57 protein-coding genes (1 of these 57 cut by a window edge) are annotated in these 55,952 nt (G+C 68.6%); 24 read left to right on the forward strand and 33 right to left on the reverse strand.

The annotated features are described in order from the left end of the window. Positions 1-230: 230 nt before the first annotated feature. The 5 genes from ACFYO1_RS21135 to ACFYO1_RS21155 all read right to left on the reverse strand — a co-directional run bounded on the left by ACFYO1_RS21135 (position 231) and on the right by ACFYO1_RS21155 (position 4,782). Positions 231-968, reverse strand: coding sequence for a phosphoglyceromutase (locus ACFYO1_RS21135; RefSeq protein WP_379291205.1), 738 nt, complete (start codon positions 966-968; stop codon positions 231-233). Between the two features lie 24 nt (positions 969-992). Then, positions 993-1,898: an ROK family protein gene (locus ACFYO1_RS21140; RefSeq protein WP_387233412.1), complete on the reverse strand. Its 906-nt coding sequence runs from the start codon at positions 1,896-1,898 to the stop codon at positions 993-995. Between the two features lie 10 nt (positions 1,899-1,908). Beyond that, positions 1,909-2,412 (reverse strand): YbjN domain-containing protein, encoded by a 504-nt coding sequence (locus tag ACFYO1_RS21145; RefSeq protein WP_387233415.1) that lies wholly within the window; start codon positions 2,410-2,412, stop codon positions 1,909-1,911. Next, positions 2,409-3,821 carry a D-inositol-3-phosphate glycosyltransferase gene (gene mshA / locus ACFYO1_RS21150; protein ID WP_387233418.1) on the reverse strand — a complete coding sequence of 471 codons (1,413 nt, stop codon included), beginning with the start codon at positions 3,819-3,821 and terminating at the stop codon, positions 2,409-2,411. Before mshA ends, ACFYO1_RS21145 begins: the two co-directional genes overlap by 4 nt. 139 nt (positions 3,822-3,960) lie before the next feature. Continuing rightward, positions 3,961-4,782 carry an alpha/beta fold hydrolase gene (locus tag ACFYO1_RS21155; protein ID WP_387233421.1) on the reverse strand — a complete coding sequence of 274 codons (822 nt, stop codon included), beginning with the start codon at positions 4,780-4,782 and terminating at the stop codon, positions 3,961-3,963. Positions 4,783-4,854: 72 nt separating this feature from the next. On the opposite strand from ACFYO1_RS21155, the gene ACFYO1_RS21160 reads away from it, so the two are divergent. Both ACFYO1_RS21160 and mscL read left to right on the forward strand, forming a co-directional pair. Beyond that, positions 4,855-5,589 carry an SDR family NAD(P)-dependent oxidoreductase gene (locus ACFYO1_RS21160; RefSeq protein WP_387233424.1) on the forward strand — a complete coding sequence of 245 codons (735 nt, stop codon included), beginning with the start codon at positions 4,855-4,857 and terminating at the stop codon, positions 5,587-5,589. Positions 5,590-5,724: 135 nt separating this feature from the next. Continuing rightward, positions 5,725-6,180 (forward strand): large conductance mechanosensitive channel protein MscL, encoded by a 456-nt coding sequence (gene mscL / locus ACFYO1_RS21165; protein WP_387235276.1) that lies wholly within the window; start codon positions 5,725-5,727, stop codon positions 6,178-6,180. Here mscL and ACFYO1_RS21170 read toward each other — a convergent pair whose 3' ends face one another. The 3 genes from ACFYO1_RS21170 to ACFYO1_RS21180 all read right to left on the reverse strand — a co-directional run bounded on the left by ACFYO1_RS21170 (position 6,181) and on the right by ACFYO1_RS21180 (position 9,424). Further along, positions 6,181-6,981 carry a patatin-like phospholipase family protein gene (locus ACFYO1_RS21170; RefSeq protein ID WP_387233427.1) on the reverse strand — a complete coding sequence of 267 codons (801 nt, stop codon included), beginning with the start codon at positions 6,979-6,981 and terminating at the stop codon, positions 6,181-6,183. A gap of 47 nt (positions 6,982-7,028) precedes the next feature. Next, on the reverse strand, positions 7,029-8,261 hold the full coding sequence (locus tag ACFYO1_RS21175) for an Ig-like domain-containing protein (RefSeq protein WP_387233430.1): 1,233 nt from the start codon (positions 8,259-8,261) through the stop codon (positions 7,029-7,031). A 68-nt stretch (positions 8,262-8,329) separates the two neighbouring features. Next, positions 8,330-9,424, reverse strand: coding sequence for a UDP-N-acetylmuramate dehydrogenase (locus ACFYO1_RS21180; RefSeq protein WP_387233433.1), 1,095 nt, complete (start codon positions 9,422-9,424; stop codon positions 8,330-8,332). Positions 9,425-9,448: 24 nt separating this feature from the next. Here ACFYO1_RS21180 and ACFYO1_RS21185 point away from each other — a divergent pair, with 24 nt between their 5' ends. From ACFYO1_RS21185 to ACFYO1_RS21195, 3 genes are all read left to right on the forward strand, one after another. After that, complete coding sequence (locus tag ACFYO1_RS21185; RefSeq protein ID WP_387233436.1) at positions 9,449-9,934, forward strand: DUF2505 domain-containing protein; 486 nt, start codon at positions 9,449-9,451, stop codon at positions 9,932-9,934. 112 nt (positions 9,935-10,046) lie between these two features. After that, complete coding sequence (locus tag ACFYO1_RS21190) at positions 10,047-10,568, forward strand: DUF2505 domain-containing protein (RefSeq protein WP_387233439.1); 522 nt, start codon at positions 10,047-10,049, stop codon at positions 10,566-10,568. Continuing rightward, entirely contained in the window at positions 10,538-11,362 is an 825-nt protein-coding gene (locus ACFYO1_RS21195) for a class I SAM-dependent methyltransferase (RefSeq protein ID WP_387233442.1), read from the forward strand. Before ACFYO1_RS21190 ends, ACFYO1_RS21195 begins: the two co-directional genes overlap by 31 nt. 12 nt (positions 11,363-11,374) lie before the next feature. Here ACFYO1_RS21195 and ACFYO1_RS21200 read toward each other — a convergent pair whose 3' ends face one another. Continuing rightward, entirely contained in the window at positions 11,375-11,983 is a 609-nt protein-coding gene (locus tag ACFYO1_RS21200; protein ID WP_387233445.1) for a hypothetical protein, read from the reverse strand. Positions 11,984-12,082: 99 nt separating this feature from the next. On the opposite strand from ACFYO1_RS21200, the gene ACFYO1_RS21205 reads away from it, so the two are divergent. Further along, the gene (locus tag ACFYO1_RS21205; protein ID WP_387233448.1) at positions 12,083-12,814 is read left to right on the forward strand and encodes a DUF2993 domain-containing protein; all 732 of its coding nucleotides are present in this window, start codon (positions 12,083-12,085) and stop codon (positions 12,812-12,814) included. A gap of 75 nt (positions 12,815-12,889) precedes the next feature. On the opposite strand, the gene deoC is transcribed toward ACFYO1_RS21205, so the two are convergent. After that, positions 12,890-13,558 (reverse strand): deoxyribose-phosphate aldolase, encoded by a 669-nt coding sequence (gene deoC / locus ACFYO1_RS21210; RefSeq protein ID WP_387233451.1) that lies wholly within the window; start codon positions 13,556-13,558, stop codon positions 12,890-12,892. A gap of 159 nt (positions 13,559-13,717) precedes the next feature. Here deoC and ACFYO1_RS21215 point away from each other — a divergent pair, with 159 nt between their 5' ends. Together ACFYO1_RS21215 and purU are read left to right on the forward strand one after the other, a co-directional pair. Further along, positions 13,718-14,278: a GNAT family N-acetyltransferase gene (locus tag ACFYO1_RS21215; protein WP_387233454.1), complete on the forward strand. Its 561-nt coding sequence runs from the start codon at positions 13,718-13,720 to the stop codon at positions 14,276-14,278. 173 nt (positions 14,279-14,451) lie between these two features. Further along, a complete protein-coding gene (gene purU, locus ACFYO1_RS21220; protein WP_387233456.1) occupies positions 14,452-15,342 on the forward strand; it encodes a formyltetrahydrofolate deformylase in 891 nt (296 codons plus the stop codon). Between the two features lie 321 nt (positions 15,343-15,663). Here the strand turns inward: purU and ACFYO1_RS21225 are convergent, their stop codons facing one another. The 5 genes from ACFYO1_RS21225 to ACFYO1_RS21245 form a co-directional block, all read right to left on the reverse strand. Continuing rightward, positions 15,664-16,701, reverse strand: coding sequence for an alpha/beta fold hydrolase (locus ACFYO1_RS21225; protein WP_387233459.1), 1,038 nt, complete (start codon positions 16,699-16,701; stop codon positions 15,664-15,666). A 149-nt stretch (positions 16,702-16,850) separates the two neighbouring features. Further along, positions 16,851-17,156: a DUF2516 family protein gene (locus ACFYO1_RS21230; protein WP_150399860.1), complete on the reverse strand. Its 306-nt coding sequence runs from the start codon at positions 17,154-17,156 to the stop codon at positions 16,851-16,853. Between the two features lie 115 nt (positions 17,157-17,271). Beyond that, the gene (locus ACFYO1_RS21235; RefSeq protein WP_387233462.1) at positions 17,272-17,937 is read right to left on the reverse strand and encodes a heparin-binding hemagglutinin; all 666 of its coding nucleotides are present in this window, start codon (positions 17,935-17,937) and stop codon (positions 17,272-17,274) included. Continuing rightward, complete coding sequence (locus ACFYO1_RS21240; protein ID WP_387233463.1) at positions 17,934-18,512, reverse strand: helix-turn-helix domain-containing protein; 579 nt, start codon at positions 18,510-18,512, stop codon at positions 17,934-17,936. Before ACFYO1_RS21240 ends, ACFYO1_RS21235 begins: the two co-directional genes overlap by 4 nt. Positions 18,513-18,616: 104 nt before the next feature. Further along, positions 18,617-19,954: a DUF445 domain-containing protein gene (locus tag ACFYO1_RS21245; protein ID WP_387233466.1), complete on the reverse strand. Its 1,338-nt coding sequence runs from the start codon at positions 19,952-19,954 to the stop codon at positions 18,617-18,619. Between the two features lie 203 nt (positions 19,955-20,157). On the opposite strand from ACFYO1_RS21245, the gene ACFYO1_RS21250 reads away from it, so the two are divergent. The 5 genes from ACFYO1_RS21250 to ACFYO1_RS21270 all read left to right on the forward strand — a co-directional run bounded on the left by ACFYO1_RS21250 (position 20,158) and on the right by ACFYO1_RS21270 (position 25,702). Next, positions 20,158-20,841, forward strand: a complete 684-nt coding sequence (locus ACFYO1_RS21250) for a TetR/AcrR family transcriptional regulator (protein WP_150399863.1) — start codon at positions 20,158-20,160, stop codon at positions 20,839-20,841. A 155-nt stretch (positions 20,842-20,996) separates the two neighbouring features. After that, positions 20,997-22,433 (forward strand): ABC1 kinase family protein, encoded by a 1,437-nt coding sequence (locus tag ACFYO1_RS21255; protein ID WP_387233469.1) that lies wholly within the window; start codon positions 20,997-20,999, stop codon positions 22,431-22,433. Between the two features lie 18 nt (positions 22,434-22,451). Further along, positions 22,452-23,702, forward strand: a complete 1,251-nt coding sequence (locus ACFYO1_RS21260; protein ID WP_387233472.1) for a saccharopine dehydrogenase family protein — start codon at positions 22,452-22,454, stop codon at positions 23,700-23,702. Positions 23,703-23,778: 76 nt separating this feature from the next. Continuing rightward, on the forward strand, positions 23,779-24,411 hold the full coding sequence (locus ACFYO1_RS21265) for a class I SAM-dependent methyltransferase (protein WP_387233475.1): 633 nt from the start codon (positions 23,779-23,781) through the stop codon (positions 24,409-24,411). Positions 24,412-24,568: 157 nt separating this feature from the next. Then, positions 24,569-25,702, forward strand: coding sequence for a serine hydrolase domain-containing protein (locus ACFYO1_RS21270; protein ID WP_387233478.1), 1,134 nt, complete (start codon positions 24,569-24,571; stop codon positions 25,700-25,702). Here ACFYO1_RS21270 and ACFYO1_RS21275 read toward each other — a convergent pair whose 3' ends face one another. From ACFYO1_RS21275 to ACFYO1_RS21290, 4 genes are all read right to left on the reverse strand, one after another. After that, positions 25,703-26,272 carry a hypothetical protein gene (locus ACFYO1_RS21275; protein WP_387233481.1) on the reverse strand — a complete coding sequence of 190 codons (570 nt, stop codon included), beginning with the start codon at positions 26,270-26,272 and terminating at the stop codon, positions 25,703-25,705. A gap of 151 nt (positions 26,273-26,423) precedes the next feature. Beyond that, positions 26,424-27,677 (reverse strand): serine hydrolase, encoded by a 1,254-nt coding sequence (locus tag ACFYO1_RS21280; RefSeq protein WP_387233484.1) that lies wholly within the window; start codon positions 27,675-27,677, stop codon positions 26,424-26,426. A 108-nt stretch (positions 27,678-27,785) separates the two neighbouring features. Then, positions 27,786-27,992 (reverse strand): hypothetical protein, encoded by a 207-nt coding sequence (locus tag ACFYO1_RS21285; protein ID WP_387233487.1) that lies wholly within the window; start codon positions 27,990-27,992, stop codon positions 27,786-27,788. 86 nt (positions 27,993-28,078) lie between these two features. Further along, the gene (locus tag ACFYO1_RS21290; protein WP_387233490.1) at positions 28,079-28,804 is read right to left on the reverse strand and encodes a GntR family transcriptional regulator; all 726 of its coding nucleotides are present in this window, start codon (positions 28,802-28,804) and stop codon (positions 28,079-28,081) included. Positions 28,805-28,976: 172 nt separating this feature from the next. Here ACFYO1_RS21290 and ACFYO1_RS21295 point away from each other — a divergent pair, with 172 nt between their 5' ends. From ACFYO1_RS21295 to ACFYO1_RS21310, 4 genes are read left to right on the forward strand one after another with little or no spacing between them, the layout of a single operon-like run. Continuing rightward, positions 28,977-29,369: a hypothetical protein gene (locus ACFYO1_RS21295; RefSeq protein ID WP_387233493.1), complete on the forward strand. Its 393-nt coding sequence runs from the start codon at positions 28,977-28,979 to the stop codon at positions 29,367-29,369. A gap of 27 nt (positions 29,370-29,396) precedes the next feature. Continuing rightward, on the forward strand, positions 29,397-30,035 hold the full coding sequence (locus ACFYO1_RS21300; protein WP_387233497.1) for a hypothetical protein: 639 nt from the start codon (positions 29,397-29,399) through the stop codon (positions 30,033-30,035). Beyond that, a complete protein-coding gene (locus tag ACFYO1_RS21305; RefSeq protein ID WP_387233500.1) occupies positions 30,032-30,760 on the forward strand; it encodes an ESX secretion-associated protein EspG in 729 nt (242 codons plus the stop codon). Before ACFYO1_RS21300 ends, ACFYO1_RS21305 begins: the two co-directional genes overlap by 4 nt. 30 nt (positions 30,761-30,790) lie before the next feature. Next, a complete protein-coding gene (locus ACFYO1_RS21310; protein ID WP_387233503.1) occupies positions 30,791-31,639 on the forward strand; it encodes a polyphosphate kinase 2 family protein in 849 nt (282 codons plus the stop codon). A gap of 39 nt (positions 31,640-31,678) precedes the next feature. Here the strand turns inward: ACFYO1_RS21310 and ACFYO1_RS21315 are convergent, their stop codons facing one another. Further along, complete coding sequence (locus tag ACFYO1_RS21315; protein WP_387233505.1) at positions 31,679-32,539, reverse strand: LLM class flavin-dependent oxidoreductase; 861 nt, start codon at positions 32,537-32,539, stop codon at positions 31,679-31,681. Positions 32,540-32,732: 193 nt separating this feature from the next. Between ACFYO1_RS21315 and ACFYO1_RS21320 the strand changes: the two genes are divergently transcribed. Continuing rightward, on the forward strand, positions 32,733-33,509 hold the full coding sequence (locus ACFYO1_RS21320; protein WP_387233508.1) for a DsbA family protein: 777 nt from the start codon (positions 32,733-32,735) through the stop codon (positions 33,507-33,509). Next, on the forward strand, positions 33,506-34,072 hold the full coding sequence (locus tag ACFYO1_RS21325; RefSeq protein WP_387233511.1) for a vitamin K epoxide reductase family protein: 567 nt from the start codon (positions 33,506-33,508) through the stop codon (positions 34,070-34,072). The genes ACFYO1_RS21320 and ACFYO1_RS21325 overlap by 4 nt, the downstream gene beginning before the upstream one ends. On the opposite strand, the gene ACFYO1_RS21330 is transcribed toward ACFYO1_RS21325, so the two are convergent. Next, positions 34,069-35,157, reverse strand: a complete 1,089-nt coding sequence (locus tag ACFYO1_RS21330) for a S1C family serine protease (RefSeq protein ID WP_387233514.1) — start codon at positions 35,155-35,157, stop codon at positions 34,069-34,071. The genes ACFYO1_RS21325 and ACFYO1_RS21330 overlap by 4 nt on opposite strands. A gap of 177 nt (positions 35,158-35,334) precedes the next feature. On the opposite strand from ACFYO1_RS21330, the gene ACFYO1_RS21335 reads away from it, so the two are divergent. Beyond that, a complete protein-coding gene (locus ACFYO1_RS21335; RefSeq protein WP_387233517.1) occupies positions 35,335-36,387 on the forward strand; it encodes an NAD(P)-dependent alcohol dehydrogenase in 1,053 nt (350 codons plus the stop codon). A 194-nt stretch (positions 36,388-36,581) separates the two neighbouring features. Beyond that, on the forward strand, positions 36,582-37,796 hold the full coding sequence (locus tag ACFYO1_RS21340) for an AI-2E family transporter (protein WP_387233520.1): 1,215 nt from the start codon (positions 36,582-36,584) through the stop codon (positions 37,794-37,796). Here the strand turns inward: ACFYO1_RS21340 and ACFYO1_RS21345 are convergent. Next, the gene (locus ACFYO1_RS21345; RefSeq protein WP_387233523.1) at positions 37,771-39,084 is read right to left on the reverse strand and encodes a condensation domain-containing protein; all 1,314 of its coding nucleotides are present in this window, start codon (positions 39,082-39,084) and stop codon (positions 37,771-37,773) included. The genes ACFYO1_RS21340 and ACFYO1_RS21345 overlap by 26 nt on opposite strands. A gap of 96 nt (positions 39,085-39,180) precedes the next feature. Between ACFYO1_RS21345 and ACFYO1_RS21350 the strand changes: the two genes are divergently transcribed. Together ACFYO1_RS21350 and ACFYO1_RS21355 are read left to right on the forward strand one after the other, a co-directional pair. Beyond that, positions 39,181-39,738 (forward strand): TetR/AcrR family transcriptional regulator, encoded by a 558-nt coding sequence (locus tag ACFYO1_RS21350; protein ID WP_387233527.1) that lies wholly within the window; start codon positions 39,181-39,183, stop codon positions 39,736-39,738. Positions 39,739-39,817: 79 nt separating this feature from the next. Then, positions 39,818-40,549: a ZIP family metal transporter gene (locus ACFYO1_RS21355; protein ID WP_387233529.1), complete on the forward strand. Its 732-nt coding sequence runs from the start codon at positions 39,818-39,820 to the stop codon at positions 40,547-40,549. 4 nt (positions 40,550-40,553) lie between these two features. Here ACFYO1_RS21355 and ACFYO1_RS21360 read toward each other — a convergent pair whose 3' ends face one another. The 5 genes from ACFYO1_RS21360 to aceA form a co-directional block, all read right to left on the reverse strand. Further along, positions 40,554-40,967: a VOC family protein gene (locus ACFYO1_RS21360; protein ID WP_387233532.1), complete on the reverse strand. Its 414-nt coding sequence runs from the start codon at positions 40,965-40,967 to the stop codon at positions 40,554-40,556. A gap of 117 nt (positions 40,968-41,084) precedes the next feature. Then, entirely contained in the window at positions 41,085-42,689 is a 1,605-nt protein-coding gene (locus ACFYO1_RS21365) for a DEAD/DEAH box helicase (protein WP_387233535.1), read from the reverse strand. Positions 42,690-43,011: 322 nt separating this feature from the next. Next, positions 43,012-45,315 carry a 5-methyltetrahydropteroyltriglutamate--homocysteine S-methyltransferase gene (metE, locus tag ACFYO1_RS21370; RefSeq protein WP_387233538.1) on the reverse strand — a complete coding sequence of 768 codons (2,304 nt, stop codon included), beginning with the start codon at positions 45,313-45,315 and terminating at the stop codon, positions 43,012-43,014. A 91-nt stretch (positions 45,316-45,406) separates the two neighbouring features. Beyond that, positions 45,407-46,279 (reverse strand): 3-hydroxybutyryl-CoA dehydrogenase, encoded by an 873-nt coding sequence (locus tag ACFYO1_RS21375; RefSeq protein WP_150399891.1) that lies wholly within the window; start codon positions 46,277-46,279, stop codon positions 45,407-45,409. Positions 46,280-46,475: 196 nt separating this feature from the next. Further along, a complete protein-coding gene (gene aceA / locus ACFYO1_RS21380) occupies positions 46,476-47,765 on the reverse strand; it encodes an isocitrate lyase (protein ID WP_014988628.1) in 1,290 nt (429 codons plus the stop codon). Positions 47,766-48,264: 499 nt separating this feature from the next. On the opposite strand from aceA, the gene ACFYO1_RS21385 reads away from it, so the two are divergent. After that, complete coding sequence (locus ACFYO1_RS21385) at positions 48,265-49,398, forward strand: alpha/beta hydrolase family protein (RefSeq protein WP_387233540.1); 1,134 nt, start codon at positions 48,265-48,267, stop codon at positions 49,396-49,398. A 46-nt stretch (positions 49,399-49,444) separates the two neighbouring features. Here ACFYO1_RS21385 and ACFYO1_RS21390 read toward each other — a convergent pair whose 3' ends face one another. The 6 genes from ACFYO1_RS21390 to ACFYO1_RS21415 form a co-directional block, all read right to left on the reverse strand. Beyond that, a complete protein-coding gene (locus ACFYO1_RS21390) occupies positions 49,445-49,639 on the reverse strand; it encodes a hypothetical protein (protein WP_387233543.1) in 195 nt (64 codons plus the stop codon). A gap of 101 nt (positions 49,640-49,740) precedes the next feature. After that, positions 49,741-50,661: an allantoinase PuuE gene (puuE, locus tag ACFYO1_RS21395; protein WP_387233545.1), complete on the reverse strand. Its 921-nt coding sequence runs from the start codon at positions 50,659-50,661 to the stop codon at positions 49,741-49,743. Next, the gene (gene alc, locus ACFYO1_RS21400) at positions 50,658-51,626 is read right to left on the reverse strand and encodes an allantoicase (RefSeq protein WP_387233548.1); all 969 of its coding nucleotides are present in this window, start codon (positions 51,624-51,626) and stop codon (positions 50,658-50,660) included. Before alc ends, puuE begins: the two co-directional genes overlap by 4 nt. Continuing rightward, positions 51,623-52,813, reverse strand: a complete 1,191-nt coding sequence (locus tag ACFYO1_RS21405; protein ID WP_387235279.1) for a DUF6986 family protein — start codon at positions 52,811-52,813, stop codon at positions 51,623-51,625. Before ACFYO1_RS21405 ends, alc begins: the two co-directional genes overlap by 4 nt. Positions 52,814-52,927: 114 nt before the next feature. Next, complete coding sequence (locus ACFYO1_RS21410) at positions 52,928-55,834, reverse strand: molybdopterin-dependent oxidoreductase (RefSeq protein WP_387233551.1); 2,907 nt, start codon at positions 55,832-55,834, stop codon at positions 52,928-52,930. Then, on the reverse strand, positions 55,831-55,952 hold the end of the coding sequence (locus ACFYO1_RS21415; protein WP_387233553.1) for an FAD binding domain-containing protein. Its footprint extends 736 nt past the window's final position; the window shows 122 of its 858 coding nt (coding positions 737-858); the start codon falls outside the window, past its right edge; the stop codon is at positions 55,831-55,833. Before ACFYO1_RS21415 ends, ACFYO1_RS21410 begins: the two co-directional genes overlap by 4 nt.

Raw genomic sequence — 55,952 nt, forward strand, 5'->3', positions numbered from 1 at the left:
ACCCTGGCAACCCGGTAGCAGACCCATGACCACGCCCGCAGCTATGCGCAGGCCAGCGCGAGAATCACGAGAGATGTTGGGGCACAGAGAAAGAACGCAGTCCGCTCGCTACGGCGGCACAGTGCGCGGGAAATCCGCTCACGCGCAGTTACATTCGATACTTCCGTACCGAAAACCTAACGCGCCGTGCCCCATTCAGGACACGGCGCGCTCGGTTCCGGCGGAAAAGTCTACTTACCACCCTGGTTGGCAACAGCGGCGGCACCAGCGGCGGCTGCCTCCGGGTCCAGGTACTCACGCGGACGCACCGGGCGCAGGTTCTCGTCCAGCTCGTATCGCAGCGGGATGCCGGTCGGAATGTTCAGGCCCGCGATGTCCTCGTCGGAGATCTGATCGAGGTGCTTGACCAGCGCGCGCAGCGAGTTGCCGTGCGCGGCGACCAGCACGGTCTTACCGGTCAGCAAGTCCTTGGAGATGGTGTCCTCCCAGTACGGGACCATGCGCTTGACCACGTCGAGCAGGCACTCGGACTTCGGCACCTCGATGCCGGCGTAGCGCGGGTCGCCCTCCTGGCTGTACTCGTCGCCCGGGTCGATGGCCGGCGGCGGGGTGTCGTAGCTGCGCCGCCAGAGCATGAACTGGTCGTCGCCGTACTTGTCCCGCACCTGGGCTTTGTTCTTACCCTGCAACGCGCCGTAGTGGCGCTCGTTGAGCCGCCAGTCCCGTACCACCGGGATCCAGTGCCGGTCGGCGGCGTCCAGCGCGAGGTTGGCGGTGCTGATCGCGCGGCGCAGCAGCGAGGTGTAGACGACGTCGGGCAAGATGCCGTGCTCGGCCAGCAGTTCCCCCGCGCGCTTGCCCTCGGCGATGCCCTTGTCGGTCAGATGCACGTCCACCCAGCCGGTGAACAGATTCAGGGCATTCCATTCGCTCTCGCCGTGGCGCAGCAGCACGAGGGTGTAGGTCATGCGGGCCATTGTTCCATTCGGGTCTCAGCCGATCTCGTCGGCGGTGGCCTGCCCCGTGGCGAGCACACCGGCGCCGACCAGGGTGGCGCCGTTGCTGATCCGGGACAGTTCGACCCGCAGGTCGCGGGTGAAGTCGAGGCGGGCGTGCTCGGCCAGCGCCGCGCGCATCGGTTTCCACAGTGGCTCACCGGATTGCGCGAAACCGCCGCCGATGACGCAGATGTCCACGTCGAGCAGCGCGGCGGCCGAGGCGATCGCCTGACCGAGCGCGGTGCCGGCCCGGTGCAGCGCGGCCAGGGCGATCTCGTCGCCGGCGTGCGCGGCCTCGGACAGTTGCTTGCCGGTCGTGCCTTCCCACCCCTGCTGGGTCGCCCAGCGCACCGAGGACATGCCGCTGGCCACCGCCTCGACACAGCCGACCCCGCCGCACAGGCACGGGGTGTCCCAGCCGGGCACCACGATATGCCCGATGTGCCCGGCATTGCCGGTCCGTCCGACGACCACCCGGCCGTCGGCGATGATCCCGCCGCCGATCCCGGACGAGACGGTCATGGCCAGCCCGTTCGGGATCCCGCGCAGCGCGCCCACATGATGCTCGGCCAGCGCCAGGCAGGCACCGTCGATAGCGAAACTGATTGCCGCCGTGGGGAACAGCTTCTGCACGGCGGCCACGATCTCGAAGCCGGACTTCCACTCGGGAATGTTCAGCGGGGCGGTGACCCCGGTGCGCACGTCGACCGGACCGGCCGAGCCGATGCCGATCGCGGTGATCGGCTCGTCCCCGGCGACCTCGAGCAACAGACCGCGGCAAGCCTCCCAGACCGCCGCGGGCGGCACGACGATCTGCCGCACGTCGTGCACGTTCGTGCCGTCGTGCACCAGGCCTGCCGCGAACTTCGAGGCGCCGATGTCCAGCGCGAGAACCGTCATCGCAGAGAATTTACGGCTTGTCGGCCGCGTCTACCAGGTGTTCGAAGGCGCGCAGGTTCTTCAGCGATTCCCCGCGCGAGACCCGCCATTTCCATTCCTTGCGAATGGATTCGGCGAAACCGAGTTCGAGCAGCACGTTGAAATCGGCGTCCACGGCCTCGAGCACCTGCCCGAAGACCCGGTCGAGTTCGTCGGCGGTGAGGGCGTGCGTGGCGATCTGGCCGACCAGGTAGATGTCGCCGACCCGGTCCAGGGTGTAGGCCACGCCGTAGAGCCTGCGGTTGCGGCGGAGCAGGAATTTGTAGACGCCCTCGAAGTTCTCGTCCGGCTTGCGGCAGACGAACGACTCGATGCGGACCCCGTGCTTGCCGACGGTGAGCATGACGCTGGTCTTCAGTTTGCGTTCACCGGGCAGGACGACGACGAAGGTCTCCGCGCCGGACCGGTCGTGCTCGATCTCCCGGTCCCGCAGGGTTTCCTCGATCAGCTGAGCGCTTGCCTGCACCTCGTTCACCGGCGTGCTCCCATCCGGCGCCGCCACAGCGCCCGCGACCTGGCCTGACTGGATTCCAGGCTAATGCGTTCACCGGGTACCCGTTCGCGCACGTCGTCACGCAGCGCGCCGCTCATCCGGCCGGCGCCGAGGGCGGCGCGCTCGGCCCGGAAATCGGTGAGTGCCGCGGAGTAGCTGGCGAGCAATCCGTCGGCGGTGTGCTCCCAGGAGAAGTTGGCGGCGTGCTCGACCGCGCGCCCGCTCATCCGGCGCAGCCGGCCGGGGTCGTCGAGCAGATAGCCCAGGGCGCCGGCCCAATCCGGGGTCCGGTGACCGGGCACCAGCAGGCCGGTTTCGCCGTGCCGCACGGCCGTGCCCAGCCCGCCGACGTCGGCCGCCAGCACCGGGGTGCCGCTGGCCTGGGCCTCGATCGCGACCAGCCCGAAGGATTCGTTGTAGCTCGGCACCGCGACCAGATCGGCTGCGCGATAGACCAGGACGAGCTGGTCCGGCGGTTGCGGCGGCAGGAAGGTGACGCGGTCGGCGATGCCGAGGGCGGCGGCCAGTTCGATGAGCGCGTCCGGGCGTTCCAGTCCGCTGCCGGATGGACCGCCGACGATCAGCACGCGAAGCGCGTGGGCCGGATCGGCGCGCAGCACCTCGGCCGCGGCGCGGACCAGTACATCCGGCGCCTTCAACGGCTGGATCCGGCCGACGAACGCGACGATCTGTTCGTCGGCGGCCAGGCCGAGCGCCGCGCGAGCCGCGGCCTTGTCGCCCGGTTGATACCGGGTCAGGTCCGCGCCGGGCGGCACCACGTCGATGCGCTCGGGATCGGCGCTGTACAGCTCGACCAGCTGACGGGCCTCGTCCGCGGTGTTGGCGACCAGTCGATCCGCCTCGCCGATCACCTGCTTCTCGCCGATCTCGCGGGTCAGCGGCTCCGGACAGTCACCTTCGGCGAGCGCGGCGTTCTTCACCGCGGCCAGCGTGTGCGCGGTGTGCACCAGCGGCACCCGCCAGCGGTCCCGGGCCAGCCAGCCGACCTGGCCGGACAGCCAGTAGTGCGAGTGCACGAGGTCGTAGTAGCCGGGCAGATGCCGTGCCTCCTGACGCAGCACTTCCGCGGTGAACGGGCAGAGCTGGGTGGGCAGGTCGTGTTTGTCGAGTCCCTCGAACGGACCGGCGACCACGTTGCGCACCAGCACGCCGGGGCCCGCTTCTTGCACGGGCGGCAGATTGGAGGCGGTGGCCCGGGTGAAGATCTCCACCTCGGTGCCGCGCCGGGCCAGCTGAAGTGCGGTTTGCAGCACGTAGACGTTCATGCCGCCCGCGTCGCCGGTGCCCGGCTGAGCCAGTGGTGAGGTATGCACCGATAGCACGGCGACACGGTTCGGCCGTAGGTCCGGGCGTTGACTCACACTATCCATAGTGCACGTTGGATTCCCGGCCTCCACACCGTCACGCGCTCGAGTGAGAGCTATCACAGGGGCGCAGTGAACTCCCTGACAGACGGCAAACGCCCTATTTTCCGGAATGCCCAGGAGAAAGGGCGCACATGGCCGGAAATCAGAGGCTGTCGGCAAACATGCCGATCTCGCCGGCGAAGCGAGCCGGGTCTTCGATGAACAGCCCGTGCTGACTGCCCTCCCAGAACGACGCGCGCGCGTCCGGGACCGCCTCGTAGACGTAGCGGCCGTTCTCGATCGGCACCACCGGGTCATCGGTGCCGTGCAGCACCAGCGCCGGAATATCCAGTGTGCGAAGGGTTTCGGTGTTGTCGGTGGTGCGATAGAACAGCGCCTTGCGCACCGACGGCAAGGTGGCGAGGCTCGTGCCGAACAGGCGCTGCGCATCGACGCCCCTGTCCGCGCCGGGGCCGGTGTTGGCGTTGCCGAAGGCGCCGAACGCCCGCACCGCGCGACCCGCGCTCTCCTCGAAGACGCCGGGCATCGCGGCCTGCATGGCCGGACCGGCCGCCGCGCCGGGCACCCCGCGGCCGATATTGGCCTGCGAACTGCTGAAGACGATGCCCGCGATCGCGTCGGTGCCGTAGGCGGTCAGGTAGTCGCTGAGCACGATGCCGCCGTAGGACCAGCCGAGCAGGATCGCGCCGGACTCGATACCCTCGCCCGCCAGCACGGCCGCGACGTCGGCGGCCCAGTTCTTCGGGTCGTCGTAGCCCGCGGCCGGCACATCGGAATAGCCGTGGCCGCGCAGGTCGACGGCGAGCACCCGGAACCGGGCGGCGAGCTCGTCGGCGGCACGTCCCCAGCAGCGCAGATTCGCCGACCAGCCGTGCAACAGCACCAGCGGACGCGCGCCGGCCGGGCCACTCACCCGGTAGACGATGTTGGTGCCGTCCGCGCTCACCGCGTCCCGAATAGCCATACCGCTCAGGCTAACGGTGATCCCCGCAACAGCGCTCCTGCCCGCAAACGACCGGCACCTAGGATCGCTTATATGAGCACTCGCACCGCTGTCGTCACCGGAGCCAGCTCCGGCATCGGCGAGGCCACCGCCCGCGAACTGGCCAAACAGGGCTATCACGTCTACGTCGGCGCGCGCAGGCTCGATCGCCTGCAGCGGGTCGCCGACGAGATCGGCGGCACCGCACTGGAACTCGACGTCACCTCGGACGAGTCGGTGGCTTCCTTCACCGCCGCGATCGAGCGGGCCGACGTGCTGGTCAACAACGCGGGCGGCGCCAAGGGCCTGGCCACCGTCGCCGACGCCGACCTGGACGACTGGCGCTGGATGTGGGAGACCAACGTGCTCGGCACGCTGCGGCTCACGAAGGCCTTGCTGCCCAAGCTCATTGCCTCCGGCGACGGCCTCATCGTCACCATCACCTCGGTTGCCGCGTTCGTCGCCTACGACAACGGCGCCGGCTACACCACGGCCAAGCACGCCCAGGCCGTGCTGCACCGCACCCTGCGCGGCGAGCTGCTCGGCCAGCCGGTGCGGCTCACCGAAATCGCGCCCGGCGCAGTGGAAACCGAGTTCTCGCTGGTCCGCTTCGACGGCGACGAGGAGCGCGCCGCCAAGGTGTACGAGGGGATCGATCCGCTGGTCGCGCAGGACATCGCGGAGATCGTCGGCTTCGTCGCGTCCCGGCCGTCGCACGTGAACCTGGACCAGATCATCGTCAAGCCGCGCGATCAGGCCGACGCCGGACGCTTCGCCCGGCGCAGCTGAACACTGATAGCCGAATCGAATTACCCACTACCGGCCGAAGGTTAGCGGAAGGTTTGCCGAATCTTCGGCGGTTACCTCCGGCCGTTAGCATCTGATGCTTTGACGTCGTCTACATCAGATTGGGGTTTTGTGCTCATGTTCAAGGGCTTCAAAGAGTTCCTGATGCGAGGGAACGTCCTCGATCTCGCAGTTGCTGTCGTAATGGGCACCGCGTTCACCGCGGTGGTCACCTCGGTGACCAAGGGCGTGATCAATCCCCTGCTGGCGGTGTTCGGCAGCCAGAACGAGCTGGGACTCGGCGTTCAGCTGATCGCGGACAAACCCGCGACCTTCATCCAGATCGGCCCGATCCTGACCGCGTTCATCAACTTCTTCGTGGTCGCCGCCGTGCTGTATTTCGTGCTGATGCTGCCGATGAAGACGATCAAGAACCGCTTCGGCACGACGAAGGCGGCCGAGCCGACCGAGACCGAACTGCTCATCGAGATCCGCGACCTGCTGGCCGAGCGGCACGATGCGGTGCGCGCCCAGCGGGCGGCCGACCGGGAGGTCGAGAACGACCCCGATCTCGACACCTCGCTGCGGCGCTAGTCAGCGCCAGACCGCGCGCACCTCGTCGGCCGCGGCCCTGCCCTGGCGCAGGCCCGCGGTGAACACGACGGGCCAGCTCGACCGATCGTCGAGGCTCGGGCCGAAGGCGCGCAGCGCGGCGGCGTCCGGGATGATCCGGGCGACCCGCTGCGCGCTCGACGGCACCGTGGTCGGGAACGCGTGGGCCAGCGGCTCGATCAGGATCAGCGTCGAATAGCCTTCGGCCAGATCGGCATTCGAGCCGTTGCGCAGCGCGCCGTCGATGTGGCGGTGCGCGCCGATGGTGACCGGCGCGGCCAGGCCGGGCATCGCGGTGCTCGCCGTGATGACCTGGTGCACCGGTACGCCGTCGGTGGCCCGCCAGACCCTCGGCTCGCCGCAATCTATGTCCACGGTGGGGATGAGCAGCTGGGGATGCGGCCAATCGCCTTCGCCCACCATAACTTTCATCCGTTCGATGCGCTCCCGCTCCGGGCTGGTGTTCGCGCGCAACGCCAGCTTGCCGACGCGATGCAGTTTGCTGGACGAACTGCCCGTGCCGCGCAGCACCTCGAACACCTCCGCCGTCACCGCGGGATCCACGATCAGCGGGGCGCCGTCGTCGGGCGGAAGTTCGGCGTAGGCGTTCAGATCCCGGCCGTCGGCCAGCCCGGCCGCGGCGATCGCGCCGGCCGAGGTGCCGACCAGCAGATCGGCATCCGCGAGCTCGATGCGGTTGCGGCGCAAGCCTTCCACGACGCCGAGCAACCAGGCGGTGCCGACCACTCCACCGGGACCGAGCACCGCTGCACGACCACTCACCCTGTCACCCTCCGAACCTCACACCGCGATCTCGATCGAGCTCGAGCCTAGCGGGGCGGGCCGGGTGCGACCGGGGTCGCGGAAACGACCGAGGTGGAGCCGTCCTCGGCGGACATGGTTTTCCAGGTGGCCCAGTCGATGGTCCAGTCGTAGAGATCGCCGTCGGCGGCGGACAGCGGAATGGAGGTACCGGTCACCTCCACCGGATCGCCGTAGAGCGCGGTCGGGAAGTACGCCTGGGCGTCGCTGGGCGAGAGATTGATGCAGCCGTTGGTGACATTCGAAGACCCTTGAGCGCCCACGGATTCCGGGTTCGCGTGGATGAATTCGCCGTTGTTGGAGATGCGTACGGCCCAGCGCTCGCGAACGTTGGTGTAGAACGGCGGATTCGACATCAGGAAGTCTTCGTACTTCTCGGTGACCACGTGCAGCCCGGAGCGGGTCACGTTGCGCGGCTCGTTGCCCTCGCCGTAGCTGACCGCGAAATCGAACACGGTCTTGCCGTCCCGGACCACCTGCATCCGGTGGCTCGGCGCGTTGGCCTTGACGATCTGGCTGCGGCCGATGCGGAAATCGGTGGTGAGATCGGTGTATCCGTAATTGCCGCCGCCGAGATCGAGTCCGTAGAGCTTGGCCGAGACGTGCACGGTGGTGCCGGGGACCCAGTAATCCTTGGGGCGCCAATGCACCCGGGAGCCGTTGTCGTCCGGGAACCAGGCCCACGCGCCCTCGGTGGGCGGGTCGGTGGTGATGGTCAGCGCCTTCTCCACCGCGGCCTTGTTCTGCACGGAAGCCTTGAACTGCAGGATGATCGGCGCGGCGATGCCGACCTCTTGGTTGTCCGCGATGTTGATGGTCGCCGGGACGGTGTTCTTCGGCGCGAGCGTACTGAACTTGCCCTCGATCGGCACCGGCTTGCGATCGGTGCCGATCGCGGTGCCGGACCAGGTGTAGGTGGCGTCGTAGCCGAGCGCCTCGCTGATCTTGTAACTGCGCTTGTCCGGGCTGAATTCGCCGGCCACCTGCTTGCCGGCGGCGTTGGTCAGCGCGATTTGATCGATGGTGCCGTTCGCGACGGTGACCGAGACCGGCGCGGCCGGATTGACCTTCGTGGCGTTGTTCTCCGGCGCGAAGGTCACCTTGGCCACCGGGCCGGGATCGCGGGGCGTGCTGTTGTCGCCACCGCTACCACTGCCGCATCCGGCGACCAAGGCGATCACGACGAGTAGCACGGCCGAGACAGCGGCGACCGGTCTGCGGATCCCTGGACGGTTGCTCACGCCATCGAATTTACGCGGGCAAACTCGTTCAATTGGCTAGCGAAAGGTGTGGTGTCCGTTTCACCCGGTTACAGCGGCACATCGACCGTGACGGGTTCCGGCTCCAATCGGATGCCGAATCTCGCGACCACCCCATCGCGCACCGTCCTGGCCAGATCGGCCAGATCCGCGGCGGTCGCCGCACCGCGATTCGTGAGCGCAAGGGTGTGTTTGGTGGACAGCCGGGCCGGGGCGTCTTCGCCGGGAAAACCTTTGGCGAAGCCGGCCCGTTCGATCAGCCAGCCCGCGGAGAATTTGACCCCGTCCGGCGCCGGATAGGTCGGCACCGTGACATCTCCCACATATGCCGCGATCGCGGCGCGCACCTCTGCCACTCGGTCCTCGGGCACCACCGGATTGGTGAAGAAGGAACCCGCGCTCCAGGTGTCGTGGTCGGCCGGATCGAGCACCATGCCCTTGCCCGCGCGCAGGCGCAGCACCGCCGCCCGGACCTCGGCGGCAGGCCGGGATTCGCCGTCGGCGGCGCCGAGCGTGGTGGCGAGCTCGCCGTAGCGCAGCGGGGCGCTCGCGCCGGTCGGGTCGAGCGCGAATTCGACGGCGAGCACCACGGCGTCGTCGCGGTGCTTGAGCACGCTGGTGCGGTAACCGAAACCGAGCTCGCCGGGCTCGACCCAGCGGATCGCGCCGGTGTGCCGATCGAACAGTCGCACCCGGCGCAGCAGGGTCGCCACCTCCGCGCCGTACGCGCCGACGTTCTGCACCGGCGTCGCCCCGGCCGAACCCGGGATGCCGGACAGGCATTCGAGGCCGCCCAGACCCGCCTCGACCGTCGCCGCGACGACCGCGTCCCAGTTCGCGCCCGCCTCGGCCAGCACGCCGTCCGCGCCGAGCTCGACACCCTCGGTCGCCACCCGGACCACCACGCCGTCGAACCCGTCGTCGCTGATCAGCAGGTTGGAACCGCCCGCGATGAGCAGCACCGGAATGCTCGCCGCGTCCAGCGCGCGCACCGTCGCCACCAGCGATTCGGTGGTGGCGCACTCGGCGACCGTGGCGGGTCCGCCGACCCGCAGCGTGGTCAACTCGGCCAGCGGCACCGATTCGCGTATCCGGGCGCCGGTGGCGGCCAGCACATCCGACGGCACCACACGTGAAGTTCGCACAGGCAGACGGTAGCGTGTCCGACCATGGCTACACCGCTGGCGTACACGGCCCGCTACTCGCATCCCGCTGCCGCCGTGCGCGCGGCGTTCGCGAACGATCAGTACTGGAAAGACCGCGTCGCCGAGGTCGGCGGGCCGAACGCCCGGCTCGACTCCGTCCAGGTCGCCGGCGACCAGATCCGGGTGCAGCTCGTGCAGGCCATCGCCGCCGAGCTGCTGCCCGCCGCGATCACCGCGGTGCGCCCCGGCGACCTCATCATCCCCCGGGTGGAGACCTGGAACGGCGACTCGGCCACCTTCCAGGCGACCGTCGACGGCGCGCCCGCCGAGGTGCGCGGCACCATCACGCTGACCGACGACGGCGCGGGCTCCACCGCCGCCGCCAACGGCACCATCGAGGTGAAGATCCCGCTGTTCGGCGGCAAGATCGAGTCCGCGATCGCCGAACACCTGACCGAGGTGCTGAAGAACGAGGAAGAGTTCACCAACACCTGGCTCGACTCGCACTGACACGCGGAACCGAGCGGGAAGTTGTTGCGGCAGCACACTTCCCGCTCGTTCACTGGGTGAACCACACCGCCGAGCGCGGCCGGGGCAACCCCACCCAGTAATCTCTCGAATCATGGCCCGTCGACTCGATTACTCTGCGCGCTACCCGCTGCACACCACCAAAGAGCTGTACTCGGCGCTGTCGAGCCGCGACTACTGGGACGCGCGGATGGCCGAGATGCGGAAGTACTCGCCGGGCAACGAGGTCGCGCAGCTGACGGCCGGCGACAGCGGCATCGACGTCGAACTACACCACGTCCTGCCGCGCGAGATGCTGCCGGAGATCGCGCAGGCGGTGATGCGCAAGGACATGATCATCACCCGCAAGGAGAGCTACGGGCCGTTCGGCGCCGACGAGATCGCCGGCAAGTATTCGGCCTCCATCCCGGCCGGGCCGGGCAGCCTGGGCGGCACCATCCGCCTGTTCCCCACCGACACCGGCTGCACCATGCGCTTCTCCTCCGAGGCCAAGGTGTTCATCCCGATGGTCGGTCCCCGGCTGGAGCAGCTGATGCTGGTGAACCTGGTCGACCTGTTCCGGGCCGAGGCGGAATTCACGGTGCAGTGGCTGGACGACCATCACTCAACCAGCTGACCAAACCGGTCGGCACCATCACCCGCGGTACCACCGGTGTCAACCGGCTACGGCGCAGTGATCGCTGGCTGATCCACGACGAACTGGTGGCCGGGCGGCTGCGAGCGGCCGCCGACCCGCTGGTCGTCGATCTCGGGTACGGCGCGAGCCCGTGGACGACACTGGAATTGGCGGGACGGCTGCGCACCGTGCGCCCGGATGTGCGCGTCGTCGGGCTGGAGATCGATCCGGAACGCGTGGTGCCCGGCCGGGACGGCGTGCGCTTCGCCCGGGGTGGATTCGAATTGGCCGGTCTGCGACCGGTCTTGGTGCGCGCGTTCAACGTCCTGCGCCAGTATCCGGAATCCGCTGTGCCCGAAGCCTGGTCGACCATCCTGTCCGGTCTGGCACCCGACGGTCTGCTGATCGACGGCACCTGCGACGAACTGGGCCGCCGCTGCGCCTGGGTCCTGCTCGACCGGTCCGGCCCGCGATCACTCACCCTCGCCTGGGACCCGTTCACCGTCGAGCAGCCCTCCGACATCGCCGAACGACTACCGAAAGCCTTGATCCACCGCAACATTCCGGGCGAGCCCATCCACGCCCTGCTCACCGCCGCCGACCGCGCCTGGGCCCGCGCCGCTCCCCTGGCCCCCTTCGGCCCCCGCGTCCGCTGGCGCGCCACCGCCGAATCCCTGCGCCACGAAGGCTTCCCGCTCCGCCCCTACCGCCGCCGCATGCGCGACTGCGTGCTGTCGGTGCCCTGGGTCACGGTCGCCCCGAATCCCGAACCGCCCCGGGCGGATTCGGCTTAGCTCGCGCCCGGCTCAGGCGCCGGTCAGTGCGCGGTAGACGCGCGCGGCCGCGCGGGGGCTGAGAGCGGCTGCGGCGGTGCGGATTTCGTCGCTGGTGCAGCGGTTGATGGCGATCGCGTCGGCGACCACCTCGTCCAACGCGGACTGGCCGATGTCCCCCTCGGCCAGGTCGAGCACGGTGCGCAGCGGGGTCGTCACCAGGAACGGGCCCGCCGACTCGATCTCGGTGCCGATCAGTGAGCGCCGCAGCACCACTAGTCGCGGGGTCACCGGCGGGCGGCCGGAGCCCACGGATAGGTGCAGGAAGCGGGGGCGTAGCCGGCCGATGCCGTGTAGCTCGGCCGCGCTGTGGTGCGAGACCGCCGCGGCGCCGTCGAACCAGGCCGCCCACATGGCGTATTCGTCGAGCGGACCGGCCGGCCACTCGGATAGTCGGAGCAGGCCGACCCCGGCCCTGGTCACCGAGCCGTCGCCGAGCCCGATCCGCACCCGCGCCTCGCAGTGGGTGCGCAAGACCTGCCGGGTGGTGAAGAAACCCGCGTGGCGACCGGCCAATCGGCGCAGCACGCGCCATCCGTGGTCCGCGGAACCGAGGGCGCGGCCCGCCGCATCGCCAGCCATGGTCATCAGGCTACGCTCGATTCCTGTGTCAGATGTCACATTCGAACCCCTCAATGGGCCCTCAGAGACGGCACAGAAACGTGGGGAAGAATCAGCCGCATGAGTACGAAGCCTCCGTCCACCATGACGATCAACCGGCGGGCCCTGCTGATCGCCCTGATCGTGGTAGCGATATTGCTCGCCACGGCCTTGGTCGGCGGCGAGGCGTACGCCAGACATACCGTGTCTCGCTGCATCAGTACGCAATTCGAGAAGGAAATGGGTTCGAAGATCGACGTGAGTTTCGGCGCCAAGCCGATGCTGATCACCTGGTTCGACGGCAAGGTGCCGACGGTGAAGGTGGACAGCGACGACACCAAGTTCGGCCCCGCGGTCGGCATGGTGGTGCACGCCGAGTTCCACGACGTCGAGGTCACCGACAACGGGCGCGGCGGCGGCGTGATCGGTAGCTCCTCGGCCGATGTCACCTGGAACAACGACGGCATCCGGCAGACGCTCGGCGGCCTGGTCAGCGGCGTGAAATCGTCCGCGAGCTCGAACCTGCTGAACCTGGACGTGCTCGGCGGCCTGGCGCAGTTGCAGGTGAAGCCGGTGATCAAGGGCGGGGTCATCGAGGTGGAGACCATGTCGGCACAGCTGCTCGGCATGGGTCTGCCCACCGACCTGGTGCAGGGCATCGTCGAGGTGTTCACCAAGAGCCTGCAAAGCTACCCGTACAACATGCGACCGACCGACGTGAAGGTCACCGACGACGGCATCGCGGTCAAGCTCGCGGGCACTCGCTCCGAACTGCCCGCGGCCGATCAGAACGCCGGCGCGACCTGCTCGTAGCCCGGAAGTAGTGAACCCCGGCCGGATTCGCTCACTGAAGCGCGAAACCGGCCGGGGTTCAAGCTTTTTCGAAGGTCAGGCGGGAAACCCGTCGAGCACCTCGCGCGACTTCGACAATCCGAGTCGCGTCGCCCCCGCCGCGATCAGCTCGGCCGCGGCCTCGGCGGTACGGATACCGCCGCTCGCCTTGACCCCCAGCCGTCCGCCGACGGTCGCGGCCATCAGCTCGACCGCGTGCACGCTGGCGCCGCCCGCGGGGTGAAAACCCGTGGAGGTCTTCACGAAATTCGCGCCCGCGCGTTCGGCGACCCGGCAGACCTCGACGATCGCCTCGTCCGGCAACGCGGCCGCCTCGATGATCACCTTGAGCACGGCGCGATCCCCCATCGCCTCGCGCACCGTGACGATGTCGGAGAGCACCGCGTTGTAGTCGCCCGCGAGCGCCGCGCCGACATCGATGACCATGTCCACCTCGGCCGCGCCCTGGTCCACCGCGAGCCGCGCCTCGGCGCCCTTGACGAGCGAATGATGTTTGCCGGACGGGAATCCGGCGACCGTCGCCACCACCAGCCCCGGCGCCTGCACCGGCAGCATCGACGGCGATACGCAGACGGCCAGCACCCCCAGTTCGCGGGCTTCGTAGATCAGCGCGGCGACGTCGTCGGGGGTCGCCCCCGGCGCCAGCAGTGTGTGATCGATCATGGCGGCCACTTCGGCCCTGGTCGGAGACGCGGAACTTGCCATGAGCCGAGAGTCTGGCACACCTGTGGCGAATTCCGTTGCGCGCCTGGTAACCCTTCCCGCACACTCGTACCTGGTGCCAGATCGCCGGTAGTGACGAAGCGGTCGACTGATTACCGTGTGCCGGATGGACCCCTACTTGGTTCGGGAGGAGACGACACCGTGCTGATCCGTCGCGAGCTCGCCGACGACATCGCCGCGATCGCGGCGGTACATCGCAGCGCGTTCGGTCCGCACCAACCCGACGGCGACCTGACCGAACTCACCGGTGAACCGCAGGCCGACGACGGCGCCGATCCGCCGGAGGTCGATCTGGTGGCCCGGTTGCGCAGCGACCCCGGCTGGATCCCGACCCTGTCGATGGTCGCGGTGGAGTACGACACGGTGATCGGCCACGTGTGCCTGACCAGAGCGAGCATCGGCCCGTTCCCGGTGCTGGCGCTCGGCCCGATCGGCGTGCTCGCCGAACATCAGGGCACCGGTGCCGGCTCGGCGCTCATGCACGCCGTCCTCGGCGCCGCCGACGCGCTCGACGAGCCGCTGGTCTGCCTGCTCGGTCACCTCGACTACTACCCCCGGTTCGGCTTCGTCCCCGCCGCCCGCCTCGGCATCGCCCCGGACGACCCGGCCTGGGCACCGCACTTCCAGGTCCGCACGCTCAGCGCCTACGACCCGCGCATCACCGGCGAATTCCGCTACCCCGAACCGTTTTACGAACTCTGACTCCCCCGTCTCTCCGAGAATTCAGGCCGGGCCGGGGTGCGCAGCGGGCAGCGTCGGCGACCGGCGGTAGCGCCGCGGCCGAGGTAGCTCGTACCCGGCGAGTCACCGATCGCGTCGGCGAGATCAGTCGTCCCTTGCTCAATCGTCCAGGGATGACCTGGAAGGATGAGCTTATGAGTGCCGCTCTACCCGCCCTGGACGACCGACGTTTCGTGCTGACCCTCGGCTGTCCCGACCGGCCGGGCATCATCGCCCGGATCACCTCGTTCATCGCCGAATTCGGCGGCTCGATCGTGGAGGCGGGTTATCACTCCGACGCCGACAGCGGCTGGTTCTTCACCCGGCAGGCGATCAAGGCCGCCACCGTGCCGTTCGGGCTGGCCGAACTGCGCGACCGATTCGCCGGCGTGGCTGCCGAGCTGGGGCCGGAGACGGAGTGGCAGCTGCTCGATTCCGGCGCCCGCCGCCGGGCCGTGCTGCTGGTCAGCAAGGACGGGCACTGCCTGCACGATCTGCTCGGCCGCGCGGGCAGCGGCGAGCTGCCCGCGACCATCGAGGCGGTGATCGGCAACCACCCCGATCTGGCCGAGATGACCGAGGCGCACGGCGTGAAGTTCCACCACGTGCGGTTCCCGAAGGACCCGGCCGAGCGCGGGCCCGCCTTCGCCGAGGTCCGTTCGCTGGTCGACGCGCACAACCCGGACGCCGTGGTGCTCGCCCGATTCATGCAGGTGCTGCCGCCGGAGCTGTGCGCGCACTGGACCGGCCGCGCCATCAACATCCACCACAGCTTCCTGCCGTCGTTCGTCGGCGCCCGCCCCTACCACCAGGCCTTCGCCCGCGGTGTGAAACTGATCGGCGCCACCTGCCACTACGTCACGGCGGAACTGGACGCCGGCCCGATCATCGAACAGGACGTCTCCCGCATCGACCACGCCGACGACGTGCGCGACATGGTCCGTCAGGGCCGCGACATCGAACGCGTAGTCCTGGCCCGCGGCCTCCGCTGGCACCTCGAAGGCCGGGTCCTAGTCCACGGCCGCCGCACAGTCGTCTTCACCTGAGCGAAAATCGAGTCGAGTCAAAAGGTCGCCAAATGATCTTGAACAACGACCCTTTGACTCGACTCGATGAAAGGGGCGGACAATTTGCCCCACCCCGGCCGCCAAACGACCGCGCGACCCACGGCGATCGCCGGCCCGCTCACACGACGCCCTCGTTTCCCAAGCCTCTTTGAACCGGACCACAAGCCGACGACCACGCTGGAACCCGAGCGTTGCCCATACCAACCGCGTAAGTAAGTCGGGGACCTGTCCCAGGTTTTCCCTGGGCAGTGCTGAGCACGTTTCCAGCCGTACCCGACCTGCGGTCGCCTGGGCCGAGGGTCAGCCGGCGATCTCGGTGCGCAGGCGCACCGATTCGAGCACGTGGCCCAGTTCCTCGTTGAACTGCTCGTACGCCTCGGTGTTGCCGAGGTGGCCGGTCGGGAGGGTGGTGAAACGCGCGAGACTGCCGGTTTCCCTGAGCATTTGGGCGATTCGCTCGGAATGCACGACGGGGGTCATGTCATCGAATTGGCCGGCGATCACCGTGGTGGGCACCACCAGGTTGCGGGCGGCCTCGCCGACGTTCATGTCGGCGAGCAGCCGGCCGAACTCCGCCCGCACCACCGCGGGACACGAGCGCACGATGGCCATGCTGTAGTCGAGCAGGTCGCCCTTGGCCTTGGTGGTCATGATCGAGCGGGCGAACAACCACCGCACGGGCGCGATGGGCGGGAAGACCAGCGGCGCGCCGAGTCCGAACCGGCCGAACAGGAACGGCAGCGGAACCTTCAGCTCCAGCAGCCGCATCGGCCGGTTCAGCAGCGGGATCACGGTGGTCTCGAAGACCAGCCGATCGGGTGCGGTGTTGGTCAGCAGGACCGCGAGCGCCTGTGCGGCGACGTGGTCGGGATAGCGCCCGGCCCACGCCTGCAAGGTCATGCCGCCGAGGCTGTGACCGACCAGCACGGCCCGTTTGCCGGGGCGCAGCGTCGCGTCGAGCACAGCGGCCAGGTCATCGGCGAGCAGGTCCATGCTCAGCGGGCTGCCGCCTCGCTCGCTCTCGCCGTGGCCGCGCTGGTCGTAGGCGACCACGCGATACTCGCCGGCGAAGGCGTTGATCTGCGCGTTCCAGTATTCGATGCAGCAACTCCAGCCGTGCACCAGCACGATCACCGGCCGATCGGCAGGTCCGTAGGCGTGCACGCGCAGTCGGGCGCCGTCCCTGGTGATCACCGGAATCACCTCCGGGGCGATCGCGGGCGGGTTGAACGCGGTGGTCGCGTAGGTACGCGAGCGCAGGTTCGCGCGGTGTGCGTCGAGCTTCCCGCGAAGCTGTTCCGGGAAGTTCACCAACGCAGTCGGCAGCAGGGCACGCATCGGACACTCCTTTGTGTTACTGCTAGATACAGTAACCTCGATGCGCGCTGCTAGCTAGTGCTAGCACTCGAAAAGTTATCGAGTATTCGACGTCCGGCGCCTGGGACCGGACCAGATCCGCCCGCCCACCGCGCCGGGATGCGACACGCCTACCAGCGCGGACCCCGCTGAATCTCGTCCACCTTCGGCCGCACGTCGGCCAGATAGATGCCGGTGGCGATGATCGCGATGAACGAGAGCAGCCCGAGGCCGGCCGGCGAGAGCAGCAGGAGCACCACCGCGACCCCGAGGATGGCCAGCCAGATCTGCTTGGTCAGCTTGTCCACCGCGGTGAACGCGTCCGGACGCTGCCGCACGGCGTGGATCAGCGCGAAGATCGTCGCGCCGAGCGCGGCCAGCCACAGCACGAGCAGGATCATCCCGGTCAATCCGTGCACCATATTCACCTGTCCCATCATACGAGCAACGCCCCTGCACACCAGGGTGTGCAGGGGCGTTGGGCGGCAGAACTCCGATACCGTTGCGGCCCTTGGAAAATCAGCTACCGGGCGGACCGGCGAACCGGGTGGATCAAGCCTTCTTCGGCGCGGCCTTCTTGGCCGGAGCCTTCTTGGCCGGGGCCTTCTTCGGGGCCGGGGCGACATCCTCGACCGGGGCGCCGTTGGCCTCGGGGGCCGGGGTGGTCTCGGTGGTCACCGTGACGACCTCGGCGTCGACGACCGGCGCGGCCGGCGCTGCCTCGACCTTGGCCGGGCGGCCGAGCAGGCCGTTGACCCGGCCCAGCACGTCTTCGGCGCGGGTCGCGGCATCCTTGTACAGGCCCTCGACGCGCTCGATCTGCTCCTCGACGAGGTGGTTGGCGCGCAGCCGCTCCACCGTCTCCTCGCCGCGCACGGCCAAATCGGCGTAGATGTCGAGCACCTGGTGGTAGTACTTGTCGGCCAGCGTGCGCAGTTCCTCGGGGGTGAACTTCTCGCGCAGCTCGGCGAGGTCCTCCGGCAGTTCCGAGGGCAGTCCGGCCAGCCGCTCGCGCAGCGTCTCGAACTGGGCCTGCACGTCGGCGGGCACGTTGGCGAAGCGCTCACGGGCCTCTTCGACCCGGGCGGAGACGTCGGTCGACGCGGCGCGCTCACGCACCTGGGTGACGACATCGGTGACGGCGGCGTAGATGGCATCGCCGGCGCCGACGGTCGCGAGCAGCGGCTTGGTCACGGTCGGGTTGGTCTTCTCGGTCATGGTATTTCGTTCTCCTGGCGTGGCGGAGTTTCGGTTGTGGTGCGCGGAACGACGCTGTCCCCATCCCCCCTGTGTTCATTTGCGATGTTCGTGGTGCCCTTCGTGGTTACGCTCGCTGCCGCCTCCGGGCCCGTCACTCGCATCGCGGGCTCGTTCCCTCCGTTTTCCCGGCGAAACGATTCGTAGATTTCGAGCAGTACCTGCTTCTGCCGTTCGCTGACAGACGTATCGGCAAGCAGGGCATCCCGGACCGGGCTGTGGGGCCGCTGTTCGAGATAACCGGCTCGGACGTACAACACCTCCGACGACACCCGCAGTGCCTTGGCGATCTGCGCGAGTACCTCGGCGGACGGATTGCGCAATCCGCGCTCGATCTGGCTGAGGTACGGATTGCTCACTCCCGCAAGGGTGGCGAGCTGACGCAGCGAGACTTGCGCGGCCTCCCGCTGTGCCCTGATGAAGCCTCCGATGTCGTGCGCCGCGTCTAACACGCGGGCCGCTTTTTCTCCGACGCCGGTCGATTGCTCGGCCGAACTATCGGTGTACTCGGCGGAAACCTCGGGCTGGTCTGCCATCACTCACCTTCTGGCGGTTGTACGAGTTCAATTCTAGGGCAGGGTGCTAACTATTGCAAGCAGTCTGCTAGCACCCTCTCGGCAAACATTCGGCGCGCTGCGGCTCAGCCGCCGAACATCAGTTGCGAAATTGTGTAAATCACCAGGCCCGCAAGCGAACCGACGACCGTTCCGTTGATGCGGATGAATTGCAGGTCACGCCCGACCTGCAATTCGATCTTCTTGCTTGCCTCGTCCGCATCCCACCTGGCAACCGTATCGGTGACCAGTGTGCTGATCTCCCCGGCATAGTTTCCGACCAGATACCTTGCCCCCCGGTCGATCCAGCCGTCCACCTTCGCGCGCATATCCGCGTCATCACGCAACCGCTCGCCGAGTTGCTGCACGTTCTCGCCGACCTTACGCCGCAACGTGCTGTTCGGATCGTCGGCCGATTCCAAGATCAATCGTTTGGCCGCGCGCCAGGTCGCCGAGGCCATGCCGGTGATTTCGTCGCGGCCCATGATCTGCGCCTTGATCCGCTCCGCCTTCTTGATCATGGCGTCGTCGTGTTGCAGATCGTCGGCGAATTCCTCGAGAAAACGATTCGCGGCCAGCCGCACCTCGTGCTCGGGGTTCGACCGGACCTTCCAGGTGAACTCGACGAGTTCGCGGTAGATCCGTTCGGAAAGCAAAATGTTGACGAATTTCGGCGCCCATTGCGGTGCGTCGCGCAAGACGATCCGGTCGATCGTCTCCTGCGAACCGAGCGCCCACTGGTGCGCCCGCTCGGCGAGCAGGTCCAGCAGCACCAGTTGCCGGTTGTCGGCGAGCAACTCCGAGAGCACCCGGCCGATCGGCGGACCCCACAGCGGCTCGGCGATCCGTTTGACGATCGTCTGGTCGATGATCTGCTCGACGTCCTCGTCGCGCAGCACGTCGACCGCCGCGCGCAGCAGCGTCGAACTCTCCTCGGCCACCCGCGCGGCGTGACCGGGATCGGCCATCCACTTGCCGACCCGCCAGGAGATCTGCGCCGAGGTCACCTTCGCCGAAACCACCTCGGGGGACAGGAAGTTGGTGCCGACGAAGGTGCCGAGACTCTCGCCGAGCTGGTCCTTCTTCTTCCGGATGATCGCGGTGTGCGGAATCGGCAGGCCGAGCGGATGCCGGAACAGCGCCGTGACGGCGAACCAGTCGGCCAGCGCGCCGACCATGCCCGCCTCCGACGCCGCGCGCACATAGTCCACCCAGCCGCCACCGCTGCCGCGCGATTCCAGCCAGCGACAGAACAGATAGATCGCCGTTGCCACCGCGAGTAGCCCGGTAGCCAGCGCCTTCATCCGCCAGAGGTCGCGACGCTTGCTGTCCTCGTCGAGCACGGCGGCGAAGCCGAGGGGCGCGGCGGCCGCGGGTGCCGGGGGCGTTTCCAGGACCGCGATGTTGCCGGGAGCTTTCTCCATGCCTCCATTCTGCTGTGCCGGAGCGGCTGCCCGCCTGAGGCGCGGAAGATGTGCAACCCGTCGCATCCGTGCCCAAACGCGCATATGACCAGCGACCGGGACCTAAGCTGGTGGTCCGAGGAGAAACCGACCAATCTAAGGAGCTCACGCTGTCCACCGATGACCTTGTCGACGTCGGCGAGCTCGCCGACCGACCGGCGGCGGTGCGCACCGGCCGAACCGATGGCCGCAAACGCCGTTGGCGCCAGCACAAGATCGACCGCCGCGAGGAACTCGTCGACGGCACGCTCGCCGCGGTCCGGGCGCGCGGCTCCAATGCCGGGATGGACGAGATCGCCGCCGAGATCGGCGTCTCCAAAACCGTCCTGTACCGGTACTTCTCCGATAAGAACGACCTGGTCCACGCGACCATGCAGCGGTTCATCGAGACCACCCTGATGCCGAGGGTCTACGGCGCGATCAGCCTGGACGCGGACGAGTATCAGCTGGTCCGTTCGGCGCTGGCCGAGTACGTCGGCACGGTCGACGAGGACCCCGAGGTCTATCGCTTCATCATGGGCAACGGCTCGGCCGACCAGTCCTCGCTGGCCGAATTCGAGAAGCTGTTCGCCGAGGTGGTGGCCGCGGTCATCATCGACCGCGCGACCGAGAAGGGCATCCAGACCGACGGCGCCATGCTGTGGTCCTACGTCCTGGTCGGCGGAATCCAGTTGGCCACGCACTGGTGGACCACGAACAAGACCATGTCCCGCGAAGAAGTGATCGACTACCTGACCATGATGGCCTGGAGCGCGATCGACGGGATGGCGCGTGCTAACGGCTCCGCCGAGGTGTTCAACGCGCAGCCGCATGTGCTGCCCGCACCCGGCGCGAACTCGGCTAACTGATCAAACGCCCGACTCCCCGGGTGCTAGCTGGGGTGCTAGCAAAAGTGTGACGAGGGGCTCGACTTTGCCGCGCGGTTGGCTACTCTGAACCCGAGCGGTGTGCCCGAGTGGGCTGCGTCACCGCCCCGCGCACTGGCACCAATGGAGGTACCTCGATGGCGAAGCAAGTACCGACCTCCCGGCTTGCTCGTGGCACCAAGCTCGGTGCCGTCGCGGCCAGCTCGGTTATCCGGACGCAGCGCGCACGGCTGTCGATGCGGGGCCGATCCGACGCGGTGCGCGCGAAGATGGCCGAGGAGTCCATGATTCGCACCACCGAGCAGGTGGTGATGGTGCTGGGCACCATGAAGGGCGTGGCCATGAAGCTCGGGCAGATGATGTCCGTGCTGGACATGGACCTGGTGCCGGAGGCGCATCGGGAGCGGTTCCAGAAGCGGCTCGCGGTGTTGCGCAATGCCGCGCCGTCGGTGTCGTTCGAGTCGATGCGTCAGGTGATCGAGGACGATTTCGGCCAGCCGCTCGGCGCGATCTTCGCCGAGTTCGAGGCCGAGCCGATCGCGGCCGCCTCGATCGGGCAGGTCTACCGGGGCACGCTGCACGACGGCCGGCGGGTCGCGGTCAAGGTGCAGTACCCGGGCATCGACGCCGCGGTGCGCGCGGATCTGAAGAACCTGGCCATGTTTCGCCGGGTGCTGCAATCGGCCATGCCGTGGGTGACCCCGGCCGTGCTGGACGAGCTGCGGCTCAACATGGAGAGCGAGCTCGACTACCAGGCCGAGGCCAATACCCAGCTCCAGATCGCCGAGCTCTACGCCGGGCATCCGTTCATCGTGGTGCCGCGGTCGATGCCCGAGCTCAGCACCACCCGGGTACTGGTCAGTGAGTACGTGCCGGGCAAGGGTTTCGAGGAGATCCGCCAGTTGCCCGACGCCGAGCGCGACCGGATCGGCGAGATCATCTACCGCTTCTACGTCGGTTCGCTGTTCACCTTCAACGAGTTCTGCGGCGACCCGCATCCGGGCAATGTGCTGCTCGCCGACGACGGCAAGGTCGCCTTCCTCGACTTCGGGCTGTTCAACCGGATGGACCCGGAGCACGTGCAGTTCGAGCTGACCTGCCTGCGCGCGGCCGCCGAGGACCGCGCGGAAGACCTGCGCGAGTTGATGATCCAGCGCGGCGTGATCGATTCACCGGAGGAGATCGGCGCCGAGGAGTGTCTCGAGTACGTGCTCGCCGCGTCCGAGTGGTGTCTGATCGACGAGGAGCTGACCATTACTCCCGAGCTGGCCAGCGGCGCGTTCCTGCTCGCGGTCGACCCGCGGGCCAGCGAGTTCACCGGGATGAAGCAGCAGAACCTGCCGCCGGAGCATCTGTTTTCCCGCCGCGCCGACTTCCTCACCTTCGGCATGCTCGGTCAGCTCGGCTGCACCGCGAACTGGCATCAGATCTCCCGGGAATGGCTCTACGGCGAGCCGCCCGTCACCGAGCTCGGCAAGGTCCACCACGGGTGGCTGGCCGAGCATCCGCCCGTCGCACCGAAGAAGCCGCGCGTGCGGGCCAAGAAAACGACCAAACCGAGCACCGACGCGTAACCGCAGAAACGGAAGACCATGGCAGACAATCGCGAGTTCGACCTAGTCCTTTTCGGTGCCACGGGTTTCGTAGGCAAGCTGACCGCCGAGTACCTGCTCACCGCCGCGCCGGAGTCCGCGCGCATCGCGCTGGCCGGGCGCTCGCTGGACAAGCTCACCAAGGTCCGCACCGAGCTCGGCCCGGCCGCCGCCGACTGGGGACTGGTGGTGGCCGACTCCACCGACGAGGCCGCGCTCGCGTCGCTCGCCGCACGGACCAAGGTCGTGGTCACCACGGTCGGCCCGTACCTGCGCTACGGCCTGCCGCTGGTCGCCGCCTGTGCCAAGGCGGGCACGCACTACGCCGACCTCACCGGCGAGCCGCTGTTCATCCGGGACGCGATCGACCGGTACCACGAGCAGGCCGTCGCGACCGGCGCGAAGATCGTGAATTCGGCAGGCTACGACTCGATTCCGTCGGATCTGAGCGTGTATCAGCTGTACAAGCGCTCGCTGGAGGACAACACCGGCGAGCTGGAGGAGACCACGCTGATCGCGTCGCTGAAGGGCGGCGTCAGCGGCGGCACCATCGATTCCGGCCGGGCGATGATGGAGGCGATCGCCGCCGATCCGAGCAAGGGATCGGTGCTGTCGCACCCGTATTCGCTGAGTCCGGACAAGTCCATGGACCCGGAGGTCGGGCGTCAGTCCGATCAGGCGTTGTCCCGGGCCAGCTCCATCGACCCGAGCCTGGACGGCTGGGTGAGCACGTTCGTCATGGCCGCGCACAACACCAAGATCGTGCGCCGGACCAACGGCCTGCTCGGCTGGGTGTACGGCAAGAACTTCCGCTACCGCGAGGTGATGAGCGCGGGCAAGTCGCCCGCCGCGCCGCTGGTGGCCGCGGGCATGGCGGGCGGCATCGTCGCGGGCCTGGCGGCGGGCGCGCTGCTGTCACGGGTGTCGGCCGGGCGCAAGCTGCTCGACCGGGTGCTGCCCAAGCCGGGCACCGGCCCGAGCGAAAAGGCCCGCGACAGTGGGTGGTTCGCGATGAAGACGTTCACCCGGACCTCCTCGGGCGCCAAGTACGTGGCGACCTTCTCCGGCCAGGGCGATCCCGGCTACAAGGCGACCGCGGTGCTGCTCGGCGAGAGCGGGCTGTCACTGGCCTTCGACACCGGCAAGCAGCCCGAGCTGGCCGGCATCCTCACGCCCGCGGCGGCGATGGGTGACGCGCTCACCGAGCGGTTGCGCGCGGCGGGGATGACGATCGAAGTCGCGCGAGTCTGAATACATTGCGGCGGGCGGTATTCGGCAGACATCCACCGAATACCGCCCGCGCGCAAGAGGAACGAGGAGCACCCCGATGAACCTGGCGCGACGCACGATGAACCATCCCGCGCTGGCCGCGGTGTACGAGCGCGCGTGGCGGCCCGCGCTGTTCTATCTGGCCAGTGGGCGCACGACGGAGTCGGACCGCCGCGACGCGATCAGCACGCTACGCCTGGGCGGGGCGCAGAAGGTGCTCGATATCGCTTGCGGGCCGGGCAATTTCACCCGTCATCTGAGTACCGCGCTGACCGGTGACGGGTTCGCCGTCGGCCTCGACTACTCGGAACCGATGCTCGCCCGTGCGGTCGCCGACAATGCGGGTCCGCGCGTCGGGTATCTGCGCGGCGATGCCCGCGTGCTGCCGTTCGCGGACGGGACGTTCGACGCGGTGTGCTGCTTCGGCGCGCTCTATCTGATCCCCGACCCGATCGGCGCGACCCGCGAGATGCTGCGCGTGCTCGCGCCCGGCGGACGGATCGCCATCACCACCAGTTACCGGGCGGACAATCCGTTCGGCGACGTCAGCCGGGTCGTCGGCGGGTGGAGCGGGCTGCGGGTCTTCGACACCAGGACGTTCCCCGAGCTGTTCGCCGCGGCGGGCCTGGTCGATATCGAGCAGAACGTGCACCGGCTGCTGCAATACGTCAGCGCGACCCGGCCCGAATAGCGCGGATCGGAAACGATCTTCGCCTGGCCGGGGATAACCCTACTGTCCAGCCAGATCGTGCTTGTGCCACCGACATTCGCCGCGGTGTCACTCTCGCATGCCCTTTTCCGCTCAGTTCGGGCCGCGTGGAAAGCAGGCGACGCAAAGGGGAGAACCGGTGCGGCAATTCTTGATGACCGCGGTCCTTGCTGTGACAGCGGCGATGTCGATTTCCACCGGCGCCTCGATATCGGTCGCCGAACCGGACCCCGGGCTGCTGCAAGCGGATCTCGATGAACTCGTCCGGCGCGTCGGCGTTCCCGGGGCGCAGCTGGTGGTCACCGGGGACGGCCTCAACGCTCAACTCGACAGCGGTATCGGGGATCTCGGCACCGGCGGCGCGTTCCCGGACAACGCGCAAGTCCGGATCGCCAGCAACACCAAGACATTCGTGGCGGCGGTCGTCCTGCAGCTGGTCGCGGAGCAACGCATCGACCTGGATGCCGCTGTGGAGCAGTATCTTCCCGGCGTGGTCAACGGTCCGGGTGGCGACGGAAACCTGATCACTGTGCGAGATCTGTTGCGGCACAGCAGCGGAATACCCGACTATCTGGCGTACCTGAATCTCGCCTCCGTCGCCGATCTACAGCGGCCGCGTCCGGCAACGGAATTGATCCGGCTCGGCCTCGATCAACCCGCCACCTTCGCGCCGGGAACCAGTACCGGCTACTCGAACACCGACTTTCTGCTGGCCGGTGAGTTGATCCAGCGGGTCACGGGTCAGCCGGTCGGCCTGGAGGTCACCCGCCGGATCATCCTCCCGCTCGGGCTACAAGACACCTATTGGCCGTTGTTCCCGCTGGAGCACATCATTCGGTTACCGCACCCACGCGGCTACCACGAATTCGACGGCGCCCTGGTCGACATCACCGACATCGATCCGGGCTGGGGCCTCGCCGACGGCGCCATGGTGTCGACCGGCGCCGACCTGAATCGCTTCTTCATGGCGCTGCTGTCCGGCGAACTCCTGCCACCGGCCCAGCTGTCCGACATGAAACACGTTGTCCCGTCGGGTGATCCGTTGCGCAGCGATGATTTCGGCCTCGGCCTGTTCCATCGGACCACTGCCTGCGGACTGGAGGTCTGGAGCCACGGCGGCGCCATGAACGGCTTCGTCGTGATCAACGCCGCCACCCCGGACCGGGCCGTCACCATCACCCTGAACCAACTCCCCGACCCGATCACCACCGTGCTGCATCAGGCCGACATGAGCGCCGTCGCCGATGCGGCACTCTGCCGCGCTCGCGCTTGATCAGCGGCCGGCGCTGCCGGTGGACGGGCGGGCTCGGCGGAGTTCACAGGCGGCGCGGTCGGCGTCGGGGCGGTCCTCACCGGAGCGGGCGCAGCCTTGGGATGTGTAGCCCTGACGGTCGTAGCCTTGGCGGTCGTAGCCCCATTTGTCGTATCCGAATCGGTCGTAACCGAACCGGTCGTAGCCCCAGTCGTCGTAGCCGTCGTGGTTGTAGGGATCGTCCGGCTCGGCGGGCTTCGGGAGCGCGGTCGTTTCCGGCGGGGTGATGATCGGCGGGGTGGTGGTGACCGGAGGTGTGGTCGTCACAGGCGGGGCGGTCGTCACCGGCGGGGCGGTCGTCACCGGCGGAGCGGTAGTGACCGGGGGAACCGTGGTCACCGGGGGCACGGTCACGGGCGGGGCGGTGGTGACCGGCGCCGCGGTGGGTGTATCGGTGGGTGCGGCAGAGGTATCGGGGAAGGCGAAGGCGGGCACGATGAGTGCCGCGGGAGCGAGCACCAATGCCCCGGCTGCGGCGGAGAGCAGGATTGCCTTGCGCGCCCTGTGTCTACGGGTGTTCGACTGCGACATGTTCGATCTCCATCTCGACCGGAGCGCGTGCACCACGCCCCGGTCGGCGTATCGGCTGGATGTCCGAATCCGATACACCGCAATGATTTTGCGTACATATTGTTCACGCGTGCCCCTCGTTTACGGGGCATGAATTTCCGGCGCTGGCTATTCACAGCCAGGACGGCTTGTCGCCACCGCCGTGGCGATCGATGGTCGCGGAGATCTGCGCGACGAGTTGGGTCGGCCGCTGCGTGTCGGTGGTCGCCTTGCCACTGGTCAGGATGGCACCGGACAGGCCACGGGTCGGGTCGGCCCAGCCGTACTGCGTGGTCAGTCCGCTGCGGCCGAAGTGGGACCGGGTATTGCGCCCGAACTTCGATCGCCGCCCGCCCAATTCGAACCCGGCGCGGCTGACCCGCCCGGCCAGCCCCGGCAGCCACGGCGCGGGCTGTATCGCCGAACGCAGCGTGTCCGGCCGCATGATCCGCACGCCGTCCAGTTCCCCACCGCAGGTGAGGATTTCGTAGAAGCGGGACAGTTCGGCCGCGGTGGTGACGAGGTTGCCCGACGGGAGTTCCGCGGTGAGAAAGGCTCGGGTCGCGGCGTCGGAGACCGCGCCGCCCATCCCGCCGCCGAGCGCCTTGCGCGCCAGGTATTTCGAGATGCGCGACGGTCCGGGTCCGGTCTTCACCCCGGCCACGACGCGGTCGACGTCCTGGGGCCGGACCCCGAAATTGGTCCAGCGGAAGCCCAATGGCGTGAGCACCTGTTCGGCGAGGTGTTCGCGCATCCGTTTTCCGGTAGCCCGCTGCACCAGCAGTCGTTGAATCAGGCCGCTGGTCATCGCGTGATAAATGCGGAACCGGCCCGGCGGCCAACTGGGCACCAGGTCGGCGAGAGCGCGCACGGCCAATTCCTCGTCCACGACCAATTCGAACCCTTTGTACGGCGGCGTCACGAATGGCACGCCCGCCGAATGGTTCAGCACGTGACCGATGGTGATCCGCTCCTTGCCGTTGGCCGCGAATTCCGGAATGTAGCGGCACACCGGATCGTCGTACCCGAATGCGCCCTGCTCGATCAGCATGCACATCAGTGCCGCGGAAACTCCTTTCGCCGTGGAGAATCCGCAGAACGGGGTCTCCGGCGTGGCCGGCACCTTCACCGCGTCCGCGCCGTCGCCCGGCGCATTGCCCCAGCCGTGTCCGATGGCCCGGTTCACCACGATCTTCCGGTTACGCCGCACACACACCTGGATCGCCGGGGTCGTCCCGAGCCGATACCAGGCCCGCACCGATTCCCACAGCGCGTCGACCGCGCCCGCCGTCAACCCGGCCGCCGCCGGATCGTCCTCGGCGCCGATCGTGGTCACCGAGTCCAGATCTTCGGGCACCGCCACCAACGTGTCCGGGAGTGTGCTCATTTGCCCAGCATATCGACGGGTAGCTGAGATCCCGGTGAGAGAAATGCCTTCTCGCCGTGCATTCCGGCGCACCGCGAGAAGGCGCGCGACGGACCGGATCCTCGCGAATCAGTCCGGATCGTCGTCCTCGGGCGGCGGCCCGGTACTGAGTTCGACCATCCGCTGTAGTATCTGCGGCGCCAGCGCGAGTTCGAATTCGTTTCCGCCGCTTTCGAAGACGTAGGTCAGGTGGTCGTCCATCTGCATGGGCGTGCGCCGGACCGTGCAGCGCTCGCTGACGATCACCCAGCTACCGATGGTCAACTGCTCGAACATCGCACCTCCCACCCTTTGGCCTATGCCACTTCCGATATCCGCGACTATGCCATCCGTCACACCGGGGTGTCAATCCGAAAAAGGGCCTATGACCTGCTGGAATATTCCTTTTGGAACATCCACTTCGCGGGCGGGTTGACCATTTCGTCGAGCTGGATCACGGCGCCGTCGGCGGCGTGCAGCGTCAGCTGGTACACCAGCACGGCGGCCGGGCGGGCCAACCCGAGGCGTCGGCGCTCGTCGGCGGTGGCGAGCCGGGCGGTGACCCGGTCGCGCAGATAGGAAACCCGAAGGGCGGTAACGGATTCGAGATAGCGCAGGGTGCCGCCGGCCAGCCGCTCGGCGCGCAGCAGCCGGGGCGCGAGCTCGGCGAGCTCGCTGCCGAACCAGGAGGTGGCCAGCTCGGTGGCGTGAGTCTCGTTGCCGGTCAACCGTTTCCGCATGAGCACCGCGCTACCCCTCGGCACCCCGAGCACCTCGGCGACATGATCGGGTGCGGCGACGACCGCGGCCTCCAGCACGATCCCGGTGACCCCCTCCGCGTACGCGGAGCCGTAGTGCGGCGCCCGCTCCCGCAGCACCGGACCGTCGGCCACATAGGTGCCGGAACCCCGTCGTGATTCCACGATTCCCTGCTGCCGCAACGTATTCAACGCCTTCGCCGCGGTGGGCCGCGCCACTTTCCATTGCGCGGCGAGTTCGCGTTCGGACGGAACCTCGGCGCCGGGCGCGAGTTCACCGCGCTCTATTCGATCGCGCAAATGCCCCGAAATCCGCAGATACTTCGGCAGCACTTCGTCGAATTCGGGCACCGGTCGCCTTTCTGCGCAGACACCGCCTCAGGCCACTGTGAAGTCTAACAATCGTGCCCCACATCACAGCGGGACCGCACCGCCAAGCAGGTCCCGGCGAGCGTTACCGCCCGGTAGAGTGCCCGTTCAAGTACGGCGCTACGGAGTGGACCAACAGAGGGGGGTTTCCCAGATGGCGGTACCCGACACCGGACAGGGAACGGCAAGACAACTCTACGCGGCGGCCACCGGGGCAGGCACGGGTCAGCCGTTCGAGTTGGCGCCCGACGTCGCCGAAAACCTCGCCGCCGCTTGCGACAAGCTGGTCGAGGACCTGCAGCACGCCATGCTCGACGGACATCTCGTCACCGACGTGACCGGTTTCCCGAATCTGCCGAGCGGGCAACAACTTACCCGCGGCTTCGGCGACAAGGGCAGGCAATACCTGGACACCCTCGCCGCTTTCCAGGAGACCGCACTGCTGTTCAAGGCCGCGTATCTGGCGGCGGGCAAGAAGTTCGCCGATGCCGAGGCCGCGAACAAGGCGGCCATCGAACTGGTCACCGAGCACCTAGAGGCCCGATGACCCAGCACCGAGTCGGCTGAGGCAGTCATGGCAGATTCCGCCGCCCGCGCCGCCGCCGAGAGCATCCGCCAGGAATTGGCCGGATTACCTACCGGGGCAACCGATCCCGCTTACGCACCGGACCGCGAACGCTTCGGTTCCTATAGCCATCAGGAGATCTGGGACCTCGTGCGCGAGGCGCTCGACCCGGCGGCGCTCGGCCAGGCCTCGGCCGCGTGGCAGGCGAACGCGGACGCGCTCGCCGAGGCCTTCCAAGCCTTCGCCGACGCCACCAACCGGGAGTTCGCCCGCTGGTCGGGCCGCGCCGCCGACGCCGCCTCCCGGGCCACCAGGGAGTTCATCCTGGCCGGCACCGCGGCACACGACGTGTGCCGGGCCGTCGCGCGCCTGATGGAGCTGAATTGCGATGCCGCGCAAACCATCCGGACCGCGATCCCGGCGCCGCTACCGTATCGGCCGCTGGCCGACCCGGCCGCCGAGGCGGTCTACGGCGGTCAGCGGCGGATGGCGCACGACAGCGCGGCCGCCGACGTCGAGGCCGACGTCCGGGACACGATGACCTACGTCTACGCGCCGACCATGCCCGCCTCCGGCAATCACGTGCCCCGCTTCATCCCACCTCCCGACGGACCACGGCCGGCGGGCGACGGGAGCGCCGCGCGGTGAAATGGGTGCTCACCCCGGACGAGTTCTCCCACGTCTGGGAAAACGAAACCAGCCTCGACCGCAGGCCGTACCCGGTCAACATGGTGCCCGCCGCCACCGTGCGCACCGAATCCGAGTACGCCGCACTGCGTTTGCCGCAACGCTTCGCCCGGCAGGCCGACCCGGATCTGGCCGCGGCGCTCATGCTGTGCGGGCGCACCGACGCGACCACCCTCACCGTCTCCGGCGAGCGCAGCACACCCCCGCGCAACGGCAGCGGCGCGGACACCGAGCGCATCCTGGCCTTCGCCGCGGTGGTGCACAATCACGCGGGCATCCTGGTCGCCACCCCGGACAAGGTGACGGTGCTGATGTGTCACGCCCGTCAGGTCGGCGAGCGCCTGGTGCAGATCATCGGCTCGGCGCAGCCTGGCAAGCTCGGCACCATGCGTGAACCGCAGGACGCGGTGCTCGGCCCGGACCGGGACGAGCAGTTCCTCACCAACGGGCACCGCGCCGCCGCCCGGTTCCGCCAGACCCTGCGCAAACCGGTCGACGGACGCGGCTTCCTGACCGTCACGGTGGAGCCGGACAACCCGATGTCGCCGCCCACCCGGCACCGCACCTGGCTCGATTTCACCGGAGACGGCCGCTACCTGCTGACCACGTCGCAGGACCTCATCCTCACCCCGGTCTCCGACGAGGACTTCGCGGCCCAGCTGATCGGTCTCGCGCACATCCGCTGAGCCGGGCCCCCGCTGTGGTAGGTGTGGGAGATGGCGAAGAAGAAGTGGTCCGTTCCGGCGACCGAGGCCCTGAAAGCCGATGGTTTACAGATCGCCGACCTGGACACCGACGGCACGCCCGGATTCAAGGGCGACAAGGCGGCAGGCCAGGAACTGCAGGCCGAGCGCACCGAAGTGCTCTCGGCGTTGCAGGAACGCCTCTACGCCAATGGCCGGTCCGGTGATTCGCGCAGCGTGCTGCTGGTGTTGCAGGGCATGGACACCGCGGGCAAGGGCGGCATCGTCCGGCACGTGATCGGCTCGGTCGACCCGCAGGGCGTCGACCACCACGCGTTCGGCGTGCCGACCGAGGAGGAGAAGCGGCACCACTACCTGTGGCGCATCCGCAAGGCGCTGCCACGCGGCGGGCAGCTGGGCGTGTTCGACCGCTCGCACTACGAGGACGTGCTGGTGGTCCGCGTGCACAACCTGGTCCCGAAGGACGAGTGGGAACCGCGCTACGACGAGATCAACGCGTTCGAGCGGGAACTCGTGAACGAGGGCACCACGCTGGTGAAGGTCGCCATGTTCGTTTCGCTCGACGAGCAGAAGAAGCGGCTGATGGAGCGCCTGGAACGGCCGGACAAGTATTGGAAGTTCAATCCGTCCGACATCGACGAGCGCGCCTACTGGCCCGCCTATCACGAGGCCTATCAGGCCATGCTCGATCGGACGAACACCGAGTACGCGCCGTGGCACGTGATCCCGGCCGACCGGAAGTGGTTCTCCCGCTTGGCGATCACCGAACTGCTCATCGAGGCGCTCGAACGCCTCGACCTCGAATGGCCCCCGGCGAAATTCGACGTCGAGGAACAGAAGCGCCGCCTCGCCGACGCCTGATCCCGGAGGCCGAGCCGGTGGTGGCAGCGCGGTGCCCGTTCAGACCAGCGCGCGGACTTCCTCCGCGACGAAGCGAACGAAGGCCTCGGGATCCGGCTCGTCCGCCGTCGGCTGGATGATGACGGTGTCCGCGCCTGCGTCGACCAACCGGTGCACCGCGTCGGCCACCACCTGCGCGCCGCCCGCGACGCCCGCACCCGGCGCGTGCCTGGGCGTTCGTTCGGCGGCCAGCCGTGCCTCGGCATCCGGCCCGGTGACCGCGAGCAGGCTGGCGACGACCGGATGCGGATCGGTGCGCCCGGCGGCCGTCCGCCCCTCGTCGATCAGCGTCCGCGCGGCCCGGACCCCGTCGGCGTCGGTGATCGAATCCAGCAGCGTTCCGTCGGCGTGTGAGCCGCACAGGCGAATCGAACGCGGTCCCTGGGCGCCTGCGTAGATCTTCGGCGGCGCGAACGGCGGCCAGTCGAGTGCCACGCCGTCGAGCCGCACATAGCGCCCGGAAGTGGTGACCCGCTCGCCGGCCAGCAACGCGCGCAACGCGTCCAAATATTCGCCGAGCAACGTGACTGGGGATTCGACCCGCGCGCCGACCTGACCCATCCAGTCCTGCACGCCGTGGCCGACGCCGAGCAGCACCCGATCGGGGAACAACCGGTCCAGCGTGGCGGCCTCCATCGCGGTGAGCGCCACGTTGCGCAGCGGCACCGGCAGCAGGCCGATGCCGACGTGCAGCCGCTCGGTCCAGCCCAATACCGCTGCGGCACTGGCTATCCCGCTCTCCAGGAAGCAGTCCTCCCAGAGCCACAGCTGCTCGAGCCCCGACTCCTCGGCGACTCGGGCCACGGCCCGCAACCGCTCCGGTGGATTCTGTGGACGAAATACCGCGCCGAGGACCGTCATCTGACAATTCCTACCCGGCAGGTATGACAACAACGGATACCCATCGCCGCGTCGGTGCCCGATATTTCGGAATCTCTCAGGTTCACCGATGATGATGTGGCCGTGGCCCGGTTGGAGCGGGGAGCGGTTTCCAGCTCTACCATCGTGGCGGCAGGTACCGGCAGTCTCGAGCGAAAGGCGTGGTGAACGCACGGTGAGCAAGAACCCGGGTGGGAAGAAGAACCCGTTGCTGGCGGCGGATCGCAACGAACGCAACCGCAAGATCTTCATCCAGGTGGGCGTCGCCGCCGTCCTGATCGCGCTCATCGCGGCGATCGGCATCGGTGTCGCGGTGAAGAAGGCGCGCAAGGACGATCCTGGGCCGAGCCCGGCCATCGCGGCCGCCGCGAACGCGGATCCGGCGGGCATCACCGGCACGATCACCGACAACGGCGCGATCCGCATCGGCAAGCCCGGCGCGAAGGTCACCGTCCGGGTCGTCGCCGACCTGCAGTGCCCCGCGTGCAAGGGCTTCGAGGCGGCCAACTCCCAGGTGCTCGACGACAACGTGAAGAACGGCACCGTCGCGGTCGAATACAACGTGATCGCGTTCCTGGACAAGGCGTCCAGCACCCGCTACTCGACCCGCGCGGCGAACGCGTCGTACTGCGTCGCCGAGGCCGATCCGACGAAGTACATGGCCTGGCTGACCTCGATGTTCGCCCAGCAGCCCGCCGAGGGCGGCGCCGGCCTGCCGAACGACAAGCTGGTCCAGATCGCCAAGGACGCGGGCTACCCGGACTCGGTGGCGAACTGCATCACGGATGTGAAGTACGACAAGTACATCCAGGCCCGCACCGATGAGGTGCTCAAGAGCGGCATCCAGTCGACGCCGTCGGTCTTCGTCAACGGCAAGCAGATCCAGTCGAGCCAGGAGCTGATGGGCCCCGGCGGCCTCGCACCGGCGATCGCTGCCGCCGCGGCGCAGTGAGCACCGCCCCACCCCGGGCCGCCTGGATCCTTCTGCTGGGCGGGCTGGCGGGCTGGCTGGCCGCGGTGGCACTGACCATCGAACGGTTCAAGCTGTTCACCGACCCGGGTTACACCCCCTCGTGCAGCATCAACCCGATCCTGTCCTGCGGATCGGTGATGGTGACCAAGCAGGCCGCGGTGTTCGGATTCCCGAATCCGATCATCGGCATCGTCGGCTTCTCCGTGCTGGTCACCCTCGCGGTGCTGTCGGTGGCCGGGGTGGGGTTTCCGACCTGGATCTGGGGCGGGCTGTGGCTCGGCCTGCTGCTCGGCGTCGGCTTCGTCGGCTGGCTGATCTTCCAGAGCCTGTACCGGATCAACGCGCTGTGCCCGTACTGCATGGTGGTGTGGGCGATCATCACCCCGCTGCTCGCGGTCGTCACCGATCAGCTCTGGGGCGGGTCACGAGGCCCGCTGCGCATCCTCGCGGAATGGCGCTGGACCATCGTCGCGCTGTTCTACGCGGTGGTGCTGGTGCTGATCTTCCTGCGGTTCCAGGACTACTGGCTGTCGCTGGTCTAGTTCGGCGTGCCGAGCGCGAGCACCAGGGCGACCGTGCGCCGGGCGCCCGCGGTGTCCAGGATGTCGAGCTGGATCGAGTCGCCGGGCTTGTGCACGTTGATCGCCGCGTGCAGCGTCCGGGCCGAGATGATCTCGCGGCCGTCCACGGCGACGATCACCTCACCGTGCGTCAGCCCGGCCGCGTAGGCGGGTAGCCCGTAGAGCGCGAGGTCGATGCGGGCGCCGCTGGGTTTCGCGTCGGTGGTCAGCACGCCGAGCGTCGCGGTCGGCCCGACGTGCACGGTGTCGGTCGGCGTGCCGGAGCGGATCTGCTGTACCACCCGCATCGCGGTATCGATCGGCACCGCGTAACCGTTCGGCGGCCTGCTCACCGCGCGGGCCGGATCGCCGGACGCCGCGGCGATCACCCCGATCACCGCGCCCTCCCGATCGGCCAGCGCACCCCCGGACTGCCCGGAGGTGACCGCGGCGGCGACCTCGAGCATCCCGGTGAGCGGTTTGCGGGACAGGTCTGCGGAATTCAGCGCGACGATCGTGCTGTCCAGATCGGTGAGCACCCCCTGGATCGCGGTCGGGGTGCCGCCGACGCCGCCCGCGTTGCCGATCGCCAGCACCTCGTCGCGCACCCGCGCGTCGGCCGAACTGCCGATCCGCGCGGTCGGCAGATCGGTCGCCCCGGTCAGCGCGAGCAACGCGATATCGGCGTCGGAGTCGTACCCGAGCACCACCGCGTCGTACTCGCGGCCGTTGCCGACATCGGTGACGGTGACCGTGTCCGCGCCCTTGACCACGTGATGGCTGGTCAGCACCTGACCGTCCGAGGTGAGCACGATGCCCGAACCGGCCGCGCCGAGCCCGAACGGCCTGGTCGACGCGGTGATATCGACCAGCGCCGGGTCCACCACGGCAGCGACCGCCAGCGGGTCGAGCGGCGGCGGGGGCGGCGCCGGCACCGGCGCGGCGATCTCGGTCGTTCCGCCGGACCAGCTGGGCAGCTCGCCCCGGTAACCGAGGAACGCGGCCACGGCCAGCAGCGCGGCGACGATCATCGCCGGCGCGCGGCCGCCGAACCGTTTCTCATTCATCGTTTCTCCGCCTCGATACCTGCGAATTCCATTGTGGCCGGAGATCTTCACCGTAGATCAGAAAATGGCGCGGTCCGTCGTTGATCACCGCCGATAGTGCCGCGTGTCGCTAATTAAGGCCTGCCCGATTTGTGTCGTGTTTGGCAAGGAGGCGCATGCGGCGGTAGGCATGTATGCATGACAACTGCTGCCGCGTACGCCCTATCCGCATCCGATGGCGCATTCGAGAAGGTGACGATCGAGCGCAGGGACCTCGGTCCCCGCGATGTGCTGATCGATATCAAATACGCGGGCATCTGCCATTCCGACATTCACACCGCGCGCGACGAGTGGGGCGGCACCAAATACCCGGTGGTGCCCGGTCACGAGATCGCGGGCCTGGTCGCCGCGGTCGGGTCCGAGGTGAGCAAGTATCAGGTCGGCGACCGGGTCGGCGTCGGCTGCATGGTGAACTCCTGCGGCAAGTGCGGACCGTGCCTGGCCAACGAGGAGCAGTACTGCCACCGCGGCGCGACCATGACCTACAACACGACGGTCGATCCGTCGGTCCAGGTCGACGGATACACGATGGGCGGCTACTCGACCCAGATCGTGGTCACCGAGAGCTTCGTCGTCGGCATCCCGGAGGGCATCGGGCTCGACCAGGCCGCACCGCTGCTGTGCGCGGGCGTCACCCTGTTCTCCCCGCTGCGGCACTGGAACGCGGGGCCGGGCAAGAAGGTGGCCATCATCGGCATGGGCGGGCTCGGTCACGTCGGGGTGAAGATCGCGGCCGCGCTCGGCGCCGAGGTCACCGTGCTCAGCCACTCGCTGAGCAAGCAGGAGGACGGCAAGCTGTTCGGCGCGAGCCACTACTACGCGACCAGCGACCGGCAGACCTTCCGCGAGCTGCGCGGCAAGTTCGACCTCATCCTCAACACCGTCTCGGCGGACCTGCCGATCGATGACTACCTGAAGCTGCTGAACCTCGACGGCACCCTGGTGATCCTCGGCCTGCCGGAAAACCCGATGACGATCAAGCCGTTCACCATCGCCGGCTACCGGCGCTCGCTGGCCGGCTCGATGATCGGCGGCATCGCCCAGACCCAGGAGATGCTGAACTTCTGCGCCCAGCACGGCATCGGCCCGGAGATCGAGGTGATCTCCGCCGACGAGATCGACGGCGCCTACGACCGCGTGGTCGCCAGCGACGTCCGCTACCGCTTCGTCATCGACGTCTCGACCATGTGATCACCGAGTAGTTCCAGGACTACAGGGATCGGGTCCGTTCACCGAACCACCCGGCGCGACGAGCACACCGAGGACGTCCTGCGGCAACGACGTCCGATGCCTGCCGCCGGTTAGATCGAGATCTGAGCAGGCGGGTGAGCCCGCGCCCGCCTGTTGCGGGCGCGGGCTCCGGCGATCGTGGGTACGTTGGCGGTGTGCCCGCGGATGACGACGAAACGACGCCTCCCGCCGCGACCCCGGCAGCAGTCGGCGAGGCGGTGGTCACCGCGGAGATGACCACCGGGCCGCCGCCGTGGCTGTTGCGCGCGTTCCTGCTCGCCGCGGCGACGGTGGCCGGTTTGTTCGCCGGCTTCTGGGCGCTGACCCGGCTACAAGGTCTGCTCACCATCCTGCTGGTCTCGCTGTTCCTCGCGTTCGCCATCGAGCCCGCGGTGAACTGGCTGGCCCGGCGCGGGATGAAACGCGGACTCGCCACCGGGGTGGTGTTTCTCGTCCTGACCGCGGTCGTCTTCGCCTTCTTCTGGACGCTCGGATCGTTGCTGATCGATCAGGTCACCACCCTGGTCAACAACGCCCCGCAGTACGCCGACCAGGGCATCGACTGGGTCAACCGCACCTTCAATACCCACCTGGCCGGCGCCGACCTGGAGAAATACACCAGCAACTGGAGTAAATATCTCGAAGGCGCGGCGGGTAACGCCTGGGACATCGGCACGCGGACGGTCGGGGTGGTCTTCCAATCCCTCGGCGTGCTGCTGTTCACCTACTACTTCGCCGCCGACGGGCCGCGCTTCCGCAACGCCGTCTGCTCGCTGCTACCACCGCGCAAGCAGCGACATGTGTTGCGCGCCTGGGACATCGCGGTGGAGAAGACCGGCGGCTACATCTACTCGCGTGGATTGCTCGCGCTCGCTTCGACCTTGGCGCACTACGTCGCGTTGCGCGTGCTCGACGTGCCGTCGGCGTTCGCGCTCGCGCTGTGGGTCGGCGTTGTGTCGCAGTTCATCCCGACCGTGGGCACCTATCTGGCCGGGGCGCTGCCGATCATCGTCGCGCTGGTGCACGGCCCCTCGGACGCGCTGTGGATCCTCGGCTTCATCGTGATCTATCAGCAGTTCGAGAACTATGTGCTGCAACCGCGAATCACCGCGACCACGCTGGACATGCACCCGGCCGTCGCGTTCGGCGCGGTGCTGGCTGGCGCGGCCCTGCTCGGCGCGACCGGCGCCCTGCTGGCGATTCCGGTCACCGCGACCGTGCAGGCGTTCTCCGGGGCCTACATTCGGCGCTACGAGGTGCAGACCGACGTGGACCACGACGCGCCGTTGCCGCCCCCGCCGCCGAAGCCGCACCGGAAGTGGGCTCGCCAGTTGACCATTCGGTTCACCGGAGCGGACCGGCCGAAGTAGTCGCGCACCGTCGCAGCTGCTCGAGCAGCGCCTGTGCGATCGCGCTCATCTGCGCGCGGCTGTGCTCCGCGGTGTCGTGCTCGACCTGGATGGTGAGCCGGTCACCGACGGTGAACACGGTGAGCTTGGGCGGCATGCCCGGGCCCATCGCGAAAACGTCGTCGCGGATGTGCTGGACGCCCGCGGGGGTCGAATGTGCGGGCAGGCAGCCGATATTGGACATGGCGAGGGTCGGCGGCGCGGCGAACGCGGCGGCCGTCGCGGGGTCCGTCACCCGCTGTGCGGCCAGCAGGAATCGGCCCGCGTCCCGGCGTTCGGCGGCGGCCCGCATGCCCGCCGTCACCAGCAGGCCGAGCGCGATCGGGCTGTGGTCCGGCCCGACCTCGACGACGGTGCCGACGCCGGACGCGGCATTCAGCATCGTGCGCGCGGGCAGCGGCGGCCGTAGCTCGCCGCGCACGTCCACGGCGTGCCCGCAGATCATCGGCAGCGCACCGGTATTCGGCTCCAGTTGCACCCGGAACGCGGCCAGCGCGGCGCCGGCGAGCATGCTGTTCACCGAGATACCGTGCGCCCGCGCGGAATCGACCAGCGCGGCGGTCTCGCGGGTGTCCAATTCGATGCGGCGCACCGCGAATCGTCCGAGCGGATCGTCGGCGACGCCGTCGCAGGGCAATTGACGCGGTGCCGCCGCCGGATCGATCATCGTCACACCTGCGGCGGCAAGCTCGAGGAACTCGGTCACCTCGGCCTCGGAAAACACCTCCGCGAGCCGGATGTCCACCGCCTCAGGCAACGCCTCGTCCGAATCATCCACCGGCAGCGGGCTTCCCGCGACATGGGCGGTGTAGCGCTGCCACAGCTCGGCGAGCAACGCGAAAGCCGAACGGCCATCGGAGATTCCGTGATGAACGACCAGGACGAGCTGCTGGCGCCGGTCGGCGCGGAACAGCTGGGCACGGAACAACCCGCCGGTCCAATCCCGCGGGCCGTTCACCAGCCGCAGGTAGTCGGCCTCATCACCGTCGGCGACGTCCAGGCGCGGGACATAGTCGTCGTCGCGGCGCAGGTGCGGCGTGCCGTCGGCCGCGGTCACCACCTCGCTGCGCAGCAGTGGATGACCGGCGGCCAGCTCGCCGAGTACCCGGCGCAGGAGTTCGGGCTCGAGCGCGCCGTGCACAGTCGAGCCGATGAACAGCGGCATACCGCCGGTGGGGACGCTACCGAGCTTGGTACCGGTGCCGAAGAACGTGGATTCGAACGGAGAAATAGGGCGCTGAGCGGTCATGTTCCCGACCATACGCACGTTTCAAACATTTGTCACAAACATATGTTTGAAACACTCGTCACAAACACACGTATGCCCGACTGCTATCGTGCGGAGGTGGGAACCCGAGACGATCTGCTCGCCGCGGCCAAGCAATGCCTGGCCGAACGCGGCTACGCGCGCACCACCGTGCGCGACATCGTGGCCGCCTCCGGCACCAACCTCGCGGCGATCAACTACCACTTCGGCACCAGGGACAAGCTGCTCACCCAGGCGATGATGGAGACCACCGCGAGCGCGGTGCAGCAGATCCTCGACGCACCGCCCGCCGACGATCCCGGCGACCCGGCCGTGCGGCTGCACGCCTTCCTGCAACGCCTGATCGACTCGTTCACCGCGGACCGGCCGCTGTGGTCGGCCAATGCCGAGAGCTTCGCCCAGGCGTTGCACTCCGCCGAGCTCCGCACCGAGTTCGGCGTCGCGCAAGCCCAAGCGCGCGAGGGACTTTCGCACTTCTTCGCCGACGACTCGACCGATCCCGCGGTCGGTGCCGTGTTGCAGACCCTGATCGGCGGACTGCTCATCCAGTGGCTGGTCGACCCGGACAACGCGCCGACGGCCGAGACCCTGACCGCGGGCCTGCGCACACTGAGCGCGGCCGTGCGCCCGGACTGACCGGTACCGGGCGACCGGCCGGTGAACTCACCGGCCCGTGCTAACGTTCCCGCCCGTGCCGATCACCCACGCTGGAACGATGGCGATTCTGCTGGGGCTGGTGTCGATGTGCGCGACACTGGTCGGCGGCCTCGTCGCGGTGCGCATCGGCGACCGCAAACACCTGGTACTCGGCCTGGCCGCGGGCGTGATGCTCGGCGTCGTCTTCTTCGACCTGTTGCCCGAGGCGCTGGAACAGTCCGGCCGGCACGTGCTCGGCGTGCCCGCCGCGCTGATCGCCGCGGTAGGCGGATTCCTGACCATCCACGTGATCGAGCGCGCGGTCGCCATCCACACCGGGCACGAGCAGGAATTCGGCACGCACACACACGGTTTCGAATCCGTCGGCCTGCTCGCCGCCGCGGGCTTGATCTTCCACAGCCTCTTGGACGGCTTCGGCATCGGGCTCGGCTACCAGGCCGGCGCCACCGTCGGCGCCGCCGTCGCCATCGCGGTCATCTCGCACGACTTCGCCGACGGCTTCAACACTTTCACCATCTCGACCCTCTACGGCAACGCACGCAAACGCGCGCTGACCCTGCTCGCGCTCGATGCCGTCGCCCCGGTCGTCGGGGCGATCCTCGGCTCGCTGATCCACGTGCCGCACGGCGTCGTGGGCCTCTATCTCGGCTATTTCGCCGGCTTCCTGCTCTACCTGGCGACCGCGGACATCCTCCCGGAGGCACACGCCGTGCACCCGTCCCGCCTCACCCTCGCCTGCACCGTGGCGGGCGCGGGCCTCATGCTCGGCGTCGCCGCGCTCAACCACTGACCCGTCAGAACACCGGCCGCGGCATCAACACCACCCGCCAGCCGTCCGGATCGGGAAAGGTCAAGCCGCCGTTGGCCGTCCAGTACGGGTTCGCCGCCTCGACCGGTTCGGCACCGAACTCCGTCAGCCGCCGCGCGGCCTCGGACATCTGCGCCGCATCGGTGAAATACAGCACCAGCAGGTTCTCCGCACTCGGTGCGGCACCGGGACTGCCGTCCACATGCGTCGTGAACTCCAGGTGATAACCGGCCCCCGGCAACCCGACCATCACCCCGTCATAGCCGTCGTGGTTCGCGAACCGAAACAGCTCGCGTAACCCCAACCCTTCGACATAGAACCGCACCACCGCGTCGAGCCGATCCGTCGGCCGGGCGATCCGCACCTGTGCCACCGGCCAGGTGTCGTTGTCTGCTCCCACACTCCAACGATACGAATCCCCGGCTCCGGCGGCCCCGTCGACCGGCTCGCGGCCGCGCAGCGATAAAGGCCGCCTTCCCGTAATGGGAAGACGGCCTTGACCTTTCAGCTGGTGAACTCAGGAACGCCCGGCCCGGGCGGCAGGCGCCTGCTCACGGGTCGCGCGGGTGCGCGGCGCCCCGCCCCGCGCGGAGCGAGTCGCGGTACGTCCGGCGGCATCGAAGTTGTGCGCGGCAGAGCCGTTGGCGCCATGCCCATTACGGTTGCGCGGCTGGCCACCGGCAACGTCGCCGGTGCCACGTCCGCCACGACGCGGCCGGCCGGCGGCACCGCGCGATGCGTCATCGGTGTCCCGGGCGGTGCGGGTGCGCGGCTGGCCACCGGAGGTGGCACCGTCGCGCGGTCCACGCTCGCCACGACTACGCGACTGCCCGGCAGGCGCGCCGTACCGGCGATCGCCGCCGCCACGCCGATTCCGGTTGCCCTGACTGTCATTCGACGGCACGGGAATCGCGCTCGGCGCGACCCGCGGTGCGAGGGTGCCGACCAACGCCGTGACCGGCGCCGAATCGGCGGTCACCCGCTGGGACGCGACCGTGATGTTCGCCTTACGCAGCAGGGCCGCGACGTCGCGGCGCTGCTCGGGCAGCACGACGGTGACGACATCGCCGGCGCTGCCCGCGCGCGCGGTACGACCGGAGCGGTGCAGGTAAGCCTTGTGCTCGGCCGGCGGGTCGACGTGCACGACCAGCTCGACGTCGTCGACGTGCACGCCGCGCGCCGCGATGTCGGTCGCGACGAGCACCCGGGCCGTGCCGTTGCTGAACGCGGCCAGGTTGCGGTCGCGGGCGACCTGGGACAGGTTGCCGTGCAGGTCGGTCGCGGGGATACCCGCGGTGGTCAGCTGCTTGGCCAGCTTGCGCGCCTGGTGCTTGGTGCGCATGAACAGGATCCGGCGCCCGGATCCGGCGGCCAGGGTCTCGACCAGGACCCGCTTGGCCTCGGCGCCGCCGACCTCGAACACGTGGTGGGTCATCGCGGCCACCGGCGAGTCCGCCGTGTCCACGGAGTGCGTCGCCGGATTGCGCATGAACTGCTTGACCAGCTTGTTCACGCCGTTGTCCAGCGTCGCGGAGAACAGCAGCCGCTGACCGCCGCTCGGGGTGGCCGCGAGGATGCGGGTCACCGCGGGCAGGAAGCCGAGGTCGGCCATGTGATCGGCCTCGTCCAGCACGGTGATCTGCACGTCCTGCAGCGAGACCACGCGCTGACGCATCAGGTCCTCCAGCCGGCCGGGGCAGGCGACGACGATGTCGACGCCGGCGGAGAAGGCCTTGGCCTGCCGGTGCTGGGAGACCCCGCCCATGATGGTGGTCACCGCCAGCCCGGCGGCGGTGGCCATCGGCTCCAGCGCGGCGGCGATCTGGGTGGCCAGCTCGCGGGTCGGCGCGAGGATCAGGCCGCGCGGCCTGCGGCCGGGGCGCCGATCGCCGCCGGCCAGGCGGTCGACCATGGGAATGGAGAAGGCGAGCGTCTTGCCGCTACCCGTCTTGCCGCGGGCGAGCACGTCGCGACCGGCGAGGGTGTCGGGCAGCGTGGCCGACTGGATGGGGAACGGAGCCGTGATGCCGCTCGCGGTGAGGGCGCCGACCAGCTTCGCGCCGACGCCGAGGGCGGCGAACGACGTGGTGGAGGCAGGGCTCGAAACAACAGGGGTGGTCATATGTGGTGGGTGTGCCTTCCAGGCATCGGGGGTGTACCCCAGCGCTGCGCAGGATTGTGGTCCGTGCGTTCGGTGTTATGACACCCAGCTGAGGCGCCGACGCGAAAGGTAAGACATCCACGACGGATCGAGAGGGAGCGTGAAGATCAACGCTTGCCTTTGGTAACTCTACCGCAACCTCGCGTATTCCTCGCCTTCGGACCGCGAGGTCTGTAGTGGGTTACGTCACGGCCCGCAGGATCAGGGTATGACCGCCGACACCCCGGATCCGACTCGCGAAAGCCGCCCCCTGCGAAAACAGGGGGCGGCCAACGTAGTTCGGCTACTCGCCGGCCAGCGCGCGCCTGCGCACCCGGCGCGCCGCGGCGACCAGATTGCGCAGCGACGGCTCCAGCTGCCAGTAGTGCCGCGTCTTCAGGCCACCGTCCGGATTCGCCCATAGTCGTTCCGGGGTGATGGCTTCCGCTGCGGCGGTGAGCAATTCGTCCAGCTCATCGATGTCCGGGATGCGCGCCGAGCGGCTCTCGTACACACCGGGGCCGACGCCGTGCGTGAGTCCGTGATCGGTGCCGCTGTCCGCCGCGAGCGCCTTCACCACCCAGTCGATCGAGCGGGTCGCCACGATCGCGGTGACGTCGCAGTCCAGCTCCTCGATCGCCTCGACCACCTCGGCTCGCCCGGAATACCCGATGTGCGTGTGGATCTGGGTTTCCGGCTTGACCCCGGAGGTCGCCAGCCGGAACGCACCGACCGCCCAGCGCAGGTACTCCGCCCGCCCCGCGGGCCGCAGCGGCAGCATCTCCCGCAGCGCCGGCTCGTCGACCTGGATGATCGCGATGCCCGCCTTCTCCAGGTCGGCCAGCTCGTCGCGGATGGCCAGGGCCACCTGATCCGCGGTCTCGTGCAGCGGCTGGTCCTGCCGGACGAACGAGCGGGCCAGCATGGTGACCGGCCCGGTGACCATGCCCTTGACCGGCTTGTCGGTCAGCGACTGGGCGTAGCTGATCCACTCCACCGACATCGGCGCGGGCCGGGACACGTCGCCGTAGATGATCGGCGGCCGCACGCACCGGGACCCGTACACCTGCACCCAGCCGAAGTGCGTGGTGGCGAAGCCGTCCAGCAGCTCGGCGAAGTACTGGATCATGTCGTTGCGCTCGTGCTCGCCGTGCACCAGCACGTCGAGGCCGATGTCTTCTTGCAGCCGGATGGTCGCCTCGATCTCGGCTTCGATCCGCTTCTTGTAGTCGTCGAAGGACAGCCGGCCCTGCCCGAGCTCGTAGCGCGCCTGCCGGATCTTGCCGGTCTGCGGGAACGAGCCGAGCGTGGTCGCCGGGACCGGCGGCAGGTTCAGCCTGGCCTGCTGGGCCGCGCGACGCACCGAATACGGTTCGCGCTCACGCATCTTCGGCGTGACCGCGTAAACCCGTTGCCGCACCGCGTGCTTCTGCTTGAAGTGCACCTCGGTCGGCCGCTTGCGCCAGCTCTCCGACGGGCCGTCGGTGAGCGCCTTGGCGAGCGAAACCACCTCGCCGACCTTCTGTTTCGCGAAGGCGAGCCGGTCGGCGACGTTACCGGGGATGTCGTATTCGATGAGCAGGTCGTAGGGCACGTGCAGCAGCGTGGTGCCGGTGGAGACCACCAGGTCCGGGCACACCTGCGCGAGCCGGTTCAGGTACTCGAGCGTGACGTACCGATCGGCGCGCCAGACGTTCTGGCCGCTGATCACCCCGGCGTAGAGCCGCTTGCGGCGAATCCCCGGGATCTCGGCCAGGTCCTCCGGGGAGATCCGGTAGCTGGCCAGGTCGAGGCCGATGGCCTCCACGTTGCTGGCCGCCAGGATCCGCAGCGCCTCGCCGAAATCGCCGTACTGCCCGGTCACGAGCATCCGCGGTCGCAGCGGCGCCTTCGAAAGCCGTTGGTAGGCAGCCTCGAACGCGGCCAGCTCGGCGGGCGTGCGCTCGCTGGTGAACGCGGGCTCGTCCAGCTGCACGCAGGTCGAGCCGCGCTTGGCCAGGATCTCGAACAGCTGCTCATACGCGGGGAGCAGCTTGTCGAGCAGCTTCAGCGTGTCGAACTCGTCCTGGCCGGGCACCTGCCCCGCCTTGGACAGCAGCAGCAGGGACAGCGGACCGAGCACCACCGGGCGCAGCTCGATGCCGCGCTCCTTGGCCCGGTCGAATTCGTCCAGCAGCGCATCGGGGTGCAGCGAGAATTCGGTGTCGGCATCCAATTCCGGCTGCCGGTAGTGATAGTTGGTGCCGAAGAACCGCACCAGTTCCAGCGGCGGCACGTCCGGATTGCCGCGCGCCATCAGGAAATAGAAGTCGAGTGGATCCAGCTCGTCGCGGTACTGCTCGAACCGCTTGGGCACCGCGCCGAACAGCAGCGCGTTGTCGAGCACGTGGTCGTAGAAGGAGAAGGTATTGCCGGGGACCTGGGTCAACCCGGTGGCGGCGAGTTCGTTGAACTGCCGGTCTTGAATGTCGCGGCCCACCGCGAGCAATTCGGCGCGGGGAATCGCACCGCGCCAATAGGCCTCGAGGGCCCGCTTGAGTTCTCGATGCGGCCCGATCCGCGGGTAGCCGAGGATGCTCGACCCGTAGCCGTCGGTCACGTTCACCATGAGCGCGCTGCTCCCTTCGATGGCTGTGCGGCGCCCACCGGAACCAATGGACGCCGCACGCTATAGCGCCTGGGGTTGAATCGAAACGAGCTCAGGCCCGGTTGTACTGGTAGAAACCCGCGCCGGTCTTCTTGCCGAGCAATCCGGCCTCGACCATCCGCATGAGCAGCGGCGGGGCGGAGTACAGCGGCTCCTTGAACTCCTGGTACATCGAGTCGGCGATCGACTTGACCGTATCCAGGCCGACCAGGTCGGTGAGCGCGAGCGGACCCATCGGGTGGGCGCAGCCCAGGACCATCGCCTTGTCGACGTCGTCCTTGGTGGCGAAGCCGGACTCGACCATCCGGATGGCCGAGAGCAGGTAGGGCACCAGCAGCGCGTTGACCACGAAACCGGAGCGGTCGGCCGATCGGACGACCTGCTTGTCCAGCACATCGCCGGCGAACGCCTCGGCCCGCTTGGACACGGCCTCGCTGGTCTTCAGCGTGGTGACCAGCTCGACCAGCGGCAGCACCGGCACCGGGTTGAAGAAGTGCATGCCGACCACGCGCTCGGGCTGCGTGGTGGCGACCGCGATCTTCATGATCGGGATGGAGGAGGTGTTGGAGGCCAGCACGGCCTCGGGGTCGGTGACGACCTTGTCCAGCTCGGCGAAGATGGCGGTCTTCACCTTCTCGTCCTCGAGCACCGCCTCGACCACCAGCTGGCGGTCGGCGAAGTCGTTGAGGTCGGAGGTGAACCGCAGCCGCCACGCGGCCTGCTCGCGTTCCCGCTCGGTGATCTTGCCGCTGCTGACGCCGCGATCGAGCGAGCGAAGAATGCGCGAGCGGCCTGCCGCGGCCAGCTCCCTGGTCTGCTCGAAAACAAGCACGTCGACGTGTGCCCGCGCACACACCTCCGCGATGCCGGCGCCCATCTGTCCGGCACCGATGATGCCGACGCGTTGAATCTTCTCGCTGCTCACGTCCCGCTCCTGCTGTTGGTGTGGCTAAGTCGGTGGCTGGAGGGGGTGTGCTCTGATGTGAGCGGCCCCTCGATGGTCCAAGGTATAGGGATGCCCTCCCCGCTGGGGCTGTTCAGCGGGGAGGGCGGTACACCCCTACTGGGGGCTATCGGTATTCACGTCGGGAACCTCATTCCCTTGGCGAATCACACGTCGCTCAGTGGAACTGGCCCTCTTCGGTCGAGCCCTTCAGTGCTGCGGTCGAGGTGTTCGGGTCGACGGTGGTGGCGATGGTGTCGAAGTAGCCGGCACCGACCTCACGCTGGTGCTTGATCGCGGTGAAGCCACGCTCGGAAGCGGCCTTGAACTCGCGCTCCTGCAGGTCGACGAAGGCGGTCATGCCCTCGCGGGCGTAGCCGTAGGCCAGGTCGAACATGCCGTAGTTGAGCGAGTGGAAGCCGGCCAGCGTGATGAACTGGAACTTGAAGCCCATCGCGCCGAGCTCACGCTGGAACTTCGCGATGGTCGCGTCGTCCAGGTGGGCCTTCCAGTTGAAGGACGGCGAGCAGTTGTAGGCCAGCAGCTGGTCCGGGAACTCGCTGCGCACCGACTCGGCGAACTTGCGCGCGACCTCGAGGTCCGGCACGCCGGTCTCCATCCAGATCAGGTCGGCGTAGGGGGCGTAGGCCTTGGCCCGCGCGATGCAGGGCTCGATGCCGTTCTTCACACCGAAGAAGCCCTCGGCGGTGCGGGTGCCGTCCAGGAACTCCCGGTCGCGCTCGTCCACGTCCGAGGTGATCAGGGTGGCGGCCTCGGCATCGGTGCGGGCGATGATCACCGACGGCACGTCGGCGACATCGGCGGCCAGACGCGCGGAGGTCAGCGTGCGGATGTGCTGCTGGGTCGGGATCAGCACCTTGCCACCGAGGTGGCCGCACTTCTTCTCCGAGGCGAGCTGGTCTTCCCAGTGCACGCCCGCGGCGCCGGCCGCGATCATGGCCTTCTGCAGCTCGTAGGCGTTCAGCGCGCCACCGAAGCCGGCCTCGGCGTCGGCGACGATCGGGGCGAGCCAGTTCTTGACCGAGTCGTCACCCTCGACCTTGGCGATCTCGTCGGCGCGCAGCAGCGCGTTGTTGATCCGGCGCACGACGCTCGGGACCGAGTTGGCCGGGTAGAGGCTCTGGTCCGGGTAGGTGTGGCCGGACAGGTTCGCGTCGCCGGCGACCTGCCAGCCGGACAGGTAGATGGCCTTCAGGCCGGCGCGGACCTGCTGGACCGCCTGGTTGCCGGTGAGGGCGCCCAGGGAGTTGATGTAGTCCTCGTTGTTCACCAGATCCCAGAGGATCTCCGAACCGCGGCGAGCGAGAGTGGCCTCTTCGACGACGGTGCCCTGGAGCTTCGACACCTGCTCGGCGGTGTAGTTACGGGTGACGCCCTTCCAGCGGGGGTTGGTGTCCCAGTCCTGCTGGATTTCCGCAGCGGTCTTCGGGGTGCCGGCGTTCGACATCTCTGACTCCACTTCCTCGTTTTAAGTCGATTGCCCCACGGCCGAGCAGTGAAACAGCTCGAACTGCTGGAGCGGCAATTTGCAGGCTTGCTAGGCCCATGGGGTGTACTTCCACACGATTGCACAATGCGAAATGGCCGTCTACCTGTTGCTAATGTGAATCTAAGCTAGGTTTCGATCCCCGTTTGCTAACTCTGCGAAATTTGCCTGCAAATTGCAAAGATGGAACCTACCGGCAAGTAGCCCTGACATGCGGTTTTAGCGTAACGCCCGTACTGTTAGAGCTCGGCCGCGCGCCGGCCGCCGGCTCGGCCATCCATTCCGGGTTGTGAGGACGTTCACAAGTACGGGCGGGTGCCGACTGTGTGGGCCACGCCACCCGCGCATGGGCGGCGGACGGCGGTTCGGGCAGACTGGGTCGAATCCGAAATTGGACGTGCGTCCGTCTTCCGCTGGGGAAGCATCCGGCGCCACCCGCACCCGGACAGGAGATCCACCCATGCGGAAATCGGTCATCGCCGCCGCGTTCGCCCTCGCCTGCACCGCCGCCCTGCTGAATCTCCCCGTCGCGTCGGGCGCGCCCGCGGGCACCGTCGAGTCGGTCGCGCCGCTGGCCCCGGCCGCGACGCCGCCCGGCTCGGTGAATTCGTCCCGCATGCTGTACGCCTCGACCACGGCGAACGACGTGCCGACGACGGCAAGCGCGGCGGTCTATTTCCCGCCGGGCGTGCCGCCCGCGGGTGGCTGGCCGGTCATCGCCTGGGCGCACGGCACGGTCGGCCTCGGCGACGACTGCGCGTACAGCATCGCCGGGCCGGGCGCGGTCGAACGGGACTGGGCCTACCTCGGCACGTGGCTACAGCAGGGTTACGCCATCGTGGCCGCCGATTACGCCGGGCTAGGCACACCGGGCGAGCATCCGTACCTCAACGGCGTCGTGGAGGCGCACAACGTCGTCGACGCGGTCAAGGCGGCGACCGAGCAGTATCCGTCGCTGTCGAAGAAATGGGCGGTCGTCGGGCAGTCGCAGGGCGCGGGGGCCGCGGTCTTCACCGCGCGCTACGCCACCGAGTTCGGCGGTTCGGCCCTTGACTACCGCGGCGCGGTCGGCACCGGCACACCGGCCTATATCGAGGACATCCTGGTGCCGCTCGGTCCGGGCGTGCCGCCGGTGAAGCTCAGCCCGCACACGACCGGCTATGTGCTCTACATCCTGAACGGATTGCGCACCACATACCCCGAACTGAACATCGAGTCCTACCTGACCGACGCGGGCCGCACCTGGCTGGCGAAGGCGCGGGAGCAGTGCCTGGTTCCGCTGGGCGACGAGCTCGCGGCGCAGGGCGTGATCGTCGGCAATCTGTTCAGCAAGCCGCTCGCCCAGATCCCCGACCTGCACGGACTGCTGACCCGCTACCTCGGGCTGCCCGAATCGGGTTACGACAAGCCGCTTTTCCTCGGCCAGGGACTGCGCGACACCGACGTCATCACGCCGGAGACGCTGCGGTTCGCCGCGGTGCTGAAGGCGAACGGGCAACCGGTACAGCTGCACACCTACCCCGAGGACCACAGCGGCACGGTGAACGCGTCACTGCCGGACTCGGTGCCGTTCGTGCGCAATTTGTTCGGCTGACCCCGAGTCCGCGCGGCCGGCCCTCGCCGACCGGCCGCGATCCGCTCTAGCCGGACAGGCTGCTGAGCGTGCAGGTCAGCTGGGCGAGGGGGTGGATCACCCCGGTGCAATCCTTGGCGACCGGCTCGGCAGCTGGGGCGGCGGGCTCGAGCCGAATCGTGTCCGCCATGGCGGCTCCGGAGCCGACCAGGGTTGCGGCGCCGATCAGCGCGGCGGCGACCACTCCACGTACTGCGAACATTCGGAACTCCTCGCGCTTCGGGTAGACGGCCGAACCTAGTCGGCGAGCACGCGCGTCGCATGACCCGAATTATGTTGTCGCTCAACCGAGTCGATCGAGGCTCAGACGCGCGGTGCCGGATGGACCGTGCGCCAGTGTTCGGCGATGTCGATGCGGCGGGTGATCCAGACCTGGTCGTGGGACTGGATGTGGTCCAGGAAGCGTTCCAGCGCGGCGATTCTGGCCGGGCGGCCGACGATGCGGCAGTGCAGGCCGATCGACAGCATCTTCGGACTGCCTTCCGCGCCTTCGCGATACAGCACGTCGAAGGCGTCACGCAGGTGCGCGAAGAACTGCTCGCCGGTGGGGAATCCGGCGGACGACGCGAACCGCATGTCGTTGGTGTCCAGGGTGTAGGGCACCACCAGGTGGTCCCGGCCCCGCACGGTGACCCAGTAGGGCAGGTCGTCGGCGTAGGAGTCGGAATCGTAGACGAAGCCGCCGTGCTCGACCACCAGATCGCGGGTGTTCGGGGAGTCCCGGCCGGTGTACCAGCCGAGCGGCGCGGCGCCGGTGAGCTCGGTGAGCAGGCGCACCGCCTCGGCCATGTCCGCGCGCTCGGTGTCCCGGTCGGTCAGCTGGTAGGACTTCCAGCGCAGGCCGTGGCTGGCGATCTCGTGGCCGAGTTCGCGAAAAGCCGCCACCGCCTCCGGGTTTCGCTGCATCGCGTGCGCGACGGCGAAGATGGTCAGCGGCAGGCCGCGGCGTTCGAAGGCACGCAGCACGCGCCACAGGCCGGCGCGGGAGCCGTACTCGTAGAGCGACTCCATGCTCATGTGCCGGTTCGGAAACGCCTCGGCCGGCGTCATTTCCGAGAGAAAGGTCTCCGAGGCCGGGTCGCCGTCGAGGACGTTGTTCTCGCCGCCCTCCTCGTAGTTCAGCACGAACTGCACGGCGATCCGCGCGCCGCCCGGCCACTGGGGGTCGGGCGGCGTGCGGCCGTAACCGATGAATTCGCGGGCGGGCTCGTAAGGTCCGCTCATCCGCCGAGCTCTCCATAGAGGCGCAACCGGGCCAGGCCGCCGTCGGGATAGATGTCCAGACGCACCTCCTCCACCGAGGCCGCCATCGGCGCGATCGCGAACTGATGCCTGGTATCGGGCAAAAGCTCGGTGCGCGGCAGCAATTCGAGTTCGGTGCCGTCGTTGGTGCGGCCGGTGAGCCGCGCGGCGCCCGGGCTGTTGCCGAGGAAGTAGGAGGTGTCGATCTCGGCCAGCCGGATCAGGCCGGGCCCGGCGAGCCGGACCCGCACCCAGTCGTTGCCGTCGTCGCGGCGGCGGGCGGTCTCCCAGCCGTCGCCCATCTTCCGGGCCAGTCCGGGATACAGCAGCTGATTCGGCGAGCTGTAGAAGCGGTTGGAGCAATCGATCACCAGCGCACCGTTTTCCAGCGCGGCCAGGTCGAGCGGGCCGAGGCCGAGCAGGCGGGGATCGGGGCTGCCCTCGCCGTGCACGCGAAGCCGGGCCACCCCGCCGTCGGGATGCATGGTCAGCTTGACGTGGGTCCACCGGCGTTCGCTGGCGACGGCGAACGGGTTGCGGCTGTCGCCTTCGACCGGCGCCCGATCGATCAGGGTCTCCCAGTCATCGCGTGCGGCAATGCTTTCCGCACTCGGATAGTCGTCGATCTCCAGTGCGGCAACGGAGACCGCCGGCGGGTAGTTGCCTTTGAACCAGGCGGTGTCCACCACGACACCGCGGATCACGCCGGGCACTCCCAGGCGCACGATGGCCGAGTCGTCACCGGGCCGGCCGCGATGCCTGCGGGTCTCCCAGCCGTCGTAGACCTGACCCTTGTGCCCGAAGGTCGACGGCTGATATTCGGCCGGACCCGGGTTGATCAAATTCTCCTTCTCCGCGAAAAATTCGTCGTTCGCCCAGATCACCGAGCCGCCGAGCGGGCGGACGGCGAGGTCGGGCAGCAGGGTGAACTCTTCCCGGTCGCTCACGACCGCACCTCCTGGGGAATCGGCGAACGCGTGACCAGCGCACGCAATACCGCCGGTGACAATTCGGGCGCGCGGGCGGCGAGCTCCTCGGCGGTCCGCGCACCGCACTCGATGCCGCGTAACACGGTGGCCGCCAAGGCTTCCGCGGTGGCGGGCTCGTCCATGACGCCGCCGGAACGACGGTCGAGGTAGGCCTGCAAGCGCGGCACGGCCACGTCGATGGCCTGGCGGAAGAAGTCGTAGGTCGCCAGCCAGCGGGTGATCAGATGACCGGGATGCATGTCCCAGCCCTGGTAGTAGCCGCGTCGCAGCGACCGGCCGACCAGACGGTGGTGATTGCGCAGCGCGGCTTCCGGATCGGTGTCGGGCACGATCTGGGTCGAGCCGTCGCACACCCAGACGCCGGTCTGCGCCGCGGCGACCTGCATGACCGCCTTCGCGTAATCCGCGGCCGGATGGTCGAGGGCCTGGTCCGGCGCGGCGACCCCGCACGCGGCGGTGTAGTCGTAGGTGCCGAAATGCAAAGCGCTGCACCGGCCGTCGGCCAGCCCGATCATCCGGGCGATCGGTACGGTGCCGTCCGCGGCGATGATCGCCTGCGGGCTCTCGATCTGCAATTCGAAGCGCAACGTGCCCGCGGGCAGGCCGTAGCCGCTCTCCAGTCCCTCGCACAGCGCGACCAGCGGCGGAACCTGTTCGGCCGCACGGATCTTGGGCACGGTGAAGACGAATCCCGGTGGCACGTCGACCATCGCGGCCAGCACCAGTTCGAGGGTGCGCAGCGTGCGGTTGCGCTCGCCGACCGCAAGGCCCTTCGTCCGGATGCCGTAGCTCTGCGGACGGTAGGGCGTGTATGCCCACGTCGCCAGCACGGCACCGGCCGCCCGGGCCGCCGCGTCCTCTTCCGCGTCGGAACGGAAGCCGTAGCCGTCCTCGAAGTCGATCCGGAGATCCTGGATCGGGTCGCGCTCCAGCCGCCGGCGCACCTCGGGCAGCGATCCGGTCGTGTCCAGCTCGGCGAGCAAATCCGCGTGCCGGTCCAGCAGTTCGATCGCGGCGGCGCCCCAGACCTGGGGCGTGTCCTCGGCGATCCGGTCGGCAGGCACATACGCGGTGTGAATCGGCTGCGCCCGCCCGTCCGGTCCCGGGTAGTTCACCCGCAACTGGGCGTCGACGGCGTCGAGCATGGCATCGATGCGCGCCCGGACATGCTCCGGCAGATGCGTCCGATCAGCGTCGTTCGCCGGACCTCCGTGGTTACGCAAGCTGATTCCTCCGGTCCTGAGGCTCGCGACGCTGGGTCACCTGTGATCTCCTTCCTGCATGGCCCGCCAGATTCGGTCGGCGGTCATCGGCAGCCGATCCGGCCGCACTCCGACAGCATCCCGTATCGCGTTCGCCAGCGCGGGGGCGACCGGGTTGTACGGGGATTCACTCATCGACTTCGCGCCGAGCGGGCCGAACGCGTCGGCGGTGTCGGCGAAGTACACCTCGGTGCGCGGAACGTCGGCAAACTGCGGAATGTGATAGTGCCGCAGCGACTGCGTGGTGACCACGCCCGCTTCGCTGCGCATGTCCTCGTACAGCGCCGTCCCGATGGCCTGCGCGACGCCACCCTCCACCTGCCCGCGGCACTGCACCGGATTGAGCACGGTCCCGGCATCGGCGGCCTGGATCGACTGCAGGATGCGGAGCGAGCCGGTATCGAGGTGCACGGCGACCCGGAACGCGTGCACGTTGAAGCTCACCGAGCGCGGGGTGCCCGAATGCTCGCCGTGCGCGATCAGGCCGCCGTCGGCCAGCAGTTCGGTGACGCCGAAAACCTGGTCACCACACCGAACTCCGCGCGGGTGAAGCACGGCGTCGCGCTCGGGCAGTCCGGCCAGCTTCGCCGCGCGGGCCAGCAGCAGCCTGCGCAGTTCGAGCGCGGCCGCGTAGGTCGCCTTGCCCGCCACCACGATTCCGGTAGAGCCGAACGCGCCCGTGTCGTGGCCGATCAGGTCGGTGTCGGACTGGCGGACCACGACGCGCGCCGCGTCGGTCTCCAGGGCCGAGGCCGCTAGCTGAGCGTGCACCGTAGTGGTGCCGTTGCCGAATTCGGCGGTGCCGACCCGGAGTTCATACCGCCCGTCGGGCAGCAGGGCGATCGTGGCGTCCGCGGCATGCCCGCGCGGCGGGATGGTCGCGATCATCGCCACCGCCATGCCGGTGCCGACCCGCCACTCGGCTCCCGGGTGCGGTATCTCGTTGCCGCGCAACAACGCTCGTTCGGCGAGGTCGATGCACTGGTCGAGGCCGTAGCTGCCGAACGACAGGTCGCTCTCGTCCACCTCGGCACCGACGAACTCGTCGCCCGGCACCACCACGTTGCGCCGCCGGAATTCGAACGGGTCGAGGCCGAGCTCGCGCGCCAGATCGTCGAGCGCGGACTCGATCCCGAAGATCACCTGCCCGAGACCGTAGCCGCGGAACGCGCCGGAGGGGATGTTGTTGGTGTAGACCGCTTGCGCGTCTACCCGCTTGTTCGCGCAACGGTAGACGCCGACCGATTCCCCGACGCCGTGGAACATCACGCCGGCGCTGTGGTTTCCGTACGCGCCCGCGTCGGCCAGCACATCGATCGCCAGCGCGGTCAGCACGCCGTTCGCGTCGGCCCCGGCGGTCACCTCGACCCGCATCGGATGACGGCAGGTGGCCGAGGCGAATTCGTCGGCGCGGGTGAATTCGTAGTGCACCGGCCGCCCGGTCCGCAGCACCGCCAGCGCGATCAGGTCCTCGGCCAGCATTTCCTGCTTGGCGCCGAATCCGCCGCCGACCCGGGTGGCGAACACCCGCACCCGATCGCGCCGCAGCCCGAACACGTGGCACAGCTCGTCCCGCACCAGGAACGGCACCTGGGTGCTGCACCGGATGACCAGCCGGCCGTCCGCGTCGAGCCAGCCGATGCCGCCGTGGGTTTCCAGGTGCACGTGCTGTCCGCGCGGCGAATACCACACGCCGCGAACCACTTTCGCCGCCACGGCGAGACCGGCGGTGACATCGCCGACCTCGCCGTGCACCTCGGCGATCAGATTGCGATCGACGTCGGCGATGCGCGCCGAATCCGGCTTCCCACCGTGCAGTTTCGGCGCGGCCGGCGTCAACGCCTCGGCCGGATCGAACACGGCGGGCAACACCTCGTACTCGACGCGCAAAGCACGGCAGCCCGCCCGCGCGGCCGCCGCACTGTCCGCGACCACCGCCGCGACTCGCTGTCCGACGAACCGCATCGTCCGATCGAGCACGTAGGTGTCGTCCGGGTCGTCGGCCCGCAATTCGTGCCGCGCGGTGGAAAACGCCACGTCGGGCGCATCGGCGTAGGTGAGCACCGCGTGCACGCCGGGCAGCGCCTCGGCGGCCGCCGTATCGATGGACACGACGCGTGCGTGCGCGTGCGGACTCGGCAGCACCGCGACGTGCAGCGGTGCGGTAGGCGGCGAAACCTCCGGCGCTTCAGGTGAACTCGCATGCGAGCCGGCCGGACCGCCGGCACCCGATCGAACGTCGAAAGTGAACGGCTCGATGCCGCGCACGAGCCGCGGTCCGGCGGGCGCACCCACGCCGCCACCGGCTCGGCCCTCGATCACCGCACCCGATCCGCCACTGCCCGAGCGGGTTTCGGCGGCAACCACGCCGCGCCGCTCGGCACCGTCGGCCGGTCCCGAGGCCAGCGCCTCGGCGATCGACCGATACCCGGTGCAACGGCACAGGTTTCCCTTCATCAACTCGGCCAGCTCGGCAACGGAGCGACCGTTCTCCGGCACCGCGGTCGCTTCGCCCCCTGAGTGCGCGGCCGCACTACACGGCACCACCGAGGAGTCCTGCGCGGACTCTCCGCAGCCGAGCCCGGCTGCGGTCACCACCATTCCCGCTGTACAGAACCCGCATTGGAAGGCGGCGTTCTCGACGAATCGGCGTTGCACCGGATGCGGTTCGTCACCGGTACCGAGTCCGGCGGCGGTGGTGATCGCCCGATCGGCCGCGCGATGGGCGGGAATCAGACAGGAGTGCACGGTCATCCCGTCGACCTGCACCGAGCAGGCGCCACAATCCCCTGTGTCACAACCCTTTTTGACCGAAAAGGTCCCTTGCTCACGGAGCAGAGTACGTAAGCATTGTCCTGGGCGCGGATCGGCTTCTACGGGTCTGCCGTCGACCTCGAACTTCATAGTCGCTCCCGCTCCGCGGCCCGCAACTCAGCGGCCACTTCACGAGCGAGGACACCGGTGACGTGGCCACGCCAGTCGGGCGTACCGTGCGGGTCGTCGAACCACAGCGCCGGATCTA

This window comes from Nocardia sp. NPDC006044, from assembly GCF_042871115.1.
In the GTDB taxonomy this organism is placed as follows: domain Bacteria; phylum Actinomycetota; class Actinomycetes; order Mycobacteriales; family Mycobacteriaceae; genus Nocardia.

Bases quoted from the DNA above. Each gene is read 5' to 3' on its own strand.
- ACFYO1_RS21385 (WP_387233540.1), top strand. From the start codon at position 48,265: ATGCGGAAATCGGTCATCGCCGCCGCGTTCGCCCTCGCCTGCACCGCC.
- ACFYO1_RS21295 (WP_387233493.1), top strand. From the start codon at position 28,977: ATGGCGGTACCCGACACCGGACAGGGAACGGCAAGACAACTCTACGCG.
- puuE (WP_387233545.1), bottom strand. From the start codon at position 50,661: ATGAGCGGACCTTACGAGCCCGCCCGCGAATTCATCGGTTACGGCCGC.
- ACFYO1_RS21205 (WP_387233448.1), top strand. From the start codon at position 12,083: ATGAGTACGAAGCCTCCGTCCACCATGACGATCAACCGGCGGGCCCTG.
- ACFYO1_RS21190 (WP_387233439.1), top strand. From the start codon at position 10,047: ATGGCCCGTCGACTCGATTACTCTGCGCGCTACCCGCTGCACACCACC.
- aceA (WP_014988628.1), bottom strand. From the start codon at position 47,765: ATGTCGAACGCCGGCACCCCGAAGACCGCTGCGGAAATCCAGCAGGAC.
- ACFYO1_RS21315 (WP_387233505.1), bottom strand. From the start codon at position 32,539: ATGACGGTCCTCGGCGCGGTATTTCGTCCACAGAATCCACCGGAGCGG.
- ACFYO1_RS21225 (WP_387233459.1), bottom strand. From the start codon at position 16,701: ATGCGTGCCCTGCTGCCGACTGCGTTGGTGAACTTCCCGGAACAGCTT.
- ACFYO1_RS21390 (WP_387233543.1), bottom strand. From the start codon at position 49,639: ATGTTCGCAGTACGTGGAGTGGTCGCCGCCGCGCTGATCGGCGCCGCA.
- metE (WP_387233538.1), bottom strand. From the start codon at position 45,315: ATGGTGAACGTGACCGACGGCTACGGGTCGAGCATCCTCGGCTACCCG.
- mscL (WP_387235276.1), top strand. From the start codon at position 5,725: ATGTTCAAGGGCTTCAAAGAGTTCCTGATGCGAGGGAACGTCCTCGAT.
- ACFYO1_RS21335 (WP_387233517.1), top strand. From the start codon at position 35,335: ATGACAACTGCTGCCGCGTACGCCCTATCCGCATCCGATGGCGCATTC.
- ACFYO1_RS21240 (WP_387233463.1), bottom strand. From the start codon at position 18,512: ATGGCAGACCAGCCCGAGGTTTCCGCCGAGTACACCGATAGTTCGGCC.
- ACFYO1_RS21365 (WP_387233535.1), bottom strand. From the start codon at position 42,689: ATGACCACCCCTGTTGTTTCGAGCCCTGCCTCCACCACGTCGTTCGCC.
- deoC (WP_387233451.1), bottom strand. From the start codon at position 13,558: ATGGCAAGTTCCGCGTCTCCGACCAGGGCCGAAGTGGCCGCCATGATC.
- ACFYO1_RS21135 (WP_379291205.1), bottom strand. From the start codon at position 968: ATGACCTACACCCTCGTGCTGCTGCGCCACGGCGAGAGCGAATGGAAT.
- ACFYO1_RS21285 (WP_387233487.1), bottom strand. From the start codon at position 27,992: ATGTTCGAGCAGTTGACCATCGGTAGCTGGGTGATCGTCAGCGAGCGC.
- ACFYO1_RS21255 (WP_387233469.1), top strand. From the start codon at position 20,997: ATGGCGAAGCAAGTACCGACCTCCCGGCTTGCTCGTGGCACCAAGCTC.
- mshA (WP_387233418.1), bottom strand. From the start codon at position 3,821: ATGGATAGTGTGAGTCAACGCCCGGACCTACGGCCGAACCGTGTCGCC.
- ACFYO1_RS21300 (WP_387233497.1), top strand. From the start codon at position 29,397: ATGGCAGATTCCGCCGCCCGCGCCGCCGCCGAGAGCATCCGCCAGGAA.
- ACFYO1_RS21355 (WP_387233529.1), top strand. From the start codon at position 39,818: ATGGCGATTCTGCTGGGGCTGGTGTCGATGTGCGCGACACTGGTCGGC.
- ACFYO1_RS21410 (WP_387233551.1), bottom strand. From the start codon at position 55,834: ATGAAGTTCGAGGTCGACGGCAGACCCGTAGAAGCCGATCCGCGCCCA.
- ACFYO1_RS21260 (WP_387233472.1), top strand. From the start codon at position 22,452: ATGGCAGACAATCGCGAGTTCGACCTAGTCCTTTTCGGTGCCACGGGT.
- ACFYO1_RS21280 (WP_387233484.1), bottom strand. From the start codon at position 27,677: ATGAGCACACTCCCGGACACGTTGGTGGCGGTGCCCGAAGATCTGGAC.
- ACFYO1_RS21160 (WP_387233424.1), top strand. From the start codon at position 4,855: ATGAGCACTCGCACCGCTGTCGTCACCGGAGCCAGCTCCGGCATCGGC.
- ACFYO1_RS21265 (WP_387233475.1), top strand. From the start codon at position 23,779: ATGAACCTGGCGCGACGCACGATGAACCATCCCGCGCTGGCCGCGGTG.
- ACFYO1_RS21345 (WP_387233523.1), bottom strand. From the start codon at position 39,084: ATGACCGCTCAGCGCCCTATTTCTCCGTTCGAATCCACGTTCTTCGGC.
- ACFYO1_RS21230 (WP_150399860.1), bottom strand. From the start codon at position 17,156: ATGGGACAGGTGAATATGGTGCACGGATTGACCGGGATGATCCTGCTC.
- ACFYO1_RS21185 (WP_387233436.1), top strand. From the start codon at position 9,449: ATGGCTACACCGCTGGCGTACACGGCCCGCTACTCGCATCCCGCTGCC.
- ACFYO1_RS21200 (WP_387233445.1), bottom strand. From the start codon at position 11,983: ATGGCTGGCGATGCGGCGGGCCGCGCCCTCGGTTCCGCGGACCACGGA.
- purU (WP_387233456.1), top strand. From the start codon at position 14,452: ATGAGTGCCGCTCTACCCGCCCTGGACGACCGACGTTTCGTGCTGACC.
- ACFYO1_RS21235 (WP_387233462.1), bottom strand. From the start codon at position 17,937: ATGACCGAGAAGACCAACCCGACCGTGACCAAGCCGCTGCTCGCGACC.
- ACFYO1_RS21140 (WP_387233412.1), bottom strand. From the start codon at position 1,898: ATGACGGTTCTCGCGCTGGACATCGGCGCCTCGAAGTTCGCGGCAGGC.
- ACFYO1_RS21330 (WP_387233514.1), bottom strand. From the start codon at position 35,157: ATGAATGAGAAACGGTTCGGCGGCCGCGCGCCGGCGATGATCGTCGCC.
- ACFYO1_RS21245 (WP_387233466.1), bottom strand. From the start codon at position 19,954: ATGGAGAAAGCTCCCGGCAACATCGCGGTCCTGGAAACGCCCCCGGCA.
- ACFYO1_RS21405 (WP_387235279.1), bottom strand. From the start codon at position 52,813: ATGCTCGACGCCGTCGACGCCCAGTTGCGGGTGAACTACCCGGGACCG.
- ACFYO1_RS21155 (WP_387233421.1), bottom strand. From the start codon at position 4,782: ATGGCTATTCGGGACGCGGTGAGCGCGGACGGCACCAACATCGTCTAC.
- ACFYO1_RS21310 (WP_387233503.1), top strand. From the start codon at position 30,791: ATGGCGAAGAAGAAGTGGTCCGTTCCGGCGACCGAGGCCCTGAAAGCC.
- ACFYO1_RS21275 (WP_387233481.1), bottom strand. From the start codon at position 26,272: ATGTCGCAGTCGAACACCCGTAGACACAGGGCGCGCAAGGCAATCCTG.